The sequence below is a fragment of the Alteromonas sp. ABH4_453 genome, from assembly GCF_056160665.1.
Genome location: NZ_JBSWXP010000001.1, coordinates 230686 through 288356, shown reverse-complemented (window position 1 = coordinate 288356; position 57671 = coordinate 230686). Strand labels below are relative to the sequence as shown.

The 57671-nt window shown below is 43.1% G+C and carries 51 protein-coding genes (2 of these 51 only partly in view); 29 read left to right on the top strand and 22 right to left on the bottom strand.

Annotation, left to right across the window (positions count from 1 at the left end; all coding sequences use genetic code 11):
* The 3 genes in view from ACXAGV_RS01270 to ACXAGV_RS01260 are tightly spaced (at most 4 nt apart) and all read left to right on the top strand, a layout consistent with a single transcriptional unit that may run on beyond the window.
* Positions 1-543 carry the 3' portion of a CHASE2 domain-containing protein gene (locus tag ACXAGV_RS01270; protein ID WP_474871165.1) on the top strand. 732 nt of this gene lie to the left of the window's left edge, so the window shows 543 of its 1275 coding nt (coding positions 733-1275); its start codon lies off the left edge, out of view; its stop codon occupies positions 541-543.
* On the top strand, positions 544-921 hold the full coding sequence (locus tag ACXAGV_RS01265; protein WP_474871163.1) for a hypothetical protein: 378 nt from the start codon (positions 544-546) through the stop codon (positions 919-921).
* 4 nt (positions 922-925) lie between these two features.
* Complete coding sequence (locus ACXAGV_RS01260) at positions 926-2509, top strand: M48 family metallopeptidase (RefSeq protein WP_474871161.1); 1584 nt, start codon at positions 926-928, stop codon at positions 2507-2509.
* A 526-nt stretch (positions 2510-3035) separates the two neighbouring features.
* Here ACXAGV_RS01260 and ACXAGV_RS01255 read toward each other — a convergent pair.
* Positions 3036-4712, bottom strand: a complete 1677-nt coding sequence (locus ACXAGV_RS01255) for an acyl-CoA dehydrogenase family protein (protein ID WP_474871159.1) — start codon at positions 4710-4712, stop codon at positions 3036-3038.
* Between the two features lie 226 nt (positions 4713-4938).
* Here ACXAGV_RS01255 and ACXAGV_RS01250 point away from each other — a divergent pair, with 226 nt between their 5' ends.
* The 3 genes from ACXAGV_RS01250 (at position 4939) to ACXAGV_RS01240 (ending at position 7688) form a co-directional block, all read left to right on the top strand.
* Positions 4939-5739: a PaaX family transcriptional regulator gene (locus ACXAGV_RS01250; RefSeq protein ID WP_474871157.1), complete on the top strand. Its 801-nt coding sequence runs from the start codon at positions 4939-4941 to the stop codon at positions 5737-5739.
* A 48-nt stretch (positions 5740-5787) separates the two neighbouring features.
* Positions 5788-6900, top strand: a complete 1113-nt coding sequence (locus ACXAGV_RS01245) for a hypothetical protein (protein WP_474871155.1) — start codon at positions 5788-5790, stop codon at positions 6898-6900.
* A 320-nt stretch (positions 6901-7220) separates the two neighbouring features.
* Complete coding sequence (locus tag ACXAGV_RS01240) at positions 7221-7688, top strand: DUF3718 domain-containing protein (protein ID WP_474871153.1); 468 nt, start codon at positions 7221-7223, stop codon at positions 7686-7688.
* Between the two features lie 205 nt (positions 7689-7893).
* Here ACXAGV_RS01240 and ACXAGV_RS01235 read toward each other — a convergent pair whose 3' ends face one another.
* Positions 7894-9225 (bottom strand): M24 family metallopeptidase, encoded by a 1332-nt coding sequence (locus ACXAGV_RS01235; RefSeq protein ID WP_474871151.1) that lies wholly within the window; start codon positions 9223-9225, stop codon positions 7894-7896.
* Between the two features lie 108 nt (positions 9226-9333).
* Between ACXAGV_RS01235 and ACXAGV_RS01230 the strand changes: the two genes are divergently transcribed.
* Complete coding sequence (locus tag ACXAGV_RS01230) at positions 9334-10047, top strand: substrate-binding periplasmic protein (protein WP_474871149.1); 714 nt, start codon at positions 9334-9336, stop codon at positions 10045-10047.
* Positions 10048-10082: 35 nt separating this feature from the next.
* Here the strand turns inward: ACXAGV_RS01230 and ACXAGV_RS01225 are convergent, their stop codons facing one another.
* Positions 10083-10463 (bottom strand): VOC family protein, encoded by a 381-nt coding sequence (locus ACXAGV_RS01225; protein WP_474871147.1) that lies wholly within the window; start codon positions 10461-10463, stop codon positions 10083-10085.
* A 107-nt stretch (positions 10464-10570) separates the two neighbouring features.
* Here ACXAGV_RS01225 and soxR point away from each other — a divergent pair, with 107 nt between their 5' ends.
* Positions 10571-11047 carry a redox-sensitive transcriptional activator SoxR gene (soxR, locus tag ACXAGV_RS01220; RefSeq protein WP_474871145.1) on the top strand — a complete coding sequence of 159 codons (477 nt, stop codon included), beginning with the start codon at positions 10571-10573 and terminating at the stop codon, positions 11045-11047.
* A 6-nt stretch (positions 11048-11053) separates the two neighbouring features.
* On the top strand, positions 11054-12028 hold the full coding sequence (gene rlmF, locus ACXAGV_RS01215; RefSeq protein WP_474871143.1) for a 23S rRNA (adenine(1618)-N(6))-methyltransferase RlmF: 975 nt from the start codon (positions 11054-11056) through the stop codon (positions 12026-12028).
* Between the two features lie 118 nt (positions 12029-12146).
* Here the strand turns inward: rlmF and ACXAGV_RS01210 are convergent, their stop codons facing one another.
* The 5 genes from ACXAGV_RS01210 to ACXAGV_RS01190 all read right to left on the bottom strand — a co-directional run bounded on the left by ACXAGV_RS01210 (position 12147) and on the right by ACXAGV_RS01190 (position 19079).
* Entirely contained in the window at positions 12147-12866 is a 720-nt protein-coding gene (locus tag ACXAGV_RS01210) for a TorF family putative porin (protein WP_474871141.1), read from the bottom strand.
* A gap of 141 nt (positions 12867-13007) precedes the next feature.
* A complete protein-coding gene (locus tag ACXAGV_RS01205) occupies positions 13008-14225 on the bottom strand; it encodes a BCCT family transporter (RefSeq protein ID WP_474871139.1) in 1218 nt (405 codons plus the stop codon).
* 171 nt (positions 14226-14396) lie between these two features.
* A complete protein-coding gene (gene betA, locus ACXAGV_RS01200; RefSeq protein WP_474871137.1) occupies positions 14397-16049 on the bottom strand; it encodes a choline dehydrogenase in 1653 nt (550 codons plus the stop codon).
* A gap of 18 nt (positions 16050-16067) precedes the next feature.
* On the bottom strand, positions 16068-17534 hold the full coding sequence (gene betB, locus ACXAGV_RS01195) for a betaine-aldehyde dehydrogenase (protein WP_474871135.1): 1467 nt from the start codon (positions 17532-17534) through the stop codon (positions 16068-16070).
* A gap of 681 nt (positions 17535-18215) precedes the next feature.
* On the bottom strand, positions 18216-19079 hold the full coding sequence (locus ACXAGV_RS01190) for an META domain-containing protein (RefSeq protein WP_474871132.1): 864 nt from the start codon (positions 19077-19079) through the stop codon (positions 18216-18218).
* Between the two features lie 179 nt (positions 19080-19258).
* Between ACXAGV_RS01190 and ACXAGV_RS01185 the strand changes: the two genes are divergently transcribed.
* Positions 19259-19774 carry an Mpo1 family 2-hydroxy fatty acid dioxygenase gene (locus ACXAGV_RS01185; protein WP_474871130.1) on the top strand — a complete coding sequence of 172 codons (516 nt, stop codon included), beginning with the start codon at positions 19259-19261 and terminating at the stop codon, positions 19772-19774.
* A gap of 58 nt (positions 19775-19832) precedes the next feature.
* Here the strand turns inward: ACXAGV_RS01185 and ACXAGV_RS01180 are convergent, their stop codons facing one another.
* The 3 genes from ACXAGV_RS01180 to ACXAGV_RS01170 all read right to left on the bottom strand — a co-directional run bounded on the left by ACXAGV_RS01180 (position 19833) and on the right by ACXAGV_RS01170 (position 21265).
* Positions 19833-20489, bottom strand: coding sequence for a crotonase/enoyl-CoA hydratase family protein (locus ACXAGV_RS01180; RefSeq protein WP_423076626.1), 657 nt, complete (start codon positions 20487-20489; stop codon positions 19833-19835).
* Between the two features lie 118 nt (positions 20490-20607).
* Positions 20608-20814 (bottom strand): hypothetical protein, encoded by a 207-nt coding sequence (locus ACXAGV_RS01175; RefSeq protein WP_474871128.1) that lies wholly within the window; start codon positions 20812-20814, stop codon positions 20608-20610.
* A 1-nt stretch (position 20815) separates the two neighbouring features.
* Positions 20816-21265 carry a hypothetical protein gene (locus ACXAGV_RS01170; RefSeq protein WP_474871126.1) on the bottom strand — a complete coding sequence of 150 codons (450 nt, stop codon included), beginning with the start codon at positions 21263-21265 and terminating at the stop codon, positions 20816-20818.
* A 208-nt stretch (positions 21266-21473) separates the two neighbouring features.
* Here ACXAGV_RS01170 and ACXAGV_RS01165 point away from each other — a divergent pair, with 208 nt between their 5' ends.
* The 7 genes from ACXAGV_RS01165 (at position 21474) to ACXAGV_RS01135 (ending at position 27407) form a co-directional block, all read left to right on the top strand.
* A complete protein-coding gene (locus tag ACXAGV_RS01165; RefSeq protein ID WP_474871124.1) occupies positions 21474-23492 on the top strand; it encodes an aminotransferase class I/II-fold pyridoxal phosphate-dependent enzyme in 2019 nt (672 codons plus the stop codon).
* A gap of 146 nt (positions 23493-23638) precedes the next feature.
* Positions 23639-23920 (top strand): hypothetical protein, encoded by a 282-nt coding sequence (locus ACXAGV_RS01160; protein ID WP_014950274.1) that lies wholly within the window; start codon positions 23639-23641, stop codon positions 23918-23920.
* A gap of 4 nt (positions 23921-23924) precedes the next feature.
* The gene (locus ACXAGV_RS01155; RefSeq protein WP_474871122.1) at positions 23925-24230 is read left to right on the top strand and encodes a hypothetical protein; all 306 of its coding nucleotides are present in this window, start codon (positions 23925-23927) and stop codon (positions 24228-24230) included.
* A 176-nt stretch (positions 24231-24406) separates the two neighbouring features.
* Positions 24407-25189 (top strand): TrmH family RNA methyltransferase, encoded by a 783-nt coding sequence (locus ACXAGV_RS01150; RefSeq protein WP_474871120.1) that lies wholly within the window; start codon positions 24407-24409, stop codon positions 25187-25189.
* A gap of 37 nt (positions 25190-25226) precedes the next feature.
* Positions 25227-26228, top strand: a complete 1002-nt coding sequence (ylqF, locus tag ACXAGV_RS01145) for a ribosome biogenesis GTPase YlqF (RefSeq protein WP_474871119.1) — start codon at positions 25227-25229, stop codon at positions 26226-26228.
* Between the two features lie 73 nt (positions 26229-26301).
* Complete coding sequence (locus ACXAGV_RS01140; RefSeq protein WP_474871117.1) at positions 26302-26817, top strand: WbuC family cupin fold metalloprotein; 516 nt, start codon at positions 26302-26304, stop codon at positions 26815-26817.
* Positions 26818-27185: 368 nt separating this feature from the next.
* Positions 27186-27407: a helix-turn-helix domain-containing protein gene (locus tag ACXAGV_RS01135; protein WP_014950268.1), complete on the top strand. Its 222-nt coding sequence runs from the start codon at positions 27186-27188 to the stop codon at positions 27405-27407.
* Positions 27408-27549: 142 nt separating this feature from the next.
* Here the strand turns inward: ACXAGV_RS01135 and ACXAGV_RS01130 are convergent, their stop codons facing one another.
* On the bottom strand, positions 27550-28833 hold the full coding sequence (locus tag ACXAGV_RS01130) for a pectin acetylesterase-family hydrolase (protein WP_474871115.1): 1284 nt from the start codon (positions 28831-28833) through the stop codon (positions 27550-27552).
* 328 nt (positions 28834-29161) lie between these two features.
* Between ACXAGV_RS01130 and upp the strand changes: the two genes are divergently transcribed.
* Both upp and ACXAGV_RS01120 read left to right on the top strand, forming a co-directional pair.
* Positions 29162-29791, top strand: a complete 630-nt coding sequence (gene upp, locus ACXAGV_RS01125; RefSeq protein WP_334022143.1) for a uracil phosphoribosyltransferase — start codon at positions 29162-29164, stop codon at positions 29789-29791.
* Between the two features lie 185 nt (positions 29792-29976).
* Positions 29977-31002 carry a LacI family DNA-binding transcriptional regulator gene (locus tag ACXAGV_RS01120; protein WP_474871112.1) on the top strand — a complete coding sequence of 342 codons (1026 nt, stop codon included), beginning with the start codon at positions 29977-29979 and terminating at the stop codon, positions 31000-31002.
* Positions 31003-31414: 412 nt separating this feature from the next.
* Here ACXAGV_RS01120 and ACXAGV_RS01115 read toward each other — a convergent pair whose 3' ends face one another.
* Both ACXAGV_RS01115 and ACXAGV_RS01110 read right to left on the bottom strand, forming a co-directional pair.
* Positions 31415-32002: a thymidine kinase gene (locus ACXAGV_RS01115; protein ID WP_474871110.1), complete on the bottom strand. Its 588-nt coding sequence runs from the start codon at positions 32000-32002 to the stop codon at positions 31415-31417.
* A gap of 5 nt (positions 32003-32007) precedes the next feature.
* Entirely contained in the window at positions 32008-34026 is a 2019-nt protein-coding gene (locus ACXAGV_RS01110; RefSeq protein WP_474871108.1) for a putative bifunctional diguanylate cyclase/phosphodiesterase, read from the bottom strand.
* 457 nt (positions 34027-34483) lie between these two features.
* Here ACXAGV_RS01110 and ACXAGV_RS01105 point away from each other — a divergent pair, with 457 nt between their 5' ends.
* The gene (locus ACXAGV_RS01105; protein ID WP_474827003.1) at positions 34484-36994 is read left to right on the top strand and encodes a TonB-dependent receptor; all 2511 of its coding nucleotides are present in this window, start codon (positions 34484-34486) and stop codon (positions 36992-36994) included.
* Positions 36995-37072: 78 nt separating this feature from the next.
* Here the strand turns inward: ACXAGV_RS01105 and ACXAGV_RS01100 are convergent, their stop codons facing one another.
* Together ACXAGV_RS01100 and ACXAGV_RS01095 are read right to left on the bottom strand one after the other, a co-directional pair.
* Positions 37073-37786 (bottom strand): hypothetical protein, encoded by a 714-nt coding sequence (locus tag ACXAGV_RS01100; RefSeq protein ID WP_474871106.1) that lies wholly within the window; start codon positions 37784-37786, stop codon positions 37073-37075.
* A 138-nt stretch (positions 37787-37924) separates the two neighbouring features.
* Positions 37925-40174, bottom strand: coding sequence for an acyl-CoA dehydrogenase (locus ACXAGV_RS01095; RefSeq protein WP_474871104.1), 2250 nt, complete (start codon positions 40172-40174; stop codon positions 37925-37927).
* A gap of 310 nt (positions 40175-40484) precedes the next feature.
* Here ACXAGV_RS01095 and ACXAGV_RS01090 point away from each other — a divergent pair, with 310 nt between their 5' ends.
* From ACXAGV_RS01090 to ACXAGV_RS01075, 4 genes are all read left to right on the top strand, one after another.
* Positions 40485-41039, top strand: coding sequence for an outer membrane beta-barrel protein (locus ACXAGV_RS01090; protein WP_474871102.1), 555 nt, complete (start codon positions 40485-40487; stop codon positions 41037-41039).
* A 191-nt stretch (positions 41040-41230) separates the two neighbouring features.
* Entirely contained in the window at positions 41231-41488 is a 258-nt protein-coding gene (locus ACXAGV_RS01085) for a DUF3081 domain-containing protein (RefSeq protein WP_014999118.1), read from the top strand.
* 244 nt (positions 41489-41732) lie between these two features.
* The gene (gene lpxL / locus ACXAGV_RS01080; protein WP_474871099.1) at positions 41733-42668 is read left to right on the top strand and encodes an LpxL/LpxP family Kdo(2)-lipid IV(A) lauroyl/palmitoleoyl acyltransferase; all 936 of its coding nucleotides are present in this window, start codon (positions 41733-41735) and stop codon (positions 42666-42668) included.
* 295 nt (positions 42669-42963) lie between these two features.
* Entirely contained in the window at positions 42964-43581 is a 618-nt protein-coding gene (locus ACXAGV_RS01075; RefSeq protein ID WP_474871097.1) for a TcpQ domain-containing protein, read from the top strand.
* Between the two features lie 13 nt (positions 43582-43594).
* Here ACXAGV_RS01075 and glnE read toward each other — a convergent pair whose 3' ends face one another.
* Entirely contained in the window at positions 43595-46507 is a 2913-nt protein-coding gene (glnE, locus tag ACXAGV_RS01070; RefSeq protein ID WP_474871095.1) for a bifunctional [glutamate--ammonia ligase]-adenylyl-L-tyrosine phosphorylase/[glutamate--ammonia-ligase] adenylyltransferase, read from the bottom strand.
* A gap of 272 nt (positions 46508-46779) precedes the next feature.
* Between glnE and ACXAGV_RS01065 the strand changes: the two genes are divergently transcribed.
* Entirely contained in the window at positions 46780-47685 is a 906-nt protein-coding gene (locus ACXAGV_RS01065; RefSeq protein ID WP_474871093.1) for a DUF350 domain-containing protein, read from the top strand.
* Between the two features lie 100 nt (positions 47686-47785).
* Here the strand turns inward: ACXAGV_RS01065 and ACXAGV_RS01060 are convergent, their stop codons facing one another.
* Positions 47786-48061, bottom strand: a complete 276-nt coding sequence (locus ACXAGV_RS01060; RefSeq protein WP_474871091.1) for a GIY-YIG nuclease family protein — start codon at positions 48059-48061, stop codon at positions 47786-47788.
* A gap of 103 nt (positions 48062-48164) precedes the next feature.
* On the opposite strand from ACXAGV_RS01060, the gene hldE reads away from it, so the two are divergent.
* Both hldE and ACXAGV_RS01050 read left to right on the top strand, forming a co-directional pair.
* Positions 48165-49595: a bifunctional D-glycero-beta-D-manno-heptose-7-phosphate kinase/D-glycero-beta-D-manno-heptose 1-phosphate adenylyltransferase HldE gene (gene hldE / locus ACXAGV_RS01055; protein WP_474871089.1), complete on the top strand. Its 1431-nt coding sequence runs from the start codon at positions 48165-48167 to the stop codon at positions 49593-49595.
* Positions 49596-49750: 155 nt separating this feature from the next.
* Positions 49751-50815, top strand: a complete 1065-nt coding sequence (locus ACXAGV_RS01050; protein ID WP_474871889.1) for an XrtA/PEP-CTERM system-associated ATPase — start codon at positions 49751-49753, stop codon at positions 50813-50815.
* A gap of 144 nt (positions 50816-50959) precedes the next feature.
* Here ACXAGV_RS01050 and ACXAGV_RS01045 read toward each other — a convergent pair whose 3' ends face one another.
* From ACXAGV_RS01045 to ACXAGV_RS01030, 4 genes are read right to left on the bottom strand one after another with little or no spacing between them, the layout of a single operon-like run.
* On the bottom strand, positions 50960-52633 hold the full coding sequence (locus tag ACXAGV_RS01045) for a porin family protein (protein ID WP_474871087.1): 1674 nt from the start codon (positions 52631-52633) through the stop codon (positions 50960-50962).
* On the bottom strand, positions 52602-53558 hold the full coding sequence (locus ACXAGV_RS01040; RefSeq protein WP_474871085.1) for an XrtA-associated tyrosine autokinase: 957 nt from the start codon (positions 53556-53558) through the stop codon (positions 52602-52604). The genes ACXAGV_RS01045 and ACXAGV_RS01040 overlap by 32 nt, the downstream gene beginning before the upstream one ends.
* Positions 53558-55126 carry an XrtA system polysaccharide chain length determinant gene (locus ACXAGV_RS01035; protein ID WP_474871083.1) on the bottom strand — a complete coding sequence of 523 codons (1569 nt, stop codon included), beginning with the start codon at positions 55124-55126 and terminating at the stop codon, positions 53558-53560. The genes ACXAGV_RS01040 and ACXAGV_RS01035 overlap by 1 nt, the downstream gene beginning before the upstream one ends.
* A 42-nt stretch (positions 55127-55168) precedes the next feature.
* Positions 55169-55801 carry an XrtA/PEP-CTERM system exopolysaccharide export protein gene (locus ACXAGV_RS01030; protein WP_474871081.1) on the bottom strand — a complete coding sequence of 211 codons (633 nt, stop codon included), beginning with the start codon at positions 55799-55801 and terminating at the stop codon, positions 55169-55171.
* A 148-nt stretch (positions 55802-55949) separates the two neighbouring features.
* Here ACXAGV_RS01030 and ACXAGV_RS01025 point away from each other — a divergent pair, with 148 nt between their 5' ends.
* Positions 55950-57362, top strand: coding sequence for a TIGR03013 family XrtA/PEP-CTERM system glycosyltransferase (locus tag ACXAGV_RS01025; protein ID WP_474871078.1), 1413 nt, complete (start codon positions 55950-55952; stop codon positions 57360-57362).
* 2 nt (positions 57363-57364) lie between these two features.
* A protein-coding gene (locus ACXAGV_RS01020; RefSeq protein ID WP_474871076.1) for an XrtA system polysaccharide deacetylase crosses the window boundary here: on the top strand, positions 57365-57671 show its start. Its footprint extends 533 nt past the window's final position; only the first 307 of its 840 coding nucleotides appear in the window; the start codon lies at positions 57365-57367; its stop codon lies off the right edge, out of view.

Here is a 57671-nt window from a genome sequence, read left to right as displayed (position 1 = left end):
GCCATTACTGGAAAAATTGTGCTGGTAGGAGCATTGATTCAGGGCGCACGCGACGAAATTGTGACCCCAGTTCACGGAAAAATTGCTGGTGTCTATTTTCATGCAATGGCATTAGATAACCTCATAACCATGCAGAATAGCTATTACCGGCCTGCTCCCAGCGTATTCCGTAAATTGGATGTCGTAGATTTGGCAGATTGCCTACTGCTGATCCTTGTTATGCTATGGAGTCGTTACAGTGAGGGGAAGCTTCACTGGTTCACACGTTACAAAACCGTTTTAACGCCTCAACAAATTAAGATGCGTAGCCTTTACGGCGCGCTCGCAGTGATCTCCATTATTCTGGCTACCTCATACGTATTTGTGAGTGTTTTTCATACGCAGCCCATTAACTGGATCCTGATAATACTATTAGTTGTAGGTGTTCTCGTCGATCAATATCGCCGACATCACCTTGATATAAATGTAGTAAAAAAACTTAAACGTAAGGGCAAACTAATGCTAGTTGGTCTGATGCGGCTATTGAAAACTAAGGAGAGGTAGATGATAAAAAAAATACTTTTGGCAACGTCGGTTCTATTTTCTTTAGGTGTATTTGCAGGATCAGATAATACACTAAAAATTCTCAACTTTGAGGTTGATCCGGTGATGATACTGGATAGCACTGGTAAATTAGTAGAAGAGATTCCCGTTTCTCAATTACCAGAACCGGACATAGAAGTGCTGGCATTTAATGAAGAATTGGAGCTGGTACAGATCAACACCAGAGCTGGTACGCTGATCTGGTTAGATATTTATGATTTAGAACTGAATCAAGGCAAAATAGTAGAGCTGGACTGCTCAGAACTAGCGACTGCGAGAGAAGCTGATCATCACGAAACTGGCACCATGGGATTTGGTGGCCGCTGCTCAAAGGATTGATATCATGAGAAAATTAACACTAACATCCGTAGTAATGGTCTCGTTTGTTTTGGGGGGATGTCAAAGTACTATCGAAGGCATTGGTAAATCGATGGGGGATTTAGTCGGAGGGCCTGTCCATGAAGGCTTCGCCGGTAGGTTTATAGAGCAGGACAATGTGAATGAGTACAAGCAGCGTGATGATGCGCTGACGGGGGAGGGGCGCCTCATCAGTTATTCCGGTCTGGACATTCCTGCCGATCAGATTCGTCAGTCTCACGTAGTTGACTCGCCGGAACTTGAAGCTTACCTCAATAATATTCTTGATAATATTATGGAGCAGTGGAGCGGGACGCCAGTAAATGTGCAAATTCAGGTGGTACATTCACAAACCTTTGCGCCTTATGCCGATGCTTACGGCATGATCAGTGTGCCATTAGGAGCCATTAACAATGTTGAAAGTGAGGACGAACTGGCATTACTAATTGCGCATGAGGCCAGCCATATTTTACTGCGCCATCATGAACGTGATGCTATTGTGCAGCAGGACAAGAAAAACGTAGAAATGCTGGCGACGGCAGTCATTGCCGCAAACGTGGTAAGAGACACCCAAATGACCAAAGTGGGCGATACCCGGAAGCTCACCTATAACGGCAGTGCACAGGGACAGGACAATATATCTAAGGCTGCTATCTATAATGCCGTAATTCAGACATTGTCTGACAGCGTGTGGAGTACCGCCTGGCAGCGCACTCAGGAAGGCGAGGCGGATTTGCTGGGCTTTGATATGGCCGTTGCAGCAGGGTATTCGCCCCGTGCAAATGCGCATGTGTTGCAGCGGTTAGCTGACTTCCAGGGAAAGCAAGATAACGTATTATCAGTATTCTGGGCTCAAAAGAAGGAGGCGCTTTCGGCTGCCTTTGACGATATGAATCTAAATGCGATGGCTTATGAGCTCAATGGCGCTCTGATGGGGGGACTGAAATCTGGCCTTGGCTTTGCCACTGATAAACTTCAGAAGCTTCATAATTCTCCGGAAGAGCGCGATAAGGCAGTGCGAGACTATGCCCGCCGTGAGTACTTGTCCGATATACGCCGCCGGGTGAACAAAACCAGTTGGGAAGGTTTAAAAACGAACCATCAAGTTGTCGCTCTGTTAACAAGCTATAACGCTGCATTCTCCGCATCAAATGCGCTGGCTAAAAACGATTTGGAAGCCGCTGCCTTGTATGTTCAACAGTCACGCAACGCGCAAACCGCAGGTCATCCCTACATTCGTGAAGTCATGTATAACTTGCGCATGGCACAGGGCAATAAAGCGAAAGCAGAACAAAACTTGGCGTTGATTACTCAATGGGAAAATGCGTCACCGTCATTGTTTGAAACCAAAATTCAGCATGATTTTGAGCGTCAGGATTATGCTTCAGCCCTTGAAAGCATCAAGCAAGCCGAAGAAATTTTTGGTAGCAGTAGCAAATTTATCGTGCAGAAAGCGGTCGCGCTGTCGAACTTGAGCAAGCAAGAAGAGGCGGAGGCAGAACTGGATAAATGCATGGAATATGATGAAGTGAAAGCGACCTGCGAGGCAATGAAAGCACAGATTAGTTAACAGCGAACCAAGTCGTTTAAAGTTAACAAGCCACTTAAAACGTGGCTTGTTAACTTTTGGTATGGTGAGAACCTGCGTCAGCTACTCAGCGAGCTGTTAACTGCTATCTCAGTGGGCTATTACAATCAATTTGCGAGTCGTTGAAGAAGTCGGCAATTGGGACTTATCTCAGAGTCTACAGCAGAATGTCATCCGGTCTGTTTGGCCTACGCGTCGTTTGTTATTCGTTTCTGTAAACCAGTCTCGAGTACGTATTTTTTAAAGTGAAGAAAACTGATCATTTTTACTTGTATCATCGATGATGGTTTGCCTGAGCCCCAACAGAAATATCTACTCTTTCCCGTATACTTCTTTTCTTGTCATGCACCAAACTCGAAATCCCTTGGGATGATATAGTTGTCAATCATTTTGATTTGTTCTCGCCCGACAATTGACGTCTGAATCTAGCATATTTAATGCATCCAAAATCAAAAAGTACGAAAATTCTCCAGTTAACACCATCTCAACTAAAATTCTACGAAGTAGCTCAAGCATGTGAAACCTGCCCAAGCGCAATAATTTTCTCAAATGGTGTGGTGTCGGGCAACGTACCTAAAGCAAAACCAATAGCGTTGCCAAGCCTAGATTCACAAAAAGTATGAGCGATATCGATAATGGCGTCATTGTTGTCGAGTGCCGTAGCAAGTAACGCACATGCTTGAAGCGCGAGCGCCATCTGTTCGGTTAAATAGCGGCTTCGTGATTCCATATTCTGCGTGTTTGATAGCTCGTCAAATAACTTACTAAGGTAAATATCGTAGTACTTGTTTTGGCCTGCTTGAGTTTTGAGCTCGGCAAACAAGGCCTCTTTCACGTTGGGCTCTTTGGCGAGTGCGCGCAGTACATCCAAACATTGAACGTTTCCACTGCCTTCCCAAATAGAATTAAGCGGAGCTTGACGGTAATAACGGGGCATAGGATTTTCTTCCACGTAACCAATGCCACCTAAACACTCTTGCGCTTCGTTTACAAACATAGGTGTGCGCTTACAAATCCAGTACTTTCCAATTGCGGTGGCAAGCCTTGCCAGTGCTGCTTCATGGCTATCACTCTTTGCACTATCTACTGCCTTTGCAACGCGCATAGTAAGCGCGGTAGCAGCAGCACACTCAATGGTGAGATCTGCCAACACATTTTGCATTAGTGGCTGATTGACTAAGGTTTTGCCGAAGGCGTCGCGATGGCTTACGTGGTGTAATGCGTGAACCAGTGATTGGCGCATAAGTGCTGATGATCCAATCATGCAATCCAGTCGGGTAAGCGACACCATATCGATGATCACTGGCACGCCCCGGCCTTCTTCGCCAATCAAGTATGCCGTGGCTTCTTGGAATTCAACTTCAGATGATGCATTGCTCCAGTCGCCTAGCTTGTCTTTCAAACGCTGAATGCGCACGTTATTAAGTTCACCGTTTTCAAGCATTCTTGGTAGTAAAAAGCAGCTTAGTCCGCCTTCGGCTTGCGCAAGAATAAGGTGTGCATCGCACATGGGGGCAGAGAAAAAGAACTTATGCCCTACAATGTGGTAACTGCCATCAGCTTGTTTCACTGCTGTAGTGGTATTACGCCTCACATCCGACCCGCCTTGTTTTTCTGTCATGCCCATGCCAATTGTCAGCCCGTGTTTCTGGCTTGCCGGTAAGGCGCGAGGGTCGTACTCGCCATTAATGGTTTTATCTAGATAGTAGGGCGGTAAGCACTTCCCATATCGCATGGCTGGGATCGCTGCATGTGTCATAGTCAGTGGGCAAGAGGTACCAGATTCAGCTTGATAGTGCATATACATTAGTGCTGCCCGGATGGTATGCGCACCCTCAACCCCCTCATGCTTCCACGAATAGTTATGTATATTATGTTGCATCGCACTTTTCATAAGCGCGTGATAGCTCGGGTGAAACTCTACATTATCTGTGCGGCGGCCATAACGATCGAATGTATGAAGCGTTGGCTTGTTCTTATTAGCGAGCTCCCCGTTACCCATAAGTGTATCACCCGCAAGTTGGCCATATTGATCTAATAAACCTTCGTCATGCTGGTGTGATGATGGTAAATGGTGGTTTACCAGTAGACGTAATAACGCATCGTCACGCCAAAAATTGTAAGGGGCGGCAATGGTGGGCTGATTTTCTACAGTGTGCGTTACAAATCGATTTGATAAAGTCATGGCATTTCCACTTAGTGAATACACAAAATGTATCTTGGTGCTAGATCTCTACATTAAACATTACATCAACAGTTTCAATTTAACAAATAATGTAATGTTTGTGCCTTGCGTGCGTTTATATAATGATGGAAGCCACGTGGTTGGCCTCAAATGGTTTATGCAATCAACGGAGTTGAGGCTTGATTAAGTATTTAGGTCCTATCTAAAACAAAGAAGTAAATAGAACTTGCAGCTAGAAAAAGAGAAAAAGCCCGTCGCACGAAAGTTATTGCTAAAGCTCTTGGGTTCCCGAGACAATATTCAAATGAATGCCAGTGCAGCTGTTCGCGTGGGGGCATTGTTTGGTATTTCTGAAAATAACATTCGCGTTACGCTCACCCGTTTGCAGTCTGCTCAGCTTATCACCTTGGTTGAACGCGGTTATTACAAACTAGGAGACGAAGGCATTCGTTTTGCTAAAGAAATACACCAGTGGCGCGAAGATGAGAATGGGCTCGTTCCTTGGCAAAACGATTGGGTTGTCGCTCAAACCAGTACCATTCCTAAAAGTGATAAAAAGCAGCAAAGAACTAACGAACGCGCACTCAGGCTTATGGGCATGAGAAAGCTGGCAAACGATGTTTATCTTAGACCCAATAATTTTTCAGGCGGAGCAGGCGAAGTAAGAGACAAACTTTATTCACTTGGCCTATCGAGTAAGGCGCTAGTGTTTAGCGCTAAAAACTTTGACAGTAAGACACAAGGCAAGGCGATGGGGCTATGGCGCCACTTAAACTTAGCGTCGCTATACAAAAACGGATGTAGTGAAATAGAGAAATCTCTGGCTCGATTACCGTCTTTACCCCTTGAAGAAGCAACAAAAGAATCTTATGTGATAGGAGATAGAGCGTTATACCACTTGGTCTTTGACCCTTTGCTGCCAACACCACTCGTAGATGTAGCAATGCGTGAGCGTTACCGTAACCTTGTAAAAAAATACGATGATATGGGCGCACAGATATGGCTTCGCTTCTTAAACCAAAGTTAGGTGAGTAAACGCTGAATTAAAACGGAAGTAGCTGAAATGGAAGTAAATATGACCGCATCAAGACCGTTATTTAAACATATTCGTAATCATACCGCGCTTTTCAGTGAGCTTTCTCAATATAGAAACGCTGCGGTAGATAGATTAGGGTTTTCAGGCTTTGAATTTCATAAAACTCCAAAGTTCGTAACCGAAGATGGAAGCAGGCTTACTATAGAGCCTGAAAGAAGTATTGTTCTTCCAAAAGTGAACGCACTGGCAGGGCTTAAAAATAAGCTAACGCAAGCCATTTCAACGTTGCACATGGTTGAACATAGTGAAATAGGCTATCGCTATCCAACAGCAGCGTTAGCAGGTCTAGATGCTCCGTTTATAAAGCGGATGCGCTCTGAGTATTTTCATAAAGTGGATGAAGACAGAAGCATTTGTCGTCCTGTGAATTTGTCCTATGGAATCAAAAGTCGCGGAAAAGCTGATAACCGTCAAGAATACGAAGTCTGGATGCCAGAAGAAGCGCCAGATCAAAATCCGCTGCCTTTGCTCATAAACGCGTACGGCGAAGACTTACCCGATGATGTAAGGCACTTTGTTGAACAACCTTCAAAAGTGCATGGTTGGATGGGCGTTAAGCGTGCGGCATTTGAAGCGCTTTATACAAATAAGCAACACTGCGGCGAGTTGATTATTTGTATCGCTATGAGCGTAGATGCTTACAATATTGGCGCTAAGCCGGATTTAGCCTATTCTCCAGAGGCCGAAAGTTCTATTGCAGTGAGTAATGCAGAGTTTGAATGGGAAATAGAGGGTTACTATGCGCCACGAGGCTGGGTGTTTGATCACGATGAAGTTTGGGCAGCAATAAATCACACGTTAGAAGCTATCAATGAGCCACTCGATGATCTCTATGGTAAAAAAATTATTCCTATTGCAGAAAGCAAAACGGAGCGAATTTTGTCAACGCTGCAGTCACTGGGCGTCACGCAACAAGAAGTAGATAACCTCAATCTTCAGCCATGGGAGTTCATGCTTACTGAAAGCGAGCACAGGGTGAAAGCGCACGACCCCAGTCGTTCTGTTAATTTACTGGGCAGACTCAACCGACTTTTCTACCAACCAGAACAGCAGTTACCTTCACTTAACTGGATGCACGATCTCATCCTATAGATTTAAACTTTAAAGATTACTCCGCTACTCGACTTTATTTATTGTCATTTACAAAACCAAGCGCGCTGAAAAGCAATTTCATGCGCGCTTTTTTGTGCATCTGCGACCCTACACCTGTAACTAGAAAGACTTATATGTAAATTTTTATATAAACGATGTTATTTTTTGTAAATAACTTTCATTTTTGACGTGATCTGTATGTTTAAATCTATATTTATGTAATTAAATTACGGAAAATGCTTTATTTTTCGTAAGTATTGCTCATAATGTACACATCACTTAAGTGATATCTAATTTAGTTACAAAATAGGAATTCAAAAATGAAACTGTCTACTTTCGCTATTGCTCTAACACTATCTGTTGCTGCTACTCAATCTTTTGCAAAAGATGTAGTACTAAAGCCAATTAACGACAACATCGAAACACAAGCGTGTTTAACTGCGGCTAAAGACGGTTTTGGCTCTGCATTGCGTCTTATCCGTTCAAAAGGTTTTAATGCTGAAGAGTTCAGTGCATCTGTACGTTGTAACGGCGAATCACTTCGCACCTTTGCTTACATGTACAAAAATAACAAGGCGACTGAAAACGCGAAAACGGTAGCACTTGTTGCTAAGAACCAAGATGTAGCATCACAAGCGTGTTTAGAAGCGCTTTCAGTAGGTAAAGAAGCCGCGCTAGCGAAGTTTGGTTTGGAAGGTGAAAACATTATCTGTAACCACAAAACAATGTCTGATTTTGTTCGTGAATACAGTGCAGAGAATGTAGTTGTTCGCACTGCTGCTGAATAAGACTGCGTTTTAGGATAGCAACCTACTGCTAATATTTAGTACAGTTTCATGGCCTTTCGCTTGAAAGGGTGAAAGGCCTGACACTTTACGCTTCGCTCGATTTAATTTCACGTAAGTCTTTCCTCATCGGCTAACCTTTAGCCACACAGTTCAGTTTTTTCATTATGTAAAGGCCTCAAAATAAGGGTAATGTATCCACCTGTAGTTATTGATTTTCATCAGACTGAATCAAATGAAACTCAGTTTGCCTACCATCTAAATAAGTTACTGACTTACCGTCAAAAAATGCATCTTCTTCCAGCATAATTCTAATTTCTTTGTTCCACTCTTCAATAAAGCTAGCCGCATTGAGCTCTATAGAATAGGCCGTTTGTGCAAACATCGGGTAATCCCCTTTAATTGGTACGCCTTCTTGAGCATCCCACATTCCTATTGTTGGGCCAGCCGCGTGCCCATGAAAACCAAGCGGGTGAGTGTAAATAGCGGGCTTGATACCTTGCTCAATCGCCTGCTGTCGCGACATGCTTAATATGGTATTACCCGTTCTAGCTACTTTAAAATTATCGGTCAAAATGTCTTGTAATTTATTTCCAGATTTGAGTGCTTGTTTAAGTGAAGCTGGCGCGTCTTTTTCTCCAGGTTTTAATACGTAGGCATGTTGCTGTTGATCTGTGTTAAGTCGAAGGTAAGTAATGCCGAAATCAACATGAATGAGATCGCCCGGACGAATGATGTTTTCGCCAGGGCGTTTACTGAACGCGCTGATTTGGTCGAATACTTCATTGTCTTGGCGTTGAATAGAGACGGTGGGATGAAACCAATTAGTGAGTCCTAGTGCACGGGTTTGGTCGCGAAGCCACCACACAACATCGTCTGTGGTCGTAACGTTGGGTGTGATAACCTCGTTTGAAAACGCTGTTGCTATTAGCGAATGACCAATTTGGGCCAGAACAGGATAATACTTCATTTCCAGTTCACTTCGGGTTTCTAACCAACCAATTGAAAGCTTCTCACCACTTACAACACGGCTTTTTAGTTCGTTAGGAAGCACAGCCATAAACTTTTCGTGCTCAGTAGCGGTCATGCCGTCGGCAAGTGCGAAAGCATCAGACCTATTTATGGCTATTTTTAAGGGATTTCGGGTCTCGATAATATGTTTCAATGCTTCCCACTGGTCGGGTTGTGCTTCCTTATCCCATGCTTTTTTAAATAATGAGCCTACTGCGTACCTTGCTACAGCCAACCGTTCTAGCGGTTGACCATTGCCAGGGTCATAAATGACTAACATGGTATGACGTCGTGCAGAAACCCAAGTAGAAGGCAGCATGGTTTTTAAAACGGGATCTTCATTGTATTCCCGTGACATCAACACCCACATGTCGATGCCTTCTCGCTCCATAATGTGGGAGAGTACATCACTGAAACGCTGTTCAAGAATATTATCAATTAAGACACTTCTTTCTTTCATCGACAGCACGGAACTGGCTTGTACACTGAAACCGAAAAGGGCGAGTAGAAGAAATAAGGTTTTTTTCATATGCATTCCGTTGTTTTGACAGATGTTTTGGTATTTACTGGTTATTCTTTATACCGTTAACACGTTAATTACGCTTTGTATATATAAATCAACTGAATGGATATCTTGATGAAATTCTCTCTTTATTCTTGTTTGCTATTTTGTGTGTTCATGAGCTTTCACTCGGTTGCGCAAACGTCTATTAAGTGGGGCACTGACTATTGGCAAGATTATACAAACTACGACGGAAGCGGCTTTTATAACGAGCTAGTACATAAAGTATTTCCAGAACCAGAGTATACAGTAGATATTCACTATTACCCCTGGAAACGTAGTGTGAAGAACGTATTGCAAGGAAATATTGATATGACAGGCGCTATGCACAAAACAGAAAGGCTTTATCATTCTGAGCGGCCTGTGCTTATTGACACCGTAGTTATGGTAAGCCGTGTACAAGATGCCCTAACGCGAGATTCTCTTGATAACAAACTCGGTGCTTACCGTTCTGGTTATGAAGATATGGTGTTCTATCCCTATTTAGAAAAAGCGACGATGGGACTGGAGGTTGAAGATTCGTATAAGGGATTAACTTTGCTAGCAATGAAGAAAGTCGACTTCTATGTTGGAGCAGATAGTTTGGTGCAACTTGCTTTAAATGAGCGTGACGACCGCGCTGAATATGAGATCTCTGAGTTAGGTAGTTTTAAATTGTATTGGTCTTTCGCTCTCACTGAACATGGTTTGGCACTTAAAACCGCATTTGATGAACGATTAGAAGCTTTGCGCAAGCAAGGTGTGCTCGCGCAGCTTTATCAAAAATATGATCTTATTATGCCTTTCTGAATGGCCCAGAGGCGGAGGGAGATAAACTTCATAAATTAGCAGTAAGAAACTACCTCAATTTCTATATTTTGCTGCGCCATAAAGTAAAAGCGTCTACCTGGCTCGTAATCACCGTGGCTGTAGGTTTTAAAATTTTGCGCTAAAACCTGCTGTTCTGTTTCGTCTAAATTTTGAACTACAATGCCGACATGGTTAACGTTGGCCAAGGTTTTATAATCACTCTCTATCTCATTAATAGTCTTAGGTCTGTACAGCGCTAGGTAGTCTTTATCGTTTCCCACGTGCACCGTATAGCCATCGTTTTTAGCGCCTCCGCTCCAACGTACTTTCCAACCAAATAGTGTACAAAGTAAGGTGGCTAGCTCATCTGGGTTTTCAACGGTGATATTCGTGTGCTCTAAGTATGCAGTTATCATGTGTTTTTCCTTGTGTAGATATTCAACGAAAAACAGCTTAATATCTAAAGCTAACTTTAGATCAAGAGTTTTTATGTGCTATTTAAATATCGGGAAAAAAGGACGCTATGGCACCAGAACCTATGGTAAGCATTGGCTTTATTGCCAAACGTACTGGCAATGCTGTTTCATTAATTCGCTATTATGCAAATGAAGGCCTTATCCCTTCTGTTCGCACCGAAGGAGGAAATAGGGTGTTTCCTCGCTCTGTTATTCGTAGGGTTTCTTTTATTTTAATCGCGCAAAATATGGGTTACAGCCTCGCGCAAATAAAGCACCTATTATCTACGTTGCCTGACAACAGAACGCCGTCCCAATCAGATTGGGCAACGCTAAGTAAGGTGTTTAATCAGCATATTGAAGCAAAAATCGCAGCGCTGACCAGTTTGAAAAGCTCGTTGGAAGGATGTATTGGCTGTGGGTGTCTGTCATTGGAGCGCTGTAGGCTTTACAATACTGACGATAAAGTAGCTGCCCAAGGAAGTGGCGCCCAATTGCTCGATGAAAAGGTTCAATCTCAATTTTTAGTTTCACATAAAAAGTAGCGCTTCATGCATCCAAAAAATCTCCATAAGAAAGGCTATCCAATGGATGCGCTGTGTCAGTCATACCCTGCGCTTAAGCCTTTTTTAGTTAAAGCGAAAAGCGGCAATACCAGTATAGATTTTACCAATTCACAAGCAGTAAAAGAGCTTAATGCTGCCTTGCTTCGTCACTATTATCGCCTTGAGTACTGGGATATTCCTGAAGGCTACTTATGCCCCCCTGTTCCTGGCAGGGCCGATTATATTCACGGCATTGCGGACCTATTAAAATCAACAGGTTATAATGAGAAAAACGAGCACTATAAAAATGTTCGGGGGCTAGATATCGGTGTGGGCGCTAATGCTATCTATCCTATTATTGGCGTTACGTCCTACGGATGGTCGTTTGTAGGTAGTGATGTCGACGATGCCGCAGTAAAAAGTGCTAAAACGATTGCTAGCAGAAATAGTGTACTAGCCAACAAATTCCAAGTTCGCAAACAAACGAACAGTGCGCACATTTTTAAAGGCGTAATTGAAGAGAACGAACGGTTTACCTTTACTATGTGTAATCCTCCGTTTCATAAGTCTGCGCAAGATGCACTGTCAGGCACGCGAAGGAAGACATCTAACCTAACCCGTAATAAACAGAAACGAAGTGGTGCAAAGTTTACCGATAATCGTGAGCAAGGTTTTGGGAATCGTACATCCAAGCTTCAAGGTAAAAATGCCTCTTACCAAGGTAGGGATGCGAACTTGAATTTTGCGGGCCAATCGAATGAACTTTGGTGCGAAGGCGGTGAACTTGCCTTTATTCAGCGCATGGTTCAAGAGAGTGTCTCTGTAAAAGACAATGTAGAATGGTTCACCTGCTTGGTGTCGAAGAGTGCCCATTTGAAACCAATTAAAACCAGTATTGATTATTACGGTGCTGCGCAGTGTAAAGTGGTTGATATGGGGCAGGGGAGTAAATTGAGCCGCTTTGTTGCGTGGACTTTTTAACCGACTTATAGCTAAGTTAAATTGACCGAATACAGTTGATGCAGCGTAATGCGAGCACGCATAGTACTTGCTAAGGAAAGTGGTTCTTGTTCTGAAGAACCACTTTCCAAGTCAACGTTTAGAAGCTAAAGGTTTTCGATACACCAAACACGATGCGTTCATCGGCGGTATCAAAATCGAGATTGGTGTTTTCAGCTGCAATTTCGAAATCGAACCCTTCGTAGCTCGTTTGGTAAGCCAAACGGTAGTGGTAAAAAGAGGTGTCATCACCATTCCATAGCCACTTATCGCTATCTAACGAGTTTGATACATCAAAGCTTGCACGTAAATTGTGGTTGGGTGCGATTTCAAAGTTATGAGCAACCATCGCGATGGCGTGTTTAGCGCCTGTTCCAAAGTAATCCCACGTGTACCAGAAGTTCAGTTCTGAGCTACCGTAGTCACTAGCATAACCGAATTTGGTGTACACTTCCGGGTAATTCCCGTCACTTGAATCGTCACCGCCGTGATAAGAGTAATAGGCGATACCGTAGTCGACACTTACCGTATCGGTTAGCATTTGATAACGACCAACGTAGAAGTCCCATTCAAGATTAGTATCACCGCCGAAATCTACGTTGGAAGCCCACGTTCCAGCGTACGTGCCATTTTCGAAGGTTTTGTCAACGCCGCCTTGGAGAGCTGGGTCATTTTGTGTCTGACTAACGCCGTTGAATGTATAGTCTGATACTGCGGAAATGTTGGCGCTCCAGTCAGCAAGAGATGCCGAAGCATAGAATGTCGCGATAATGGCAGCAAGTGTGCGTGCAGACGGTAAAAATACGTTTGATTTTTTCATGTTAAACACCCGTTTTTATCATTGTTGTGTATATCATAGTTGTTTATTTAATCGACGCCTTTAAATAGTGGGCACTCTTTAACTTCACCGGCTCAAATTGAGCCAGTGAAGAAGAGGGGAAACAAACAAATATGAAATGTTTTAGTTAAGGTTTTCTATTTTTGTGAAGTCAATTTTGTTCTCTTTCGGGGACGTTTTGATAGCCGTCACCGATTTGAACTTCTGACTCAAAATGAACGCAAAGCAGCTAAAGAAGACGGCTATAACCAGCGCACCTACCCACTGAATTTGCAAGAAGTCTAGTTTGAATAACAGCGTAAGCAGCGATAGTGCCACGATGTTAAGGGCAATATAATTACCTTTGCCAATGCGCTCAACGGTCATGTTAAGGTTGTCGGTATAAAGTCTGATAAGTGAATCAAGTGAGTTGATTACAAAAACAATACCTACAAATACCATTGCCATATTCGTGATCCCTTCCGTTGGAATACCGGCGCTGTGGTAGTGATACAATACCGAAAACCATGCAGCGATAGGGATAGATGGGATAACCATCATAGCCAGCATAACTTGGTAGGTTTTAAGGCCGCCTACGAAACGAGACGTAAACTGACCTATCATAATGCTCCAGCTGAACCACCAGAATAGATAAAACTCATGGTAATCATTGATGGGTAATACGAAGTTATCAATATTCGCAAAATATCCGCCAATAAGGCCTAGGTTTTTAAAGTATGCCGTTATTTCACTTTCGCCAAACACAAATGCCGCAGCCCACATGCCAACAATGAGGGCGATAAATACCCATGTAGTGGTCAGGCTTAAAATGCGCACGTACTTAATACTTGTGCTTGAGTACACTGCAAAGGCAATAGCTGCGAACACAATAAGATAGAACGCTGGCACGACTGATTCACCGTCGCCTACTGACGGCAGGTACCATGGAAGGTTTGAAAGCAGTAAGAAAGCTGTAAAAGCACAGGTTCCGATGATAATAATGTTGTTTACGAACTTAACAATAGGAAGCTCGAAAAACTTTACCTTCGGCTCGATTACGCAGAAATAAAAACAAGTAAGAAAGTAGAATCCCCAAATTAAGAAACCCCAGAATCCAAACTCAATGGCGAGCGGATTGGTGAAGGCATATTCGGGACTTGCGCTTATGTCAGCATAACCAGCAAATTCAGTAAGCGGGAACATAATAAGGCCCACGTCCAAACCTGAGGTAAAAAGAATAGCAATGAAGGTGAAGGTTCTAACTGGCGTTACGCCAACCACTTTCATGTTGCCCCATTTAAACAAAATATAGGCTACAGAAAGTAGAGTGAAAATAATGCCTGCATTAAGCCAAACTGTCATTATCACCCTCCCAAAATTGATAAAAATAAATCATGTTTTTTCCTTTTTTTTCGTTATTAAACAGTCCACCCAGCTACTCGCTAAAACCATGTTAAGGTGACTGCGTGTAGGCACTGTGGAGGGTGTGCTTGCTTTAAAAATAAGCACACTGGTGCAAGATACTTTAAAAATTTAGCGTTGCTCTGTTTGCCAATGCGGGTGGATATCCACGGGCACATTTTGTGATGGTAAAGCAGGTTTACCCAGAATGATGTCTGCCGCCTTTTCCGCCACCATGATGGTTGGCGCGTTTAAATTTCCGTTCGGAATAGTGGGGAAGATAGAAGAATCGACCACTCGCAACCCTTCAATGCCATGCACATTGGTTTGAGAATCTACCACTGCCATTTCATCTTCGCCCATTTTGCATGAACACGACGGGTGGTAAGCACTTTCAACGGCTTCGCGCACAAAAGCATCTATTTCTTCATCCGTCTGAATGTGCTCGCCAGGCTGAATTTCGCCGTCTCTGAAGTCGTCGAAAGCTGACTGTGCGATGATTTCTCTCGTTAGCCTGACGCAAGCTCTAAACCCTTCAATATCATCTTGATGCTGCAAGTAGTTAAACAAGATTTTAGGAGGCACTGTCGGGTCGGCCGATTGAATGGTTACGCTACCTCTACTTTTAGGCTTGTTGTGACCTACGTGTACTTGAAAACCGTCACCATCGAAGGCTGACTTCCCATCGTAACGGATGGCTGCTGGCAAGAAGTGGTATTGAATATCCGGCCACTCTACATCGGCTTTCGAGCGAATAAACGCGCAAGATTCGAAGTGATTCGTTGCGCCCAACCCCGAACGATTTAGTAACCACCGAGCGCCAATCAAGCCTTTTGAAATTAAGCCCAGTTTGCGATTTAACGTAATGGGCTGCTTGCACTTGTACTGGAAATAGAACTCCAAGTGATCTTGCAAGTTTTGGCCTACACCCGGCAGGTGGTGGTTTACTTCAATTCCTGCTTTTTCAAGAATCTCTTTGTCGCCAATTCCAGAAAGTTGCAGGATGTGTGGCGAGCCAATAGAGCCTGCACTTAAGATAACTTCGTTAGACGTATTGGCGGTTTCGGTTTTGCCGTTAACCACATATTCAACGCCTTTCGCGACTTTACCTTCCAGCACGACTTTAGTTACCAGCGCGCCAGTTACAATGGTTAGGTTTTTACGCGATTTTACTGGGTCAAGATATTCACGGCTTGCCGAACTGCGCACACCGTCTTTCACGGTCATGTGCATAGGCCCGAATCCTTCTTGTTGTTTACCGTTATAATCGCTCGTGATGTCGTAACCTGCCTGTTCACCGGCTTTAATAAAGGCGGTATAAAGCGGGTTCTTCATTTCGTTGCCGTTGTTAACGCCAAGTTCACCATTGCCACCACGATAAGCGTCGTTACCCTTGTACCAGGTTTCTGCTTTTTGGAAATAGGGAAGGCATGCCTGATAATTCCAGCCCTCTGCGCCGTGAGCTTCCCATTCATCAAAGTCTTTAGCGTGGCCGCGCACATACACCATACCGTTAATGGATGACGAGCCGCCCAGCACTTTACCGCGGGGGCAGTGCATTTCACGGTTGTTTAAATAGGGCTCTTTTTCAGTGTTGAATTGCCACGCATACTTGTCGGTATTCATAGGAATAGATAGCGCTGTTGGCATCTTGATGAAAATGCTTTTATCTGAGCCACCGGTTTCCAGTAGCAACACCTTGTGCTTTGGGTTTTCTGATAAGCGGTTCGCTAGCACGCAGCCGGCAGAACCTGCTCCAACAATAATGTAATCAAATGTCTGCATATGTACTCCTACTGCAGCTTAAAACGGGCTTTCAATTTGACTCATACCTACATAAACCGATTTGGTCTGTGTGTAGCTATTAAGCGTTTCAACGCCGTTTTCCCGCCCAATGCCAGACTGTTTGTAGCCGCCTACAGGCATTTCAGCAGGAGAGTTACCATATGCATTTATCCAGCAAATACCGGCTTGAAGCTGGTGGATAACACGGTGCGCGCGCTGGATATCCTTGCTAAATACACCGGCGGCTAAGCCTAGCTCAGTGTCATTCGCGCGTGCGATCACTTCGTCTTCATCCTCGAAAACTAACACGCTCATTACTGGTCCGAAGATCTCTTCTTTAACGATAGTCATATCGTCAGTGCAGTCGGTGAAAATTGTTGGTTCGACAAAATAGCCATTAGGTGCGGATGCTGGAGAGGCAGCGTTACCACCGGCTAACAGTGTTGCGCCTTCTTCTTTTCCTTTGGCAATATAGCTAAGTACCAACTCTTGGTGCTTTTTAGAAATAAGTGCGCCTAGGTTTACGTTAGGGTCTAGCGGGTCGCCCATAATGATATTGTTTTCGGTACGGGTTTTAAGCTCATCAATAAAGGCTTGATAAACAGAGCGCTGAACGTAAACACGGGTGCAGTTGGTGCAAATTTCGCCTTGGGTATAGAAATTACCAAGCATAGCGGCGCTGATAGCTTGGCTAATGTCGGCATCTTCAAATACTACTAGCGGAGACTTACCGCCAAGCTCCATTGTCACGTCTTTTAAGTTCGACGCAGCGGCGCTTTGCATTACTTTCTTACCCGTGCCCACTTCACCGGTAAACGATACTTTTTCAATGTCTGGGCTATTTGTAAGCCATTGACCAACTTGCGCTGCGCCTTGAACCACATTAAATACGCCAGCGGGTACGCCAGCTTCAGTGAAAATCTCAGCCAACTTAAGCGCACCCATAGGCGTTTCTTCTGACGGCTTAAATATAAACGCATTACCTGCGGCAAGAGCAGGGCCTGATTTCCAACAAGCAATTTGAATAGGGTAGTTCCATGCGCCAATACCAGCGCAGATACCTAGTGCTTCTTTGCGTGTGTAAAAGAAATCACCGCCAACAGGCTGCTGAGTACCCAATTGAGTAGGAGCAAGGCCTGCATAATACTCAATAACATCAGCGCCAGTTTCAATATCAACACAGTCGGCTTCTTGAATAGGCTTACCAGTATCAAGTACTTCTAATTTAGCGAGTTCGTCATTACGCTCACGAAGCAATGCAACCGCTTTATTAAGAATGCGGGTTCTTTCAATTGGCATCATTGCTGACCACACTGAAAAGCCTTCTTTAGCGCTTTTAATTGCTTCTTGTTGAATAAACTCATCAGCCACTTCTACGTGGTAAATTACCTCACCGGTTGCGGGGTTGGTTACAGCAAAGGTTTCTTTGCTTTTGTTTGCCATCGGCTTGCCGTGAATGAAATTCTGATAAGTCGGTAATGACATGCATAAACTCCTACTTTTAAAAGGACTAAAACTTTCGCCAATTTGCGGGTACTGCGCGTTAACTTCTATTGCGAATACCTAATACGTAGAAATAGTTTCAAAATGATGAATAGTGTTGAAACTATTTTCTTTAATGAAGTGCTAACTTGCTCAAATAAAACACTTTCGCTTTGTAAAAGTCACCCTGTAAAAAACATCACTACCTACTGCGCCAATCACGCATGATAGAAGGCTTTAACACGCTCTTCTGCACGTCTTTTTAATGATGTTTTTATTTTAATTGGTCGTTCAATAAAAATAAATTGTATAGTGTTCTAACTATTGTTTCAACTTGTGAGCTTTGTTTTAGGCGTCGTTTCTGAAGTGTTTTTGTATTTGGTTTGGTGTTAAGGTTCTGATTTTAAAAGTTAATATTTTAAACATTAAATATATAAAGAATCGGCTAACTAATTACCTAATTCGCTTTTTATTGACCGATTGAAGGTGTGAAAGTGTTTAACTGAAACTAATTGAGTTAAACGTACGGTGTTAGATGCAACTGCTTTATATAACTTTGATGCACAGCTTGATAGGACTGGAAAGAGTCGCTTAAAGGTTAGCTATGAAGTGACCCCCGGTAGGTAGACTATCCAATTACTAGGGGTCTTTTTATTAGGTTGGGTAAACGCTAAAAGCGTCGCTTTAGGTGCTTAAACTACAGTGGTAATAACCTGAGTTGATCGAAAGGGTGGCAACATTACCTTTATTCCAAAACACCACATTCTTGTTGTTGGTGTATTTTGCCCCCGATGCTGAACGCGATAGCTGAACGATGTGATGCTTATTGTTTAATGATAAGGCCAATGTGGCAGGCCCTAGCGTATTCACGCGTAAAGTAGTGAGATTGGCGTTCGGCGTTTCGCATTTATATGTTTTAGTCGATTCTTGTTCATTGGCGCTAATAACATCTTGTTTTAGCGATGAAGCCAAGTCAGATAATTTCGTATTTACATTACTTTTTGTTGCGCTAGCCGGTTTACTGGTCGTCGATTGTGAGGTCGGCGCCACAATCGCTTTAATCGTTTCATTGCCATTATTGTCGTAAAGCACCAGCCAAGTATTTTCCGCAATTGAATATTGAGTTGATGCGGCGAGCATGTCGATAAAACGTTGCTCTTGTTTCATTAGTGCGGGCGCACATGCCTTTTTGGTGAGAATGAGCTTATCAGTGGAAAAGGATTCAGTTGAACTTTTATCACTAAATACCGCATCGGCTTCCTCAACATCTAGCGCTCCAGTAAACTGATTACAACCTGTACTGCCGCTTATCCTGCTAGTGTCTCCGTTTGAATTTACGTTAAACGTAACATGGCTGAAATCAATAATTCCTGATTGATTTATACTTTCAACCTGCCAGTGACTAGCAGTTAACGTAAGCGGTTTGCCTTCGGTATGCTTTTCACTGCCCTCGCTCTCATTCGAATAAAGAGAGGGAGCTGAACTGCACGCTGTTAAAGAGAGAAGCGTTGAGCCCGTCAGTGCCCAAAGGTACTTCCTGTAATTCATGAAAACTCCGATTTTTTTATCAATTTCATTATGATTAGTGATTGTCTACGAAGTTCACGTTAATACTCCCATCTTAGATTGCACAATAGACGTTGGTTTACTTTGTCGTCAAGACGACAGTTTGTGAGGGCGTGAGCAGAGTACACTGAAAACCCGATTTAACTTGCGGTTGAAGCAGCATGAAAAATTTAGAACAGCACTTAAGTGAATACGCCAAGTACCACCGAGATCAAAGAAACATATATACCCATTACATCGGTATTCCACTCATCGTTTTCTCGGTATTCTGTTTGTTGAGTAAGCCAGCATTTCTCGTTAATGCCCCAATTTTTGGCGACATGGTTGTAAGTCCAGCGCTGTTTGTTTGGGCGATAGGTAACGCGCTCTATATAAAGTTAGATATAAAGCTTGGCGCAGTAATGACGTTAATAACAGGCGCTATGGTCTATTTCGCTCAACCTATCGCGCAAAATGAGATAGGGGTATGGCTTGCAGCTTCACTAGGTATCTTTATTGGTGGTTGGGTACTTCAGTTTATCGGTCATCACTTTGAGGGCAAAAAGCCTGCTTTTGTTGACGACATTATGGGGTTGGCGATAGGACCACTATTTGTGCTTGCGGAATTAAGTTTTGAGCTAGGCCTTAGAAGTGCACTTAAAGAAGAGATAGAACGCCGGTCGGGGCCTGTAAAGTAATCACTTCTAAACAACGCGTTGAAACAACAAGCCTCAACGCGTTGTTACAAGCTAGGGTCTAGGCTTGCATCTTGGCTATTGTCTCTTTACGCAGCTGTAGTTTAGACTCAGCAAAAGACTGTCTAGGCAACATTTTCAGTTTTTCTGCATAACCCATTGCCGTCGCTAGTACCTGCTCTTGAGGTACTGCAGCATCTAAAAAGCCCGCTTTAACCGCTTCACTGCCTTGGTAGATACGCGAGAAAAGTAAGGCTTCGGTTTGGCTGGTGTTGGCAAGTCTAGCTTTAGCTAATTCCATTCCGAATGGCGGAAGTACCATGCCAATGGCGGTTTCGTTAAGGCCATACTTAGTATCTGCGTCTTTACCTATACGCAAGTCGGCAGCCATAAGCATAATAGCGCCCATTGCAATACTGTGACCTTCTGCAGCAACAACAACAGGTAGTGGGAAGCTATAAAGACGTACGATTAACTCAGCGCCTTTTGACACTAACTCGTGTTGTTTTGCTTTGTCGTCGGCTTTCATTACCGATAAATCAAACCCGCCGCAAAACTTGCCTTCACCGCCGTGTAATACAACCGCTTTAGCGTTTTGCTCAGCTTCATCTAAGGCGTCGTTGAACTGCTGTATAAGTTCAAAGCCTACGGCGTTAACTTTACCGTCGTCGAAGGTTATTACTGCAATATCGTTATTAATAGCTAAATTAAACGCCATGGTATGTCCTGTAACTTTATATGTAGGGATGCTGTGTAAAAATAATGTACGTCGCACTCTGATAAGGGCAACTTTCTAGTAGTGATTGTAGGTAATTGATATCTATTATGATAGTGCTTTACGCATCATCTTCGGGATATGTGCTATGAATACCTGAGATTATTAGCGGAAGCTCTGCAATAAGCTTCTTTTTGTATCGACGTTGTCTGCGTCGCGCTTTTGCATTATTCGCCCTCCATTGCGCACGTTTATCTTTCACAATACGCTCTAGGTCTTGGCCGTCTTGAATCAATACTGCATCATTGAGGGATGTGCGTTTTGTCATACTAAAACTCCAGCTTTAGCTGCTTATTGCGCCATTGGATTGAGCGTTGATTGAGCACGTGAAGCGAGACACTTTCAGTGGCTATTTGCTTGGCAAGGCATAATGCGGCGCTGGCTTGTTCGTCGGTCAAGTTTTTATAAGCCGGTGTTGGAATGGCCTCATACCATGCACAGCCGACAACATTATCCAAAATCACTCGCATAAAGCAGTGGTCATGACAAATTGGCCAGGCGTCTTTCTTTGTTGATGCAATGGATGGAAGTATGTTTTTCGCGTAATGTAGGAATTCGCGCAGGTCGTTTTGGTGCGCTGTTGATTTTGATTGAACTGCATGTGGGGAATAGTCCAGATTTGGTGCGCTGTTGATTTTGATTGAACTGCATGTGGGGAATAGTCCAGAAGAATAGATATTTGCATGCGTGGTTTTACCCCGTCCAAACTCGATAGACACTTTAATACTACTAAGCGAGAGTTTACACGACACCAGTGAAATTCAGAGTTACACTATTTTTAGTTTTACTGTGTTTAGTTTATAGATTCTTAGTTTTACTGTGTTTAGTCTATAGATTCTTAGTTTTACTGTGTTTAGTCTATAGATTCTTAGTTTTATGAGTTTTAGCCTAGCGCTAAATGCTCATTATTAATTACATGGTTGGTTAATGCGCCCTCATTTAAAGATTCTTGTTATAGAAGATGCTGTTGATCTATTGGAACAAATTACGTCGAGTATAGGTAACACTATTGCTTACTTTGACCGAAGTGATTTGGAAATAAGCCTGCTAGAGGCAAACTCCGTTGCAAAGGCACTACAATTTGTTCGTGAAGACGGTGATATTCAGGCTGTGGTATTTAGCTGGGATGTGGTTGCTAAGGTTAAAGAGCTGGCAGATGTCGTGCCTTTAAATAGCGACAGTCACAAAAATTTAAGCGCCGCAGACGATAGCATCCGTTCTGAAAGCTCAAGCGATAAACCATCTGCAAGCAACGCGGTAATTGATAACAACGCCAGAGTTATCGACGCTATTAAACGCATTCGCCCTGAACTCCCGGTGTATGTCTTAGGCGATGCAGTAAAAGGGTTGGATATTGTAAACCAAGCCAATGGCATTGAATCGTTCTTCTATCGAAACGATATTATTTCGGACCCAGAATCTATTCTTGGCTATATCATCAATGACTTTGATGACAGAAACGAAACGCCGTTTTGGACTGAATACAAAGACTACGTTGTAGAGTCTAATGACTCGTGGCACACGCCAGGTCACAGCGGTGGCGCAAGCTTTAGAAATTCCCCCTATATCAGTGACTTTTATCGCTTCTTTGGGCGTAACGTGTTTGTTAGTGACTTATCTGTAAGCGTAGACTCGCTGGGCTCACTATCAGATGGCACCCACGCTATTGGAAAAGCACAAGCCGCTGTCGCTAACACATTCGAGGTTCGCCATTCTTATTTCGTTACAAACGGCTCGTCTACATCAAACAAAATTATTTTGCAGACGCTGTTGCGTGAAGGCGATAAAGTAATTGCCGACAGGAACTGCCACAAGTCAGTGCACTACGGCATTATTCAAGCGCGAGCAATGCCGGTGTATTTAGACAGTGTATTTAACCCTGAATACGGTATTTTTTCACCGCCTAGAATGGCGCAAATTAAGCAACTTATTGAAGAAAATATTGACGCTAAACTGATCGTACTGACGGGCTGTACTTATGATGGGTTACTTACCGACCTTAAGCAAGTAGTTAATCTAGCCCATGAGCATGGAATTAAAGTATTCATTGACGAAGCCTGGTTTGCGTATTCCTTGTTCCATCCTGTATTACGCGACTACTCGGCTATCGCAGCTGGGGCAGACTATATAACTCACTCTGCGCACAAGGTGGTGTCGGCGTTCTCGCAAGCATCCTTTATTCACGTAAACGACCCAGATTTCGATAAGGACTTCTTTAAAGAAGTGTTTGCAATCCACACCAGTACCTCGCCTAAGTATCAACTCATTGCCTCGCTTGATGTCTGTCGTCAACAGCTGGAAATGGAAGGCTACAAAATTCTTAATGAGTTGCTAAGCAATGTTGCCGAGCTCAAATCGCAAATGGCCAAGTTCAAGCGACTCAAAATACTCTCGCCTAGCGACTTTGCGAATATGTTTCCTCATTTTGAAAGCGACAATATTGGACACGACCCGCTTAAAATCTTAATTGACGTTTCGGCGCTTGATTATTCAAACCAAGAAATACATCGTTTCTTGATGGACGAAGTCGGTTTAGAAATAGAGAAGTTTACCCATAGCACTATTTTAGTATTGCTTACGCTAGGTGGAATGCGCTCTAAAATTGTAAGGTTGTACAATGCGTTGAAACGTCTAGATGATGGCGCCGTTAACCTAAGCAAACGCAAAAGCAAAAGCGCGTTGCCGGCAGACATTCCGCCCATTCAGTTAGATGACCTTCCGTCGAAAGCGTTTTTCAGTCCTAGGGAAGCCATTGGATGGCAAAACAGCGTTGGACGCACTGCAGCAGGTTTAATTACACCATACCCTCCTGGTATTCCGCTTATTGTTCCTGGACAGAAAGTGGAGCAAGCGCATATCGACTATCTTCAGGCATTGGCAAGTCAAAAGCTGACCGTGCAAGGTATTTATGACGGTGAAATTTATGTGGTTGCTGACCAACAGTAGGAAAAAAAGCGAACCAAACCAGTTTGGACGGTGCTTTAGCTCTTAAGTGTTTTAAAACCCGTCCATCGAACAGTTTCTATTTGTTATTCCATTTTTTACCCTGTTTTTGGCTTCGAATGGAAGTCTAATAAAACAAGGAAATGTAAATGAAAGAGTTAAATACAAGTGAAATTGAAATGGTGTCCGGCGGCTTTGATGGTTGGGAGCAGCTAGGCGTTGGCATTGCTATGATTGGTTTGGGTATTGCCATTGTTGGCACAGCAGGGTTAGCAACTGTGCCCATTGCTCTTGCGGGCGCTGCAACGCTTGGTGAAATCGGAGTTGGTGTCGTTGGTATTGGTTTAGCAGGCGCAGGTGGATTTGCCGCTGGCACGTCATTAGCGTCAACGAGTGATGATACTCAAGAAGCAACAACATTAGACGAGTAATTTAATGTTTAAAGTACAAATTCAAGGTGGCGATATCACCTCAGTTGCATCGTTAAGAGTATTGCGTACTTTGTGGCCGCTTTCACTAAAAGCGGTAGAAAAGTTGGCTACAGCGTTGAAAAAGCAAAACGAGTTTGTGCTGGTGGAAGGTGTGACGGAAATATTTGCAACAGAACTTGCTCACGAGTTTAAAAGTGCAAATGTTGTATGTCAGATTTTACCAAGTGATAAAGAAGAGGCCTGCCTATGTATTCCAATTGGTGAGCCACGCAAACGTTGGAACGCTTTAGGTGTCTTGGTATCTCGGTAATTAAAAAGGCGTTTACAAGTATATTTGAAACGCCTTTTTGATACTCTCCCTTATCTCGTATTTCTCCACTACAATCTTTTTCTCTCATTATTTGTTTCACTATTAAGCGTTGCTGCTTTGCGTTTCGGGCTTCATACCTTACACTTGCGCCGAAAGTAACGAAAAGGGCAGTGATAATGAAATTAAGTGACGTAAAGAAGCTTCATCAAAAGAAATTTAGAACGCAGTTCGGATTCTATTTGGTGGAAGGAGAGCACTTAGTTTTAGAGTTAATTAATGTTGCTCATCATGACAGCATTACATTAGGTGATATCACCCTTTATGTGACAGCTGATTATGAGGCGTGGGCGAAAGAAAGACTTGATTCTTCAGTCTCTAATATGAAGGTAGAAACCGTATCGTCGCAACAAATGCAGCAACTAAGCGATACGAAGTCACCTCAAGGTATTATTGCTCGCGTCCCACTTCCGAGTGCTTCGTTGCGTTCAGAGCGGTCACAAATCAATATTTCTGAAAGCAACTCCAGTACCGAAAAGTACGTTTATTTATATGAAGTTCAAGACCCCGGCAACTTAGGCACCATACTAAGAACGCTAGCGTGGTTTGGTGATTTTACGCTATTACTAAGCCCTAACAGTGTGGATCCGTATAACTCGAAAGTTGTACGCTCAAGTATGGGGGCTATTTTCCATGTGAACATGGAGTTAAACGTAGCGCTTGAAAGCCTAGGCGAGCGGTTCGAACGTTTCGCCTTCTTGGATATGAATGGAAGCAATATCACCTCTAATACCTTTGGTGATTACCAGTGTTATCTGTTTGGCAACGAAGCCCGTGGGGTGCCTGTTGACGCACTATCAAAGCTAAACGCATCAGCATATACCATTGCAGGAAGCGGTAAAATTGACTCGTTAAACTTAGCCAGCGCTGTGAATATCTGCGCTTATGAATTAGCCCGTTAAGCAAACCCCCTCAACTCGATTACGATAGGAAACAACCATGGCATTACAATGGTTCCCAGGGCATATGCACAAAGCCCTGAAAGAAATTAAAGAGTCGCTTAATCAAGTAGACGTTCTTATTGAGGTGCTTGACGCACGTATTCCATATTCTAGTGAAAACCCTGAAATTGCAAAAATTCGTGGCGACAAGCCCTGTATTAAAATTCTTAACAAGTATGATCTAGCAGACCCTGAAATCACCGCCCGCTGGCAGGAGAGCTTAGAGAAAGAGCGCGGCGTGAAGACAATTACGACCTCTAGCGATAACCCGGGCAACAGCAAGCAAATTATGCAGCTGGTTAAAAGCATTTGTTCGTATAAAGAAGGTCAGCCTAAAGCAATTAAAGCTATGATCACGGGTATACCTAATGTTGGTAAATCAACGCTAATTAATATTTTGGCCGACCGAATTATTGCTAAAACAGGTAACGAACCCGCCGTAACGAAAAGCCAGCAGCGCATAAACTTAGGCAGCGGTATTATCTTGTTTGATACACCGGGAGTACTGTGGCCTAAGCTTGAAAACCCACATTCCATTTACCGCTTGGCTTCATCAGGTGCTGTTAAAAACACCGCCATGGAATACGACGATGTCGGTTTTTTTGCGGCAGACTACCTCATTAAAGCGTACCCAGAGGTAATGAAGGAGCGCTATAAGCTGGACGAATTGCCAGAAACTGAAATAGAGTTTCTGGAAGCCGCAGCCAAAACACGCGGAGCAATTCAAGCGGGTGGTCGCGTAAACCTTCATAAAATTTGTGAGATCCTGCTTAAAGAACTGCAGTCGGGTAAGCTGGGGCGGATTACGCTTGAGACTCCAGAAATGCTGGAAGTCGAAAAAGAAGAAATGGCACTTGAGGCGGCGAAAAAAGCTGAAGCGAAAGCCAAGCGTAAAGCAAAATTCAAAACAGGCTCGTTAACGCCTGATAAGAAAGATCGGAAAGAAAAGCGAGAAGAAAAGCGTCAAGAGCAAAGCCGCAGAATGAAGAAAAACAAATGATGGCTTTTGATAGTTGCGCAATCAGAGGGAGAAGCGATACGCTTTGATTCACTACCCAAGCATTAGTTAGGAAATGACGTTGGACAATATTAAGTACTTTGATAAAGCACTGTTTAGTGAGTTAAAACATAAAGCGGCAGAGAGTCCTCGCCGACGGGCTAATTTTAACGTTCACAAATCTTATACTGATATGGTCCAGCGTCTTTTTATTGCAATGATGCCCGATTCCTACGTTCGGCCTCACAGACATGTGCAGCCTCACAAATGGGAGTTTTTCATGGTTGTGGAAGGTGAGTTGGATATTCTTTTTTTCAACGATGAGGGCGTAGTGAAAGATAGAGTAACACTAACGGCAAATGGAGAAACCTCCGGCATTGAAATACCCCCTTATACTTGGCATGCGACTGTGTGTTCTAGTCCGGTGGTGTTTATGGAGGTTAAGCAAGGTCCGTATGAAGTCACGGATGACAAAGGTTTTGCAAGCTGGTCTCCTGAAGAGGGGAGCGACCTTGTACCGCGCTTTCTTGCTTTTCTTAAACAAGCCGAGGTTGGTTCTGAGGTTACTTGCTCAAGTTCGTCTGTTTCCTAAAACGGCGGTTCTCATCTTGTCTTGCAGACTTTCCTTTTTGGAAAGTCATTGCTATTGCTTATCTGCATGGTATGGTTAAGGATAAGTGGCACGAGGCATCTACTGTTTTATGATAAAAACTATTCGCCTTAACTATTTCACTTAGTCTCGGCAGAATGCCGTTTGTACAAGCACATTGTAAAAAGAGAATTATTATGCAAAACGTTTCAACTGGTTATTTTTATAATTTTAATTACTGATTGCACCTGACCGTCGGTGTTCAGGGGCAAGTATTGGCTTCTGGGCACTGCAGGTAGAACGTTTTGCAAAAGCCCAGAAGGTATCACCATCTGGGCTTTTTTAATGCCCGAAATTCTCGGTAAAAGACAATGAAAGAAATCACACTAGGTGACATCAGAAAACAGCACAGAGTTAAACAAGAAGTGGTAGCAATGGCGTTATCAGTGACGGCGTCAGGCGTAAGCAAGTTGGAATCAAAGCGTATCCAGGACGTGTCTCTTCAACGTGCAGCTGCTTATTTAGCTGCGGTTGGCGGGAACATGAAAATTGAAGTGACTATGCCAGATGGTGCTACTTTACAAGTAGGGTAGTAGGGCATGCTAATTTTTGTGCAACATAGATGCACCGCAAAGAATGGCAAATCCTAGTTTTAAAAATGGCAAATCCAAATGTTACGGGGTTGGACTTGCCATGTTTTTCATTACTTCTTAATAAAAGTTCGCACGTCGCATTTTATTGGTAGTAAGCAGCGCTATTTTCTCTAAAGCGGCGTGATGTAGCGAATGTGTGTAGCCATTCTTTAAAGGAAATTCCCCTAGCACTTTGTTCATTATAAAATGGACTAGGCGATGATACTGGAAAGGCATTATCTTCACAGAAGTCGTTTAGCACCATGTGACACGTGCCTTCACCAATATAAAACTGATAGTTCCATGTGAACGCTGACAGCGCATGAACTGACGCATTCGCTTGAAGTTGCCAGCCAAGTATGTAGCCTAAATCAGATTCTGTTACACCCCATGTTGTTGGGTCTAAATTACCTCTTGAGACCTGATCTGAAATTTTCGAGAACTGAATTTGAACAATATCGGTTCCGGTTGAATATTGCGCAAAACGGTTCCAAGGGTACTGATAAGCTAAACGCAGCATCACCTGTTTATTGAGCGTTAGATGGTTAAAGTTGCCAATCAGTGATTGGAAGTTACGTGGTAGTGTATCTTCTATCCCCCATGGCCCTTGATAGTTTAGTACTGTTTGCGTAAAACCTCGGGATATAACGCCAATCGACGCGTCAGCAAATAGCGCAACCTTTGTGCGGCCAAACAGCGATTGGAAGTAAGGAAAGTTGAACGTTGCACCATAGCCACCCGCACTGCTTCCGCTGAGTAATACTTTATTTGGTGACAAGTCATTGTTGCTCAGTTTTTCTTTAATCCACTGCATAACAACTAGCGCGTTGTCGTGGCCACGATGCTTCAAAGTAACTTCAGTACCAGGTAAACCTGTAACGATACCAAGCTCGTCAACGTACTGCGTGTCTTTTGAACCTAAGTGTAGGTCGCCAGTACAGTAGGGAATGAAAACTTTTGACCAAGTTTGAAAAGGGTTATCTTGTGTATCTTCAAATATTCCGCCTGAAATAAATGGCGTATTTTCGATTACGGCTGATGGGTTATAAGCGGCTCGCGACATCGGGTTATCGTCGAATTCGAGCTGCATTGACGCTAAGCAAGTGGCACTGTCCCAGCAGGCGCCGCCACCATTAAAGTAAATAAGAAGGTTATCACTTTCTCCCTGTTCGAAATAAAACGAGAAAGGATTGGGTGCTAACCCCTCTGGTCCCGGTAAAGCGGGAAGAGAACATGATGGGTAAACAGTTTTTTCACTGCCGCCAGGTACTGATACCACCACCTCATTGTCAGGAGTGATTTGCTCCCATTGTGCAAAGGCATTATGGGCACAGAAACTTAGTGCCATTACAGCAAAATAGCGAAAACGTTTAGCGTAAGAATGCATAAACAATTCCTTTTGATATTGATAAACATGGTTTGAATAGTAAGTTTGATTCGGCTGCTATGAGAAAATTGAACTTCCTGAAACTTTCTCGATCGATCTTATTAACGCGTAACTATGGCAATTCATAGCGAGCGCTATACATGCATGATCGTGAACTGCTCTACGAAATGTAGCTATAGCCTGTGCTCTAGGTTAAAGCATTTATCCACTCTGTCTAGCATTGATATGCGGTTTTAAAGCATTGGATAGTCATATTTTTACGACTAATCGCTTTAACTAAAATACGTCTGGGTTAAAATATAGCGAAATCGATTACAAGGAGTCTTACATGGCCGTTCACGAAATTACCCATCCGCTTATTGCGCACAAACTAGGGCTTATGCGATACGCAAAAATCAGCAGCAAAGACTTTCGCGAACTTGCTTCTGAAGTAGGGAACCTTCTGACTTATGAAGCAACGCGAACACTGCCTACCGAGCGAGCTATGATTAAAAGCTGGTCGGGCGATGAAGTAGAAGTAAGGCAAATTAAAGGTAAAAAAATTACTGTTGTGCCCATTCTACGTGCTGGCTTAGGTATGCTTGAAGGCGTGCTGGAACTTATTCCAAATGCAAAGATTAGTGTAGTAGGCCTGTACCGTGATGAAGATACACTGCAGCCCGTCGCCTATTTTGACAAGGTGGTAAAAAATATTGATGAGCGTACCGCACTTATAGTTGACCCAATGCTGGCAACAGGCGGAACCTTGATTGCGACAATCGATCTTCTGAAAAAGAAAGGGTGTCGAAGAATTATGGGACTATTTCTTGTTGCAGCGCCTGAAGGTATTAAGGCTGTGGTTGAAGCTCACCCAGACGTTGATATATTTACCGCTGCTATCGATGATAGATTGAATGAAAAGGGTTATATTTTGCCAGGATTAGGCGATGCAGGTGATAAAATCTTCGGAACTAGATAGCGATATTAATATCTTAAGGTTAAGTTGTTCAAAGGTTTGTTAAATCAGGTACTTTTTAAACGTTAAAATTATTGAGTTAAACGTTTAAGGAAGTGTTACAATCGAGGGGTGGTCACAGTACGTGCTGACTGCCCTTCTTTGTTTTAGCGTAGGGCACTCAGCTTCGTTAAATGAGTTAAAAATTAATGAACAAAACAAAACTAACCCTTAAAGATGTTGCTGAGCAGTTAGGCGTATCAACGGCAACCATTTCAAATGCGTTTAATCGTCCAGATCAATTATCCAAAGCGAAGCGTGAAGAAATTTTATTGCAGTGCAAAAAGATTGGATACAGCGGTCCAAACAAAGCCGCGCAAATTCTGAGAAAGGGAACTTCAAATATTGTAGCTTTAGTACTGGCAGACAGCATTTCCTATATGGTTAGTGATCCTGTAGCAAGTACCTTCATAAAGGGCGCTTCTTCTGCGTTACAGGAAAGTGGTAAACACTTGCTTCTCTATGCAGGCGACTCGAATAGTATTGCTGACGTTGTAGACTTTGTTGATGGATTTATTTGTTATGGTCAACCTCGTAATGTAAATCTTATAAGAGAACTGGCTGCCTCACTTAAACCTGTAGTTACTGTCGATTTTGATATTGATAATAAGCCCTCAATCAATATTGATAATGAAGAAGCGGCTTATCAGGTGGCTAGTCATGCTTTAAATAAAGGCGATTCAGTCGCAATTCTAGGGTTACGACTTATTGACTCTCCTGCAACGTGCCGTATTTATGATAGCCCTCTTATTGATGTTGAAACCTCTATTGCTCACCGACGCTTAGATGGCTACTTAAGGGCTGCTGAAGATAAAAATGTGGTTGTGACGAAAGAAGCCATTTGGCATCTACCAGAGAGTGATAGGCACTTCGCGCGACAAGCTGCAAAAGAAGTGCTTACAAGCTCCCCTAGACCTAACGTTGTAATTTGCATGAGTGACATCATAGCGTTGGAGCTGTTGCATATGGCACTTGAGATGGGCATAAAGGTTCCACAAGAATTAAAGATCACTGGCTTCGACGGCATCGAAGAAGCCGAGAGAGCACGACCAAGTTTGACAACGGTATGTCAATCTAGCTCTCAAAAAGGCGTAGAAGCTGCAAAATCGCTTTTAGACCACGTTAAAACTAAAAATACGCTGCCGTTTGAAGTACGTTTAGGCGAAACGGTTTAGTAAGACGCTTTGTCTTTAAAAAATTCTGCTTTGAAAGGGCGTCTATTTTCAAATGTATTTAGTAAGCGAGGGAACAAACAGCGGGTGCAAATTTAATTAAGTATTTGTGTCGGCTAGGTTCCCCCCTTTTATAGCTAATGTTTTTTCCGTTCACAACCTTTGCAACTTTAACACTAGTGAATTTAGAAGTTAGAGCATCTTAATTATTTAAGATGCTTTTTAAAATTGGCTATGGCTATAAACATCCAAATACAGAGTTTCAAAAGAAATGTTAACAGTATCGCAAAAAACCTAGTGTTAGGATGTCGTTACCAAAATGGTTTATATTAAAAGTGCAGATGCTATTAAATGGGCTAATAGCTAGAGCCTGATATTTGCAGTGAATTTACTGTTCAGAATCTATTAGGCCAAGTTAAGCCTGATCATCCCAAACAAGCGCTTTAAAATGTTTTCGGCACATTGATTCATAGCGATCATTCCCGCCGATTTGTACCTGGTCTCCATTTTTAACCGCGTTTCCATTTTCATCTAGCCTTACAACGAAGTTAGCTTTTCTGCCGCAGTGGCATACAGTTTTAAGCTCGAAAAGCTTGTCTGCCCATGCGAGCAGATAATGACTGCCTTCAAAGGTTTCTCCCAAAAAGTCCGTTCGTAAACCATAAGCAAGCACCGGAACGTCTAATTCGTCTACTACCTCAACCAGCTGCCGAGCCTGCGTTTTAGTAAGAAATTGAGCTTCGTCAATGAATACACAGTCAGGCTTTCGTTCTTCGCACTCTTGGCGTATTGATAAGAATAAGTCATCTTCTTTGTTGTAGAGCTTAGCGTCTGCTTGCAATCCAATTCTTGAAGTAACTTTACCCACACCGTAGCGGTCATCAAGGGCTGCAGTGTAAATGATAGAGTGCATGCCTCGCTCTCGGTAATTATAGGCTGATTGAAGAAGGGAGGTGGATTTTCCTGCATTCATTGCAGAATAGTAAAAATAAAGTTGAGCCATGGTGATTAATAATTTTCGTTGTACCAAGAAATAAGGTTATTAGCATCCATAGGTTTCGCATAATAAAAACCTTGCAAGTAGTCTGCACCGAGCGCTGAAACATGTGCTTTTTGTTCTTCAGTTTCAATGCCTTCTGCAATAGTTTTACAGCCAAACTCTTTTGCCATTAATATGGTTGCCCTTATTATGGTATCACTCTCCTCAGTTCTATTCTGTATAAAAGAGCGGTCAATCTTGATAAAGTTGAATGGTATTGACTGGAGTCTGCTTAGTGAGGAGTAGCCGGTTCCGAAGTCATCAATAGATATTTTCACGTTTCTATCAACCAGTTCACTTACTCTCTGACCTATAAGTTTTTTATCTATCGCAAATACACTTTCAGTAATTTCTAGGTGCAGTTGCGTTGGGGCTATTTGTGTCGATTTAAGCGCACTGTCTAAAATTTTGGAGAAACCGTCGTCTAACATTTGCGCTACTGACACGTTTACTGACAGGGATATTTCGTTACCAAACGACCAGTGAGACAGGTCAATAAGGGCTCTGTTTAATACCCATGCTCCGATTTCAGGCATTAAGCCACTTCTTTCTGCAAGTGGAATAAACACGGCGGGGGAAATATAGGCATCTTCACACTTCCACCTTAACAGCGCTTCAACAGTGAACACGGTATTCGTATTCACATCAATAATTGGCTGATAGAAAACGCTCAATTCACCGCTTTCGATGGCTGTGCGAAGCCTTTCACATTGTTTTTGCTCAATCTTTATTTCAGCATGGAGGGCTTCATTGAAGACGCTGACCGACCCACGCTGTTTGCGCTTCTGGTCGTACATGGTTAGATCGGCGTGTTGAATTAGGTCAAGAGCAGCATCACCGTGCGAAGGAAACATTGCAATACCTATGGTGGCATCTAGGGTAATTTGGTTGTCATCCGCAAGGATAGGAATAGTGACCCCACTTCGCATGGCGTGCGCAACGGCTTTGGCCGTATCAATATTCGCGTAGGGTATGACAGCGACGAACTCATCTCCCCCCCAGCGGCCCAAGTGATTATCTTCTGTGTAGTTACGAAGTCTTTTAGCAATTTCGGCCAGTACAATATCGCCAATCTTATGTCCAAGGCTGTCATTCACTTGTTTGAAGCCGTCCAAGTCGATAAACAGAACTGCAAGGGAGTTATCAAGGGCGCGCGTTGTATCCAGAAGATTGTTTAAATGTTTTAAGAAACCATTTCTGTTGGGCAGGTCTGTAAGAGGGTCCCTGTTCGAAAGGCGATATAATTCCGCGGTTCTTCGCTCGACTTCTGCTTCCAGATTTAAATTAGAGGCATCTAGCTTTTGATTTGAAGCGATAAGCAATTGGTTTACTTTCTCTGTTTCATTTCTCTCTATTTTCATTTGCTCTATTAGCTTATTATTTTTAGCCTTGATGTATAAGGTGTTGATAAAAAACTTGTGGTAGCGAAATGCACTAGTAAAAATACCAAACCAAAATACAACCCCGAGCACACCTAAAACAAAAAACTCGCCACTTTTATCTAAGATAGCGCATAAAGACATAGGAATAAGAAGCGCGGTCGTGTAAAAGCCAACAAGGTATTTATTAGGTGATAGAACGGTTCCTGCTCCGCCCGACATCGCTGAAAGCACTACCATGGTCGCTGCAAGCTCAACGGTTGCCATGGTTGGATAGAACAAAATAGAGTAGAGCCCCCAAATACTCCCTGTTGTAAACAAGCCAATTGAGAACCTTATCAAGACCGGTCTGGGGTTGTAGTTAGTGCCTACAAGTTTAATACGCCAGTAAATGGCATCCAAAAGACGTGCTATCAACACGCCCATCATTACCATCCAAACCTGAAATTTCTGAGCAAATATTGAAGGAGAGTCACTTTCGAAGAAAAACAATAAACCAGAAAAAGCAAACATGGTCATCAGAAAACCAATGAAACTGTTGCCAATAAGCATATCAGTTGTATCTCGCTCTATCTCAATTTGCGATATTGACTCTTGATCTATATTCAACGAGAAAAACCTTTTAACAATTTGATGCCTTAAGCGCGTCCGATGAAACCCAAACTATCAAACTATAGTGTTTCTTTCTGGGTACTTTTTTAATTTTTACACTATATTTTAATTTATTACAGAGCAATTATCATGCTATCGGTTTGGTAGATTTTGAATGAAATTATTAACCAATTTGCTTTCCTTGCTGTTCAAATTGTATTCCCTTTTTTAATCGATATTTAGTTTTTTACCGTCGTATTTGTTCTTTGTGTTTAACCACAAGGATCCTAAGTATCAACACTTTTGAGAGGTCAGGTAATACTTTTGAAGTAATTTTTTTCACAGGTTGTTTACAATGTTGATTTTTTGTTATACATTCTTAATCGATTAAGTATGTTTGTGTTGCCTCCAACCCTAGTAGTTAGGGTAGCGGCTACTTAGGATTTAACAACTCCAACACATTACCGGAGAAAATATGAAAAAACATCACACACTCAACGCACTAACATTAGCTGTTTGTACAGCACTTTCTGGCACGGCTTTCGCTCAAGAATCTGCGACACCAGAGACTGAAGCAAAATCTAAAGAGAAGTTCGAGCAAATCGTTGTTACTGCAGCGCCAGGTGGCGCAACAATGCAGGAAGCGAGTGTTTCAGTTAGCGCTTTCGATGAGGAAGATATTCTTAAGTTAGCGCCTCGCTCAACAGCTGAAGTATTCCGAGCTTTGCCGGGTATTCGTGCTGAATCATCCGGTGGTGGCGGTAACGCAAACATTACAATTCGTGGTATTCCGCTAGCGACAGGCGGCTCTAAGTTTCTTCAGCTTCATGAAGACGGTTTACCAGTACTAGAATATGGTGACATTAACTTTGGTAACGCAGATAACTTCCTACGTTACGATTGGTCGGTGGCGAATGTTGAAGCAGTACGTGGTGGTTCAGCATCAACGTTTGCAAGTAACTCGCCAGGCGGTGTTATCAACATGATCAGCAACACGGGTGAAGTAGGTGGTGGTGCTATCGGTACATCATTCGGTGTTGACTATGAAGAGTTTCGTTTAGATTTCCGCTACGGTGGCGAAATCACTGATGACCTATATTACCACATTGCAGGTTTCGCTCGTGGCGGTGAAGGTCCTCGTGAAACTGGTTACAATGGCGACCAAGGCGGTCAGGTTAAATTTAATATCACGAAGATGCTTGATAATGGTCACATTCGCTTCTTCTACAAGAACTTAGATGACAAAGTGTCTACGTACCTTCCTTCACCAGTACTCGTTAAAGGTGACGGCGAATACGGCCCAGTTCCAGGCTATGATGCAAGCTCGCAAGCACTGAATTCAGCTTACAACACGAATATTTCTACTTTCGACAGCTTCGGTAATCCGGAAAACCGTGACGTTCGCGACGGTATCGAGTCAAAAGTAAACTCATTTGGTGTAGAAGTTGACTTGGAAGTAGCTGAGAATTTGTTCTTATTAAACAAATTCCGTATTTCAGATATTTCTGGTGGCTTCATCGCGCCGTTCACCGACGGTTTCCCAGCAGGCCCAGGTGATGTGTCTAACTTTGCATCAGCGCTATGTTCTGGCGCGACAGACGGTGACGGCAATGCCCTTAACTGTGATAGCACTAGCGTAGTATTGGCCAACGGTCCTGGCGCAGGTGAAGTATATACAGGTCAAGCATTTACAAATCTTCAGTTTGATACGCGAATTAACGACCTTGGCAACATGATAAACGATTTCAGCTTGCGTAAAGAGTTTGATAACGGTATCGACCTAACAGTAGGTTACTACTACTCAAATCAAGACATCGCTACAAGCTGGTCAAGCTGGCAGACGTTTATCCAAACACTTGATGGTGACAACTCTCAGTTGCTTACTATCACAGATGCAGACGGTGTTGAGCTAGTGTCTGATGGTCTACTATCGGCAAGCTTCCTTTCTTGGGAATGGGATCTTAACTATGTGACTAAAGCACCTTACATGAACGTTGGCTTTGAGTTATCGGACAACATTCTGATTGATGCGTCGGTACGTCACGATACCACTGAAGCTTCTGGCGAGCTTATTAGCTCTTGCTGTGGTGGTAATGCTGATTTCGACCTAAACGGTAACGGTGTAATTGAGCAAATTGAAGATGCTTCTGCAACTAATAGCGGCTTTATTCGCGGTGGTGTAATCAATCTAAACCGTGCTGGTGCGGCTTCTCAAATCGTAGATTACAGTGCAAATAACACGTCTTACTCAATTGGTGGCTCATACCTATTGAGCGATAGCCAAACGTTCTTCGCTCGTTACTCTAAAGGTGGCCGTGCCATTGCTGACCGCCTACTTCAAATTGGCGGTACGTTGAACGCGGATGGTAGCCTAACAAGCACAACTTCAGGTTACGACACAACCAAGCAGTTCGAAATTGGTTACAAGTACGGTACTAAAGACCTAATGGTTAACGCTACTTTGTTTGATACTGTTACTGAAGATACGCAAGCAGAAGTAACAAGCGGTCTAACTTTCATGCGTGAGTACGAAGCAACAGGTCTTGAGCTAGAAGGTCGTTGGAATGCAACTGACAACTTTGTTATGTCAGGTAACTTAACGTGGACTGATGCAGAAATTAGCGATGACGTTAATAACCCTGCATTAGAAGGCAATACGCCTCGCCGTCAAGCGGATTGGATCTGGACTATTACTCCAGAGTACGTTACTGACACATGGTCTGTTGGTGCTTCACTACAAGGTTCTACTGAGTACTTCGTGCAAGACAATAATGACCTGAAGCAAGATGGCTACACGCTTGTAAACTTATTTGCTACCTACTGGGTTAACGATCAGTTCTCAGTGTCACTTAACATGAACAATGCGACTGATGAGTTTATCATTACTGAATCAGAAGAAGGCTCTGCTGCAGTAGGAAGCTATGTACGTGCACGTCCTCTAAACGGTCGTACAACAGTACTTTCTCTAAAGTACATGTTTGACTAATAATACGTGTATTAACGCAAAAGCACGTTAACGTATAAACAATAGTGAAACGCCCACTTATCGAAGTGGGCGTTTTTTTTAGTTCTGTTGTTGGTCTAAAAGTGCGAGTTGCCTTGCAATAGCTTCTGATAAATCCTCAACTAAGTGGCTATGTTTTTTGTGAATTACATGCACGATCTCATGTTCGACGAGGGGAATAAACTCTATTCCTGACCGTCTGAAAATGTCTTCTTCAGCGTGATCACTCGGCATAATTGCGTAATCAAAGCGTCCGCCGATCAGCAAATCAATAACATGATGATAGTCGTCAAATTCAAAGATATTGGCTTTTAACGCACGGGATTGCTTACCCATATTAAAGAAAAAACGTGTGGTAGCTGCTATGGCGTTGTCAGGATTTTCAATAACATCCTTACTACATTTCGCTCCCCTGATGCACAGCAGAAAAGATGCGCCATGAGAAAGCGCGGGAGGAACAATCACGATATTGTTATCAGGCTGAGCAACAACGTCAAAACGAACAACGTCTGCATCCGTCATACCTTGATTTAAAAGCCGTAGGCCGCGCTCCCCTCCAACTTTTTCGAAAGTTACTTCAATTCCAATACTGCGATAAGCCCGCTCAATCAGTGGTTTATAAAAATTATTTACGCGCGGATGATTTAACTCACCAATTACAAAATGCGACCCCTCGTGTTCAGCAACGACTTTGAGCGGTGAGAATAGAAGTGTAATAAAAAGAGGAAAAAGTCTCTTAGCGGTTGAAGCAGGAAACTTACACTTTCTTTTCACTGCGCGATCCTTTCAGCGATTATCCTAATCCCTAAATGGTAGAGCACAAAACGAAAAATGAAAAGAAATGGCAAATAACACAAAAAAAGCCCCATCGAATGACGGGGCTTTATATTTATTGAGCTTTAAGCTAAATGCTTATGCGGCGTTTTGACCGCCATCAATAGCTTTGAGCGTTTGTGACGCAGGAACAAGTTCCATATCAAAAGTGTACTCGTCTACACGAACTGCTAGCTTACGCTTCTCGTTGTAGTCGTGAAGCTTAGCGGCCTCATCAGCAGTCACAACGCCTTTTTCTTGAAGCTTGTTAAGTGCATGCTCGAAAGAAATAAACGGTACAACTGGCTCTTTGCGAAGTGCTTTTTGTACTTTGCCAAGAAGATGCGCTACCGCGTGCTTCGCTTTAAACGCTTGCTCGTTTATGTCGTTGCCATCGCCCGGGCTAACGCGCACAAGATGTGTTAGCTGCTCTTTCACACTGTTATCTTGCATTGACGCAATAGAAAGCTCGCGTACTAAGTCGTCGCTAATACCCACTACACTGTTAGTGTAAGTATTAGTAAGTAGACGCATTAGACCGCGTGTCGCTGTATTCGGGAAATTGTTGATGAAGTTAACAATTGCCTGATCAGCTTGCTGCAAAGACCACTGCATTGCGTATTCGAAATACGGTAGAGCAAGTTTTCTGTCTTCAATGCGCTGCTCGTAAAAACGAATTGCTGCCATCGCTCCGTATAGGTAGCTCATAACGTCGCCTAGACGCGCTGATAGAAGCTCAGCTTTCTTAAGGTCACCACCAAGTACTGCAAGAGAAAGGTCAGCTAGTGGCGCTAGTTTCGCAGAGATGCTGTTTACACGCTTCTCGTATTTACGAACTTCAGGTAATGCAGACTCGCTTTCACGTAGGAAAGGAAGATAGCCTTTACCTAAGCTGCGGAACGCATTTTTAACGCTGAAACCAACGGTTTTACGAAGAACCTTGTTGAACTCTGCATCCGCAGAACTTTCGTTACTGTGGATTAAGTCAACCATGTCTTTTAGGTAAGGGTGGCAACGCATTGCACCTTGACCAAAAATCATCAAGTTACGTGTAAGAATATTCGCGCCTTCTACCGTGATTGCGATAGGAAGTGCAGCATAGCCGCCCGCTAGAGTATTCTGAGGACCGCGCTGAATCGCTTTACCTGCCTGGATATCCATCGCAGAATTCATAACGTCACGACCAAGTTCAGTCATGTGGTACTTAGCAATTGCCGTTACTACTGACGGCTTCACGCCAAGGCCAAGGCCTTCAGTTGTTAAAACACGCATGGCTTCAAGTAAGAACGTCTTACCCGCGATGTCTGCCATTTTCTCTTGAATACCTTCGAAGCGACCAATTGGAAGACCAAACTGCTCACGTACGAAAGAATATTCTACCGTGCCTTTAAACGCAGATTGCGCTGTAGCTACACCCATGGCCGGAAGTGAAATACCACGTCCTGCGCCTAGACAGCTAACAAGCATCTGCCAGCCGCGACCGATGTTCTTTTGACCGCCAATGATGAAGTCCATTGGGATGAATACGTCTTGACCACGAGTAGTACCGTTGTAGAAACGAACGCCCATAGGATCATGACGGTTACCAAGCTCAACACCTGGGTGCGATTTAGGAAGAAGGGCACAAGTAATGCCTAGCTCTAATTTGTCGCCAAGTAGTTGATCTGGATCGAATACTTTAAATGCAAGACCTAGTACGGTGGCAATTGGCGCAAGCGTAATATAGCGCTTGTCCCAGCTTACGCGTAAACCAAGTACTTCTTCACCGTTGAATTCGCCTTTAGTTACGATAGCCGCGTCTGGAATAGCACCCGCGTCTGAACCTGCTTCTGGGCTCGTTAGTGCAAAACAAGGGATATCGCGACCGTCCGCTAGGCGAGGTAGCCAGTAGTCTTGCTGCTCGTTAGTACCATAGTGCATTAGAAGCTCACCTGGGCCTAACGAGTTAGGAACCATTACAGTTACCGCAATTGCACCACTTTTAGCTGCAATTGTTGCAACGATGGTTGAATTTGCATACGGGCTGAACTCAAGACCGCCAAATTTCTTTGGAATGATCATAGAGAAGAAACGATTCTTACCAAGGAAATCTAACACTTCTTGAGGAATGTGTTTGCCGTTGCCAAGCTCGAAATCGTCGATCATGTTCAGCAACTCAGTTACTGGACCATCCATGAATGCTTGCTCATCCGCGCTCAGTTTCGCCTGAGGGATGTCGCGTAGCGCCTGCATGTCAGGCTTACCCTGATAAATAGAAGATTCAATCCATACGTCACCCGCATCTAGGGCTTCTTGTTCTGTAACTGAAATTGGAGGTAATACTTTCTTTAAGCTAGTTCTGATACTCATAATAACTCATCCGCTCATCTGACCAGTTGTTTTAGTTAATACTACACCTTATTTTGAAAAGATCAAATTTTGTAACAACACGCTGATTTATAAATAATTAATCTTTACTTTCACGTCTTTTTTGTACGAAAGGTTGAAACAAACGTTTAACATTACTCAAATTTAATGGTCGAAAAATGTACAGGGATGGGTGTTCTGGACAGATAGACAGCGTAAGTTACCGTTATTGAATTCTAATTTTCGCGAAGCGCGTTTTAATTATCCTCATTGTCTTTTATAGTTAGCGCTCTTTAACAAGGAGAAGTAAAAAATGCGTAGTCTTTCACAATCTTTCGCCAAAATTGTTATTGGTAGTGCAACCATAGCGAGCTTAGCTTTCTCTGGGCTAGCCTTCGCAGATGGATACGCGGTGGCGAATATTGGATATGGAAATGTAGATACTGAAGTAGATAGTGAAGCAGACGTTAGCTACTCTGCTGCGCTAGGCTATCAGTTCCATCGTCAGTGGTATGTAGAAGGGGGGTATATCTCTCTTATTGATACGGACAACGATGAGCAATCAATTTCATCGAAAGGCCCATATTTGGCTCTACTTGGCAAAGCAAGCAGCCAAAAAGGAGAGCTTTATTACAAACTTGGTGTGGCAAGCGTTGATATTGAACATGCATCTGTGGAAAGCTCTACTTGTGGTAGTGATGTTGTTGTTTGCGGTTACGATGACACTATTATTGCTGGGCTTGCCGGTTTAGGTTTTGACTATTACCTTGGTTTGCAGTCAATGGTTCGTATGGAATACACCTATTTTGGTGGTAAAGATGATTTCTCAGCCCACGTCGTTAACCTTGGATTTCGTTACAACTTCTAAATAGGTAAGCTTGAGAGCGGTAAGTTACGTTTAGGCTGTGCTTTACCGCCCCTTAATGTACGAAATGCTTTTCTATATAGGATGACGACTTTGATGTTTTTTCAATGGATAGAAAAGAACTCGAAGTATATTTAAATCCAAAACCCGTTTGCAGATGTAAAAATAAGTAAATTCACAACTATGGATTTACAATGAAAAACGAATTAGACAGCAAGTTCTTACTTCAGGTTTTCGATAAGATTCGCCAACATGGGGCAAAAGAAAACGAACAATATAAGCTTAACGGAATTACAGCGTTTACTGACCACGACGGCTATACGCTGTACATCGAAGACGTTAACGTAAAGCTTCAGTTTGGTTTCCATAACCAGTATCACTTTGATTATGATTCAAAAGAGCAGTACGAATCTTTTGAAAAGAAATTAAAGCAGATAGACAAAGAGTACTGAGCTACAGTTCGTTTTATTCTTGCTACAGCAAGCTAAAAACAAGCGGTATTGCAAACCCAAACCCAAACCCAAACCCAAAGGCTAGGTGGTGACGTTTAACAAATAATGTAATCCTGTCGCTGCCTGCCTTATATTGGTTGTCATACCGTTTAGCCTAACCATCTTGTTGTTCAACTGGCCCAATTAGCCCCGATAAAAACCTTCTGCTACAATGCCGCCCACTTCACTAAATAGGAAAGATACATTGGCGGCGGCAATTAAAGCTCCTAAGTTTAAATTGGCATTTCTTGGCCCTAAATTCTGGCCCGTTTGGTTAGGCGTTTTTGTCCTATACGCAATTACTTGGTTACCGTTACCTGTTATCCGCACCATAGGAAGCGGCGCGGGAAAGTTGATCGCATTAGTGGTTCCTAAGCGAGCGAAAGTTGCAAAGCGAAACTTACAGCTTTGGAACCCGTCATTGTCAGAAAGTGAAGTTGAAGCGCTGTATAAAGAAAATATACGCCGAACAGGTATGGCGTTGTTTGAAACCGCCATGGGGTGGTGGTGGCCTGATTGGCGAGTTAGACGCGCCATTGAAATAGAGGGCACTGAACATGTTGAAGCTGCCCTATCTAAAGGTAAAGGCGTTTTTGGTATGGCACTTCATAATATGAACCTAGAGTTTGCGTGTCGTGGCATTGGCTTTTACCACCCGAGTATTGCCTTTTACAGAAAGCATAACAACCCGTTAGTGGATTACCTTCAGTATCACGGTCGAAACCGCTCTAACAAATATATGATTGATAAGCGCAACGCCAAGGCACTCATCGCAGCACTTGATGATAAAGAGCTATGTTTGTACTTGCCCGACCAAGATTATGGCCCCAGACAGAGTATTTTTGTGCCATTTGGTGGCGTGAAAGAGACAGCAACCACCACAGCAACGCTAATGTTTATTAGGCGCACCAATTCTGAGCCAATGATCATCACCTCTCAATATACGAAGCGCGGATACAAGATAAAAATATACCCGCCGCTTTCTGAGCTAGGCGCAATGGAAGATTCTGAGGCTCTAACACTTTTAAACCAGCACGTTGATAGGGCAGTGAAAGAGCAACCAGAGAGCTACTTATGGATGCATAAGCGTTTCAAAACGCGCCCTGAGAGTAATCCAGAATCGCTTTATAAATCACTGTAAACGGTAAATTAAACGCCACTCTAATGGAAAGGGTATACAGCGGTTAACCACGATTAGAGCGACCGAGCTGCCAGCAATTCGCAGAAGATAAAACTTTCTAAACGGCAAAAAGTGGATAAAGGGCATAACCGTTGTGTATACCGTAACTGGTTATAACCAGTTTGCTCTTGTCAAAATAGATAAATAGGATAAAGGCGTATTATAGCCGCTTCGGCTAAAATACAAATATTAGGACGAATTCGATCAGAGATAGTAACTCCGCTCGAATGCTAGCGTGATTACAGATTGGTAGGTTATGGGACAGACGAGTTATTCAAGCTCTTCATTTTGGGCAAAGCAAATTGCTATCGCTGTGGTACTTGTTATCGCTGCGGGCGTTTTGATTTATTTGCTACAGACACACGAAGAATCACCCACACCCGCGTCACAGAAAGAAGAGAAGTCTGTATCGAAAGGCCTTAGCGAGTTTTATCGTGATTTTCGTATGTCCTCAACGGATCCATTAGAAGATGAGCAGGGCGATTTTGTGTTGGATATTGCCGGTGTAGATCCTAATCTGGACAGTAAATTAGCGAAAATGTCGAGTCAAACTCGTCCAGTTGAAAAAAACTGGACCGGTGAGCACAAATATCGGACGTTCGCAGAAGGTAATACGCTTCGCGAGGCAATTTCACAGTATGCACAGGCAGAAGGCATGCAGTTAATTTGGAACCTTGAACAAGACTTCGTGATTAAGCATCAGTTTCAATTAGACAACACAGTCGCCGGTTCTTTAGCTAAGATCGCAAGCGCCATTGACAGCAGTTTCGAAGGCGAAGTTCAAGCTTATCTATGTGCAGAGCAGCGCTCTTTAGTTGTAACGGCTCAAGAAACCGACTTCCTTAAAAGCCAATGTCGCCGTGTACGCGGGTAGCACTTTTCCAGAATTACTCACTGAGCCTGCCAAATAATGTATCCCAGTGTTGCCTCACTTGCTCGCGTATAATATCCAACTCTTCACTTTGGTCAGCGTACTTGGTATCTGCCAGAGTGAGGTGGTGATATTGCTCACGAAGCCTTAAGTAGGCCTTTTGAAGTTTTTGTGCTGTTGGCGTATCAACGATGTTCGCGCTGGCTGCAACATCGAAAATTCTAAGATTATCTGGGTACTCGGTCATTGCTTTCACAGTGCAAGCGTGTGCTAATACAAGATATTGCGCCATAAACTCAATGTCAGTAATACCGCCTTCACACTGCTTTAAATCTACTTTTTCATTATCTTTAGCCAGTAGGTGCTCACGCATTTTTATGCGCATTTTGCAGACATCTTGCGACAGTGTTTGGGGATCTCTAGATTGACTGAGAATTGAATGTCTTACCTTTGTAAAGTCATCCAAAAGCGATGCGTCGCCGCAGATAGCTCTTGCTCTAACCAGTGCCTGGTGTTCCCATGTCCAAGCTTCCTCTACTTGGTATTTCTCGAAACCGTTTATGTGACAGCACAATAGCCCAGCGTTGCCAGAAGGGCGCAAACGCAAGTCGGTTTCGTATAGCTGTCCAAACAGTGTTTTCGTATTAAGCAAGTGCATAATACGTTGAGCCAATTTTATGTAAAACTGTTGAGCCTCAATCGATTTTTTGCCGTCTGTACTACTTGAACGGGGCGCATTGTGTATAAAAACCAAATCTAAATCCGACCCATACCCCAGCTCGTAGCCACCCAATTTACCGTAACCAATAACGGCAAAGCCCTTATCATTACCCTCAAGGTGCGAAGGCACACCAAAGCGCTGTCGCATTTGCATCCATGCTGCGTTAAGAACATGCTCTAAAATAACTTCTGCTAAAACGGTTAGTTTATCGCTTACATTATTAATGGGCAGGGATTCACTAATGTCGCTGGCCGCGATACGAAGCTGCTGGCAAAGTTTGAACTGTCTAAGCCCATCCATCAACATTTCAACGTCATCTTGCTCTATACGCAGCATAGTCTCGCGCAGCTCGAGCTGGTATTCCTGCTTACTGGTATTGATGTCTGTGTTTTGCTGCCCTAAATAGAGTGGGGTAAGTAGCTCATCTAATAAGAGTGGGAATCGCCTAATTTCTTGGGCTATCCAGTCACTTCTCTCGCAAAGCCTTACTAACTGTTTAAGCACGTCAGGGTTTTCAAGTAGAAGATCAAGATAGGTTGTGCGGCCGGTAATGGCTTCAATCACGCCTAATAATCGGCTCAACACCTGCGCTGTGTGATTAGGATGCTGTTTAATTAATACATATAAAATCTCTGGAAGAAGTTTGTTAAGCGTATCTTCACCTCTTTGACCTATGCGGTAGTTTCTTTGCTTATCTTTAAAGGCGACGAGAATGGTGAAGATTTGGTTACTCTCCTTACTGGAAAGGTGGTCGCTAAACGTTTCAGTAAACTCATCTTCTTGCAACGAAAGGCGCCACGCATCTTGGCACGCAATAAAAAGCTGGTCTTCATCTGAATGGGTATCATGGCACTCCTCAACTAATTCGTTGAAGTGACCATGAATACGTGCCATGACTTCGTCTAAATGGGTTAAAAAGTCGGTATAATCGGAAAAGTCCATAACATCAATCAGTGCACTTTGCTGCCACGGCTCGTCGGGCAGTGTTTGAGTTTGGCGGTCTTGGCTTTGTTGTAACGTGTGCTCTACTTTTCGCAAGAACAAATAGTCTTGCTTAAGCTGCTTTGTTACGTCGCTTTCTACAATATCCAATTCGCTCAAAACATCTAAAGTTCGAAGTAAGGACTTACTTTGTAATGCGGGCTCTCGACCGCCGTGGATTAGTTGAAAACTCTGGGCAAAAAACTCGACTTCTCGAATACCGCCAGCACCTAGTTTGATATTGTTGCTTAAGCGTCGCCTTCGAATTTCGGTAGCTATAAGCTTTTTCATGTTGCGCAGCGCATCCAGTGTGGTGAAATCTAAATAACGCCTAAACGTAAACGGGTGAAGAATGCCTTTTAGCCACGAAGCGTTATCTGAATTATCATCATTAATGACTCGTGCTTTGACCATGGCAAAGCGTTCCCAATGCCTGCCCTGGTCCTGATAGTAGTCCTCAAGCGCAGCGAAATGCATTACAAGGGGGCCGGAATCTCCAAACGGGCGTAAGCGCATATCAACACGGTAGACTTGTCCATCATTAGTCACTTTGTTAAGCGCTTGAATAAGCTTTTGGGCTAGCTTGGTAAAAAACTGCTGATGCTCTAGCGCTTTCTTGCCTCCGCTAGTTTCTCCTTTTTCCGGGTAAGCGAATATCAAGTCAATGTCTGACGAAAAGTTAAGTTCTCGCCCACCGAGCTTGCCCATACCAAGAATATACATGTGCATATCTTGGTTGTTGCTCTTTGGCGTTCCATAGCGCTGACCCAAGTGCTGGTAAATCCAATGGTAGGCGCTAGTTATCAGCGCATCCGCCAATGCCGAAACTTGAGCGAGCGAATCTTCAATATTCTGTTTATTGAGCACATCTAGAAAGGTGATACGCGCCATTTCTTGATTGCGATATTCACGAAGTTCCTTCAATAGCTCGTCTTCGCTCTTCAGTGATTCAAGCTTTGCTTTTAATTCAGTGCTGAAGTGAGTAATGGTTGAGTCAGACATAGTTAAATCCGACACAGGCTCCACGATTCTGGAGATAAACGCAGGCTTTTGTACCAGTGTTTCAGCTAGGAAAGCGGAGCGAGCAAAAGCGCTTAAAAGGGCTTCGCGATGGTTTTCTGCAATGACTTGATCGGTTTCGGTTAAGGCGGGGGAATCTAGCAACTGCTGCCATAATTTTCCGGCTTGCTCTACGTTTGTCATGCTATTTTCGTTGTCTATTGGCATAATGCTCGCGTCTTAAGAGATAACATTTGTGTAAAATAATGAATACTCACATTTTTATTGAAAGTATTCATAGCCTGCTGGGTTTTACCTTATTAGATAATAACGATGACTTTTCAGGCCCTTATTAAAATAAATCTGAACAAGTTCGCTGTCATCCTTGTAACAATTTAGCAAGGATGGATGCTGCTGCCCCAATTGTTATTACTACGACAACAATGATTACAGAAGGGCTATCAGCAAGGAACTTCGTATGTTCAAGGAGCAAAGATAACGTGGAAGCCTTATTAAAACTAGTACCTCTAACGCAGGAACTATTGATTTACCTTGCCATGGATGTGGCAATAGCGTTAGTGCTACTGATGATTATGAAATGGCTGACTGGCGCATTTAGAAAGTACTCAGTAACCGAAGAGTTGGGTGTTAAAGATAACTTTGCTTTTGGCATTAGCATTGCCGGCGGCATGTTGTCTTTGTGTATTGTACTGAGTTCAGTAGTAGGACGGCATATAGGCGTAGGTTACCAAGAAGCAGCCATTGGCATGGTGACTTTTGGTTTTGTGGGGATCATGCTAGTGAAATTTGGGCGTTTTGCTCACGATAAATTAGTACTTAACAAATTAGACACCCACACAATGATAGCCGAACGAAGCGTTAGTGTGGCGCTCGTTGATGCTGCGAGCCTAGTAGCCAGTGCAATAGTATTGCGCAATATTATGATATGGGTTGATGGTAGCGACATGAATGCGCTGATTGCCATAGTAACGGGGTTTACTGTAGTTCTGACTATGCTGCTAGTGATGACGCGAATTTTAGAGTTTAGGTATGCGCGTGATAATCAAAATGACTCGTTTCAGGGGGCATTAGAGAAAGGGCAGTTAGCGCTCGCTATTGAGCATAGCGGTAATCTGCTTGGTACGGCTATGATTGTATCAGCAGCAAAGAACTTACTTATCTACAATCCATCAGGCTATGTGAGTAATGTAACGGGGTGGTTGATTGTAAGTGTGTGTTTGGCAGTCGCACTTCATTTATTGGTTCTAGTGAATAAAAAAATCATTCTTTTTGGTATGAATTTTCGACAAGAAGTGGACCATCAGCACAACGTGGGTGTAGCTGCTTTAGGTTTCACGTTAAGCATCGGTAATGCCATGATCATCAATGGTGTTTTAGGTGGCTAACTAAACAACTTGGGGGCTTTTCATAAACCTAGCTTTCAAAATGTTAAACCTTTAGCGCTCTAATTAAATGGTGTTTGGCGACAATTCTGTAGCCGAACACTCATTCTTCAAACGCTGATTTTATACACAACAAATCATTGAGCTGCTTTTTTTGAATGATGCCGTTTTTTTGAGGGCGGCTCATTTGTTTAACCGCATGTTCGAGTTTTGCCGCCTGCGCTTTGTCGGCAACTTCAAATACAGCCCTTAAGATTAACGGAGACTTACCTTTAAGCGCCTTTGCACCACCTTTTAGTAGCCCCCTGTGCTGAGCTATTCGACGTTTAGGGTCGGTAGTAATACCCGTATAAATCTGTCCGAGCTTGTTCTCCACCATATAGAGGTACCAAGGGGGATTTACGTTTGGTTGGTGGGTATTGCCTGTCTTGGCTGTTATACTCTGTGCCAATGTACTCAATGTCTAAAAAGTTACTCTTAGCATGATATTACCAGATTTTAGTAAAGCAAAAGTGCTTATTGTTGGCGACCTAATGTTAGACCGTTATTGGAGCGGTGGTACAGGCCGTATATCACCCGAGGCGCCAGTCCCTGTTGTAAACGTTAACAGTTCTGAAGACAGAGCCGGCGGCGCGGCCAATGTTGCAGTAAACGTGGCAACTCTTGGGGCTGAGGTAACCTTGTTGGGAATGTGCGGTAAAGACGAAAACGCCAACATATTAAAAGAGCGATTAGAAACTCACGACATTCGCTGTGAGTTCTTCGAAGTTGATGGCTTCGATACTATTACAAAGCTTCGAGTAATGAGCAGAAATCAGCAGCTTCTGCGTTTAGATTTTGAGAAGAGTTTTCAGGAGGCTGACAAATCAGCCTTAGAATTAGCTTTCGATAAAGCGTTAGACAATGCTGACGTTGTTATTCTAAGCGACTACGCAAAAGGTTGTTTAAGCAACCCACAAGCACTTATAGAAAAAGCACGCAGCAAAAATAAGCGTGTGGTAGTAGATCCCAAGGGCTGTGATTTTGGTAAATACGCTGGTGCCACGTTAGTGACACCGAATATGGACGAGCTTCGCGGTATTGTCGGCAAGATAGATAGTGAACAAGTGCTGGTGGAAAAAGCGCTGTCATTAAAAGAATCGCTGAATTTAAGTGCTCTTCTTGTTACGCGTTCAGAAGACGGTATGACATTGTTTGACGGTGAGAACACCGAATTTCATTTGCCAGCAAAAGCGAAAGAGGTTTACGACGTAACTGGGGCAGGGGATACGGTTGTCTCAACACTCGCTGTTGCCATGGCCTGTAATCTGCCGCTTCAAGCTGCTTGTGTGCTTGCTAATTTAGCAGCAAGTGTTGTGGTTGGAAAACTGGGTACCTCCACTGTAACTAACACAGAGCTAGCATTAGCGTTAGGCGAACAGTCGGTACATTTAGATGGCGGCGTGATGAGTGAAGACCAGCTGGAAATTGCGCTTCAAGCAGCTAAAGCACGCGGCGAACGTATTGTCATGACCAACGGCTGTTTTGATATATTGCACTCTGGTCATGTTGCTTACCTTGAAGAAGCTGCACAGCTTGGTGACCGTCTAATCGTAGCAGTTAACACAGATGCGTCTGTGACCAAATTAAAAGGCCCAGGTCGGCCTGTGAACAACGTTAGCCGACGTATGGCTGTATTAGCGGGGTTAAGCGCAGTCGATTGGGTTGTACCCTTTGAAGAAGATACGCCTCAGCGAGTTATTGCCCGATTACTGCCAGATGTATTGGTAAAAGGCGGCGACTACAAAATAGAAGATATTGCGGGTGGCACTGAAGTTATGGCAAATGGCGGTGAAGTTAAAGTGTTAACGTTCGAAGATGGTGTATCGACTACTGGTATCATCGAACGCATTACTGAAAACAAACTGCGATAAGCCTTGAGTGGAGCTATAAAGATAATACTTCGATAACGGCGCGTTGTTGGTTACCATATGGATTAAAAGCATAGGTAAAAGGCAACGCGCTGTTATTAACCAACTTTAAGCGTTAGTTGTAAATACACATTTCTAATGGAATAACGGTGAATAGCATGTACGAAAGTTACTATGGACTTAACTCGAAACCGTTTCAGTTAACCCCAGACCCTGAATTTTTCTTTGCAAGTAAATGGCACAAGCGCGCCATGTCATATTTGCAATATGGCCTGTCTCAGGCCGAGGGATTTATTGTTATTACCGGTGGAATTGGAACGGGTAAAACCACCGTAGCAAACAGTCTGCTTGAAGAAATTGAAGACGATATTGCGGCAGCGCAGATAGTTACGCCAAAGCTTTCGCCAGACGAACTAGTAAAAATGGTAGCCTCCAAATTTGATATCCCTACTGAGGGGCGTTCAAAAGCGGATATCCTTAAAGCGTTAGAAATTTTCTTGTACGACTTAAATAGAGCGGGGCGCCGTGCTTTATTACTAGTAGATGAAGCGCAAAACTTGCCGCTTGAGACTATCGAAGAGCTTAGAATGCTGAGCAATTTTCAGCTTAACGGCAAGCCTCTTATCCAAAGCTTTTTACTTGGTCAGGAAGAGTTGCAGCCCATCTTGCGTGCGCCGAATATGGAGCAGTTTAGGCAGCGTATTGTTGCGTCGTGTCACCTTGCACCGCTTTCTTTAGAAGAGTGCAAAGAGTACATAGAGTATCGCCTACACCATGCTGGCTGGAACGGCTCAGCACTGTTTAGTGACGAAGCGCTAGAACGCATCCATATGTTCTCTCGTGGCATACCTCGTAAAATAAACACCCTGATGGATAGGATAATGCTTTATGGCTTTCTAGAAGAACTTGAGAGTTTTGACGCTGATGCGGTAAACGAGGTTATTGAAGAAGTAAAAGCCGAAATGTTTGAGCCTGATAAAACGGGCGCAGAAGTGACCGAACATATGGGTTTCGCTGACCACCCAGAAAGTCAAACTATCATGACCCCTAAGGGGAATGTTATACGCGATACCAAGTACTATTTGGATATGCTGGCAGAGCTAGTAGACGCGTTAGATGACGCTATTTCACAGAAAGTGAAAATGACGCAATACGTCGATAAGCTTATGAAGAAAAAGTTTAAGACTTACGTGCGGCTTAAGAGTGATGATAAGAAAGAGTGATGATAAGAAAGAGTGATGGTTAAGTAAGATATTGGAATATAACTGAGTGATACCCAAAACGCCTCTATAAGGCGTTTTGGGGTTTAAATAAGGCTATGCTAACTGTGTCTAGCGAGTAATTTTGCCTGTATACTTAACAGACAGTTAGTCGTATGTATAAGTGATAGAGGCACTCATACGGCGGTCTATATAGTTATTTCCAAATTGCCCGCCCGCATTTAAATCGCCCTCTTGCTCAAGATACCTTGCATCAATACTTGCCTTCAAGTTACGGCCGAACTCTCTTTCTAAACCAATAGATGCATTCCAGTTATCGCTTTCGCCTCTGAAGGTTTCTTGTGCTCCCAGACCTGTAATGTTGGCGTAATTAATACTGCTCGTTAAGTTGGTATAACTGCCAATTTTATAGGCTAGGTTGGTACCGAACGAGTAAGTGCGTCTTAGTCTGTCTTCGTCTAAATAGTCATCTTCAGAGTAGCGCCAAGAAAAAGCGAGAGTAACGCGAGAAAAGTCGTAACCCGCCTGGAAATTCGAACTTTTTCTTAAAATGATATTGTCGTCGAACTCTAAATTTTGAGATGTAAGTTGAACCAGTTGCTCACCTGCATTAGGCGTGTAGCTTAAACTGTTGGGTTGGAAGCAGTCGGCGATTGATGTTGTTGCTGTAGGGCAAACGAATACGCCCAAGTTCTCTGGGTTGGCAAGTAGTCGAGAGGTGTTTGTTACGTCCTCTGAATAACTAAACGATGTTCGTAAGTACTTAGAATTATAGCCGATTGTTGCTGATGCCGATTCACCATAGAAACGACGCCCATATGTTACTGCGATGCGAGTACGGGTACTTAAGGCCCATTGCAAATCTATACCTACGAATGTTTCACCGTCATCTTCCTCTATATCAGAGTCGCTCTTATTTGCTGTTATCGAGATATAACGATTTTCAGCTTGCCGATAAGTTAAACCTGCACCATAAGAATTAAACTCTCTAACTAAGCTATTGGTATCATCTCTGTCAGATATTTGGTTGGCTTCATGCCTTGCAGTTAAACGAAACGCCCAGTCGCCATAAATTCGAGTGTCTATATAACCATCACCGGTTCTCGACTCAAAATCACCACTGTTTGCTTGGCCTCGTTCGGTATTTTGATAAGTGCCGGACACCGACCAGATAAAATACTTAGCTTCGTCACCATTAATTAAGTTACCAGTAAGTTGATAACTGTCATTGTCTAGAGCGTTATTGTTAGTTAGAGAGCGCTCAGACGCTGTGTCTGAATATGAGGCGGTGCCTTGACCTCTTATCCAGTCGCCTTGCTCAAGAGTTAGCGTGGATGAAAGTCTATTAGACCGCGTTTTTGCCAAACTGTTAGAGTTTGCAATAAAGTCACTCACTAAAAAGTTAGCAGAATTAGTATTTTGGTAGTTTAAAGCTCCGGCTGCTTGAAAAGACAATAGATTTTCAAAGGGTACCCACTGTGCGGAATAGCTATATTCTGCGTAATCCTGGCGTTGACTATTATCAGCGTTATCACGTTCAAGGTGTGTGTAAGTACCTGACCAAAGCCCCTGAAAGGTTCTTGTCTGATAAGTAGCGTTTACTTTTGGCGTAATAGTCACTGTTGTAAGTGAACGGTTGCCATTTTCCTCTGTATCAACATTTTGGTGAATGGTATCGGCAGTAGCTAAAGCAGTTACGTCAAGTTTGGCAAAAGCTGGAAAGCTTGTTGCAATAGCTGCTGCAACAAGTGTTTGCTTCATCATTCTACTTATAGGCATAGTGTTGCGCCTATTCACTGCGCTCTGAGTAATAATACCCATAATATCCGCTTCCATCGGTGTCGTTATGTACAGACTTGTTCACTACAAACCCTATTGCCATGTCAGGGTTTAATCGTTCTACAGACATCTTGATATCGCTTATTTTTGCTCTGCCTTCTTCTACGACAACAACCGCTTGGCCGGCAAAATTAGCAAGGATCGCACTCTCGTTTATCCCAATGAGAGGAGGCGTATCAAAAATAACAATTCGATCAGGGTATCTGTTAGCAAATTCATTAACAGTGTCATGCATTTTCTGGCTTGCAAGCAGTTCGGTAGACAAATGGTGCGACTTTCCTGCAGGAATAATTTTCAGCTTATCGATGTTAGTTGGGTACAGCACATCTGAAATATCGTCGACGTCCCCGGTCAAGTATTCCATCAGCCCTTTACGACGCTCTAACCCTAAAGTGTTCAGAACATTAGGCTTAAGTACGTCGGCATCCACAAGAAGTACGGTTTTATCCTGCTCCGATGCAATACTCATTGCCAAGTTGGTTGCAGTAAATGTCTTCCCTTCAGAAGGGCGACTACTGGTAACCATAATAATGTTCGGGTTGTGAAGGGTTTTCGCTAGTGAGCCAAAAGCATTTGCTAAAAGCTTACGCTTTATTTCTCGGTACTCTTCGTTAATTTGCTTCCTTTCACCGTTAAGTGAAATATGCCCATTCTTATCAAGGCGTGCAAAATCGATAACAAACTCGTCGAGTGGAGATTTCTTATTAGTAAATTCCCTCTCTTCAGCAATAACTTTTTCAGCATGCGGCTCAAGTTCAGAAGGCGCAGGTTTATCAATTGTGACTTTAGAGTCTTCAGATACATTTGGCTGTACTGTATCTTCCAGTTTTTCGTCATCTATTTCGCTTTGCTTTGCTGCTTTTGCTTCTTTCTGTTTCTGGAGCGCCTTTTCAATTGTATTTTTCATTACAATAAGCCCCCAAATAAATCAATATTCATAATGTCCGCGGCAACTAGTATGCCGTACATCGCTATAATGGCGCCGCTCGATAGTAAGAATACAATCAAACGAACGCGATTGGTTTTATTAATCTGTTCAATGTTTAAGTGAGTTACGGTTCCCCAAATAGGGTAGTCAGATACACTTAACAACTGTTTAGGACGAATTAACACAGGTTTTAACTGGCTGATTAAAAATGCTACCGCAATGCCTGCGCCAAAACCAACAACCAGTACGGCCGTGTAAAATATTAGTCTATTAGGCCCAGAGGGGCGCTTTGGTAGTAGCGGTGGCTCTATGATCCTAAACTGCAATTCTTCTGCAGACACGTCAGCACGTCGCGATAAATCTGCTGATTCTTTCCTAGACAGCAATTCTTCATACTTACGCTTAGTTATACCGTAATCTCGATTAAGCGCACTCGATTCTGCTTCAATTTGAGGAATAAGATCAACCTTACTTTCTAGCTCTGCCACTTTGCTTTCTAGGTCACTTTCTTTGACTCTTAGCGAGGCTATTTGGCTTTCTAGGCGGCTAGCTTCAAGCTTAATTTCACGATTTAACTCGGTTAGAGGTTGATTGTTTTCGCCGTCAGGTTGGTTAATAAATGCATCAATTTCTTGTTGACGTGATTTCTCTAAACTCTCGAGCAGTGCAGTAGTTTCAACTACATCAGGGTGCAGCTCGGTAAAGCGCAATTTCAAGCGGTCTAATTCTTCTTCTAGAGATTTAATACGTTCATCGTAGCGAGTACGTAAAACCGGTTCATCAGCATCTGTTACGCTAAAACTATCACTTCGTTTGGCACTGTTAATTTGATTCTTAAGGCTTTCCGCTTGCTGCTGTGTTTGCTTTATTTGTAAGCGTGTAACCTCAAGCTCATTATTCAGCGATTGAAGGCTTGAATAATAGGTTCCAGCTAGCGGAAGTATATCGTTGTACTGTCGTTTGAAATCAGCAAGCCTTTGCTCTGCTTCAGAAAGCCTAGATTCATATTCTGAAATTTGTTCATTCAAAAAACGTCCCGCGGTATCGGAATCTTTCCTGTTGCTACCTAAAGCACCTTCAACAAATAAGTCTAATGTTTCTTGCACAACGCGTTGTGCAACAACTGGAGACTTATTTTCATATGAGATGTTAAAAATATTATCTCGCCCTGTAGACTGAAGCTTAATGTTTTTTGAAAGCGCAGTTACCAAACTCTCAAATTCTGCCTCAGTTGTGGTAGTGATATCCAAGTCACTTTCTCTAGCAATTTTTTCAACATTACTTCGGCTAAGTAATGTTTTGGCCATCATTTGAATCTCTTGATCGGGATTCGTTTGAATGGCTAGACCACGCAACAATGGTTGAAGAACTGAACGCGTATCTACAAAAACCTGTGCCTTTGAAGAGAAAACGTCTGGAAGGGTGGAAACATATACAAAGCCCACTGGGCAAATTAGCCACGAAAATATAATAACGTAACGCTTCTTGATCCAAACTCCTTTAACATAATCAAGAATCTGGGTAAGCGTTTGCTGTAAATCCTGCATTTTATTTTTTGTTCCGTTTACTGCTTGTCTACTACTTAATACCTAGAACCAAGCTTCTGGAATAATCACGATATCACCAGGCAACATATCAACATTCTCTGAAATATCGCCATCGCGAATTAAGTCGTCAATATTTATGTCGTAAGTTATTTGTTGGCCGTTGACCACCCGCACTAGCTTAGCATCGTTGCCGTTTGCAAACTCTGTTAAACCGCCCACTGCAATCATAAGGTCAAGTAGGCTCATATGTTCGGTGTAGTTTACCGCACTTGGGTTGGTTGCCTCACCTATAACGCGCACCTGTTCGCTCAGTGGACCTGTGAAATTATTCACGCTTACCGTAACACGTGGGTTGTTTATGTAAGTCGATAGTTGTTCTTCTATTTCGCGAGCAAGCATTGTAGGCGTTCTGCCAGCAACATCGATATCTTCAACTAATGAAGTCGTTACCTTTCCGTCCGGGCGGACAATAAAGTTTCCTGATACTTCGGGGTTTCGCCAAACAAAGATGGTTAGTGAATCACCTGGCCCTATCAAATATTGATAGTCGTTTACATCTGTTGTTAACGACGCGCGCGTTGTGGCTTGCGGCAATGCGCCAGTAGTTCCACAACCGTTTAGGCCCATTAAAACTATTGGTGCAATACAAGTAAGTAACGTTCTAGAACGGAACATAAGAGATCATCCTACACTCATTATGGTTAATTTATACTTTTCGAGTTTACCCTACGGTAAATGCCACTATAATGCCAATAACAATTGTAGTCTATTGGAATAAATCCCTTTATGATGGGAAAAACGCCGCAGTTTTAGGGGGCCAGGGGTGGCAGTAAACAAGCGCAATCAAAATAAACGCTCAAATATATTAGTAATAACAGAAGCGTTGCTCATAGCTTACATGGGCTATATTTCTCATTTCATTCTCACACAAGTTGGAATGTCGTCAGGCGTTTCGGTTGAAAAGCTCGTGATAAACGTGGGAATGCTTACGATCTCAATACTGCTTTGCTCACTATCTGTTGGCTTATATGAAGCTAAACTGAGAGAGACTTTTCGCGGTATTATTCGCCGCATCTTTGTGAGTGTGGGCCTTAGCTATTTCTTGGTCGAAGTATTGAGTCGTGCGTTTTTCGACGACTTAGTCATGGACTCTTATTTTTTACCCGCTGCGGTGTGTTCAATAATAATTACTTTGGTGATATTTCGGTATTTCACCAATCGGCTTGGTCTGTTGGGTTTGGGCAAAGTACGTATTTTAGTACTTGGTGCTGGAGAAAGAGCATCAATTATTGAAAAACGTATGCGAAGAGATGTTGACAGAATTGGTTTTGAATTAGTTGGTTTTATCCCTATTCCAGGTGACAATCGCGAAGATGGTATTAAAAAAGAAAAAATAATCCATCTAAAAGTTGATGAGAGCTTCCAGCAGTTTATTGCAGATAATGAAATTGAAGAAATAGTTATAGCCTGCGATCAAAGACGAGGAACCCTACCTGTAGAAGTGCTTTTTGACTGTAGGCTTAGAGGGATTGAAGTCACTGAGCTTTTGGACTTTATGGAACGCGAGACAGGGCAAATTGTAGTAAATTTGATGTACCCGAGCTGGGTTATTTATTCCAATGGCTTTCAGAGCCAGAACTACTTACGAGACGCGCTAGATTATACGCTTAATGCGATATTAGCCTTTTTTATCTTTCTCTTCGTTTGGCCAATTATGTTGGTTACTGCGTTCATTATTTATTGTGATGATGGCAGACGTACTGGAGTATCGGTTTTTTATAAGCAAGAACGGGTAGGTTTGAACGGTAAACTTTTCAAAATAATCAAATTTCGAAGTATGCGGCCTGATGCAGAGAAAGATGGAGCTAAATGGGCTAGCAAGAATGATGACCGCGTTACCCGCATTGGTCACTTCATTAGAAAGTACCGCGTAGACGAATTACCACAGCTTTTGAATGTGTTTAAAGGCGAAATGGCATTTATCGGGCCTCGCCCAGAAAGACCACAATTTGTAGAGCAGCTTGTTCGTGAAGTACCTTATTACAATCAACGTCATAATGTTAAACCAGGTTTGGCCGGCTGGGCGCAGCTCAATTACCCTTATGGCGCTAGCGTAGAAGATTCTATGGAAAAACTTAAGTTCGATCTTTATTACGTAAAGCATCAAAGTTTACTGTTAGATATCCTTATTCTAATTCGTACAGTTGAGATTGTACTGTTTGGCAAAGGGCGATAATCATGAAGCTAGATAATCGTCTTAATGCTATGACAGTAGATGTGGAAGATTACTTTCAAGTTTCAGCGTTTGAGGGTGTGGTTGATAAGAAAGATTGGGATAGCATTAGCCTTCGCGTGGGCGACAACACCCACAGGCTGTTAGATTTATTTGCAGCGAATAATGTCATATCTACCTTTTTTACGCTTGGCTGGGTTGCACAGCGCTGTCCTGATGTAATAAAACGAATAGTGAGCGAAGGGCACGAGCTAGCCAGTCATGGCCTAGCACACCAGCGCGCTACCACTATGAGCGAGCAAGAGCTTTACG

Coding starts and splice junctions, on each gene's coding strand:
- ACXAGV_RS01030 (WP_474871081.1), bottom strand. CDS start 55,801: ATGTTCCGTTCTAGAACGTTACTTACTTGTATTGCACCAATAGTTTTA.
- ACXAGV_RS01090 (WP_474871102.1), top strand. CDS start 40,485: ATGCGTAGTCTTTCACAATCTTTCGCCAAAATTGTTATTGGTAGTGCA.
- upp (WP_334022143.1), top strand. CDS start 29,162: ATGGCCGTTCACGAAATTACCCATCCGCTTATTGCGCACAAACTAGGG.
- ACXAGV_RS01225 (WP_474871147.1), bottom strand. CDS start 10,463: ATGATAACTGCATACTTAGAGCACACGAATATCACCGTTGAAAACCCA.
- ACXAGV_RS01180 (WP_423076626.1), bottom strand. CDS start 20,489: ATGGCGTTTAATTTAGCTATTAATAACGATATTGCAGTAATAACCTTC.
- ACXAGV_RS01210 (WP_474871141.1), bottom strand. CDS start 12,866: ATGAAAAAATCAAACGTATTTTTACCGTCTGCACGCACACTTGCTGCC.
- ACXAGV_RS01115 (WP_474871110.1), bottom strand. CDS start 32,002: ATGGCTCAACTTTATTTTTACTATTCTGCAATGAATGCAGGAAAATCC.
- ACXAGV_RS01140 (WP_474871117.1), top strand. CDS start 26,302: ATGACGTTGGACAATATTAAGTACTTTGATAAAGCACTGTTTAGTGAG.
- ACXAGV_RS01235 (WP_474871151.1), bottom strand. CDS start 9,225: ATGAAAAAAACCTTATTTCTTCTACTCGCCCTTTTCGGTTTCAGTGTA.
- ACXAGV_RS01075 (WP_474871097.1), top strand. CDS start 42,964: ATGGGACAGACGAGTTATTCAAGCTCTTCATTTTGGGCAAAGCAAATT.
- ACXAGV_RS01120 (WP_474871112.1), top strand. CDS start 29,977: ATGAACAAAACAAAACTAACCCTTAAAGATGTTGCTGAGCAGTTAGGC.
- ACXAGV_RS01255 (WP_474871159.1), bottom strand. CDS start 4,712: ATGACTTTATCAAATCGATTTGTAACGCACACTGTAGAAAATCAGCCC.
- ACXAGV_RS01230 (WP_474871149.1), top strand. CDS start 9,334: ATGAAATTCTCTCTTTATTCTTGTTTGCTATTTTGTGTGTTCATGAGC.
- ACXAGV_RS01265 (WP_474871163.1), top strand. CDS start 544: ATGATAAAAAAAATACTTTTGGCAACGTCGGTTCTATTTTCTTTAGGT.
- ACXAGV_RS01105 (WP_474827003.1), top strand. CDS start 34,484: ATGAAAAAACATCACACACTCAACGCACTAACATTAGCTGTTTGTACA.
- ACXAGV_RS01185 (WP_474871130.1), top strand. CDS start 19,259: ATGAAAAATTTAGAACAGCACTTAAGTGAATACGCCAAGTACCACCGA.
- ACXAGV_RS01155 (WP_474871122.1), top strand. CDS start 23,925: ATGTTTAAAGTACAAATTCAAGGTGGCGATATCACCTCAGTTGCATCG.
- soxR (WP_474871145.1), top strand. CDS start 10,571: ATGGCACCAGAACCTATGGTAAGCATTGGCTTTATTGCCAAACGTACT.
- ACXAGV_RS01135 (WP_014950268.1), top strand. CDS start 27,186: ATGAAAGAAATCACACTAGGTGACATCAGAAAACAGCACAGAGTTAAA.
- ACXAGV_RS01095 (WP_474871104.1), bottom strand. CDS start 40,174: ATGAGTATCAGAACTAGCTTAAAGAAAGTATTACCTCCAATTTCAGTT.
- ACXAGV_RS01205 (WP_474871139.1), bottom strand. CDS start 14,225: ATGACAGTTTGGCTTAATGCAGGCATTATTTTCACTCTACTTTCTGTA.
- ACXAGV_RS01165 (WP_474871124.1), top strand. CDS start 21,474: ATGCGCCCTCATTTAAAGATTCTTGTTATAGAAGATGCTGTTGATCTA.
- ACXAGV_RS01130 (WP_474871115.1), bottom strand. CDS start 28,833: ATGCATTCTTACGCTAAACGTTTTCGCTATTTTGCTGTAATGGCACTA.
- rlmF (WP_474871143.1), top strand. CDS start 11,054: ATGCATCCAAAAAATCTCCATAAGAAAGGCTATCCAATGGATGCGCTG.
- ACXAGV_RS01050 (WP_474871889.1), top strand. CDS start 49,751: ATGTACGAAAGTTACTATGGACTTAACTCGAAACCGTTTCAGTTAACC.
- ACXAGV_RS01240 (WP_474871153.1), top strand. CDS start 7,221: ATGAAACTGTCTACTTTCGCTATTGCTCTAACACTATCTGTTGCTGCT.
- ACXAGV_RS01040 (WP_474871085.1), bottom strand. CDS start 53,558: ATGAAAAATACAATTGAAAAGGCGCTCCAGAAACAGAAAGAAGCAAAA.
- ACXAGV_RS01060 (WP_474871091.1), bottom strand. CDS start 48,061: ATGGTGGAGAACAAGCTCGGACAGATTTATACGGGTATTACTACCGAC.
- betA (WP_474871137.1), bottom strand. CDS start 16,049: ATGCAGACATTTGATTACATTATTGTTGGAGCAGGTTCTGCCGGCTGC.
- hldE (WP_474871089.1), top strand. CDS start 48,165: ATGATATTACCAGATTTTAGTAAAGCAAAAGTGCTTATTGTTGGCGAC.
- ACXAGV_RS01160 (WP_014950274.1), top strand. CDS start 23,639: ATGAAAGAGTTAAATACAAGTGAAATTGAAATGGTGTCCGGCGGCTTT.
- betB (WP_474871135.1), bottom strand. CDS start 17,534: ATGTCATTACCGACTTATCAGAATTTCATTCACGGCAAGCCGATGGCA.
- ACXAGV_RS01190 (WP_474871132.1), bottom strand. CDS start 19,079: ATGAATTACAGGAAGTACCTTTGGGCACTGACGGGCTCAACGCTTCTC.
- ACXAGV_RS01245 (WP_474871155.1), top strand. CDS start 5,788: ATGACCGCATCAAGACCGTTATTTAAACATATTCGTAATCATACCGCG.
- ACXAGV_RS01085 (WP_014999118.1), top strand. CDS start 41,231: ATGAAAAACGAATTAGACAGCAAGTTCTTACTTCAGGTTTTCGATAAG.
- ACXAGV_RS01045 (WP_474871087.1), bottom strand. CDS start 52,633: ATGGGTATTATTACTCAGAGCGCAGTGAATAGGCGCAACACTATGCCT.
- ACXAGV_RS01260 (WP_474871161.1), top strand. CDS start 926: ATGAGAAAATTAACACTAACATCCGTAGTAATGGTCTCGTTTGTTTTG.
- ACXAGV_RS01175 (WP_474871128.1), bottom strand. CDS start 20,814: ATGACAAAACGCACATCCCTCAATGATGCAGTATTGATTCAAGACGGC.
- ACXAGV_RS01150 (WP_474871120.1), top strand. CDS start 24,407: ATGAAATTAAGTGACGTAAAGAAGCTTCATCAAAAGAAATTTAGAACG.
- ACXAGV_RS01035 (WP_474871083.1), bottom strand. CDS start 55,126: ATGCAGGATTTACAGCAAACGCTTACCCAGATTCTTGATTATGTTAAA.
- ylqF (WP_474871119.1), top strand. CDS start 25,227: ATGGCATTACAATGGTTCCCAGGGCATATGCACAAAGCCCTGAAAGAA.
- glnE (WP_474871095.1), bottom strand. CDS start 46,507: ATGCCAATAGACAACGAAAATAGCATGACAAACGTAGAGCAAGCCGGA.